Origin of the sequence: Streptosporangium sp. NBC_01755 (assembly GCF_035917995.1) — a bacterium.
GTDB lineage: Bacteria > Actinomycetota > Actinomycetes > Streptosporangiales > Streptosporangiaceae > Streptosporangium.
This window is the reverse complement of record NZ_CP109131.1, coordinates 3,533,975-3,589,074: the sequence shown is the minus strand read 5'-3', so window position 1 is coordinate 3,589,074 and position 55,100 is coordinate 3,533,975. Positions and strand designations below refer to the sequence as shown.

Sequence of the window (55,100 nt, the reverse complement as noted above, 5' to 3'; positions counted from 1 at the left end):
CAGATGGTCGTCACCGGTGGCCCCCTGCAAGGCACCACCATTACCCTCTCGGAGACGCCCATCACCATCGGCCGGGCGAACGACGCGACGCTGGTAGTCAGCGACGACTACGCCTCCAGCCGGCACGCCCGGCTCTTCCCCCAGGACGGTCAGTGGATCGTGGAAGATCTCGGCTCGACCAACGGCACTTATCTCGACCGCTCAAAAGTCACCCGTCCGACTCCGGTGCCGCTCGGTGTTCCGATCCGCATCGGCAAGACCGTCATCGAATTGCGCAAATGACCATCGCACTCCGTTACGCCGCCCGCTCTGACGTCGGCCTCCTCCGCGAAGGCAACGAGGACTCCGCCTACGCCAGCGGCCGCCTGCTCGCCGTCGCGGACGGCATGGGCGGCCACGCACACGGCGAGGTGGCCAGTTCGGTCGCCATCGCCGCGCTGTCCTCACTCGACGCGGACGCCCAGGGAGGTGACCTGCTCAGCGCCATCGAGGCAGCGGTACGCGACGCCAACCGCAAGCTCCACGAGATGGTGGGCCGCGACCCCGGCCTCAAGGGCATGGGCACCACCCTCACCGCCATGCTCTGGTCCGGGACGAGGGTCGCCCTGGTCCACGTCGGCGACTCCCGGGCCTACCTGCTGCGTGCGGGAGAGCTCTACCAGATCACGCACGACCACACGCTGGTGCAGTCACTGGTGGACGACGGCCGGATCACCGCCGAGGAGGCCGCCACCCATCCCCAGCGGTCCATCCTGCTGCGGGCGCTCGACGGCAGCGGCGAGGTCGATCCCGACCTGTCCCTGCGCGAAGCCCAGGTCGGCGATCGCTACCTGCTCTGCTCCGACGGCCTGTCCGGGGTGGTGAGCGCGGAGACCCTGCACCACACGCTCTCCACGATCGAGGATCCCGACGGGGTGGTCCGCACCCTCATCGACCTGGCCAACCGGGGCGGCGGTCCCGACAACATCACCTGCGTCCTCGCCGACGTGCTGGAGGTGGCCGAGACCTTCGTGCCACGTACCGAGGCCGCCGTGGTCGGCGCCGCCGGCTCCGGCATGCCGAGGTCACAGCCACCGGACACCCCGGCGGGGCGCGCCAGCGCGGTCACCATGCCGCAGCCGGTCATCCCCGACGACGATCCCGACGAGCCGATCATCAGGTCCGTGGCCCGACCGGCCAAACGTCGCCGGCTGTGGCCTCTTGTCGCCGTGGCGGGCGGCGTCGTCGTCATCGGAGGCGGCCTAGGCTGGTACTTCGGGGGACAGTGGCTGGATGATCAGTACTTCGTCGGGGCCAAGGGTAACGAGATCGTGGTTTTCCAGGGTGTGAAGACCAACCTCGGCCCCTTCGAGCTTTTCGACGTCGCCCGGAGCACCACGGAATCGATTTCGACCCTTGGCGCGTTCCAGCAGGGCCAGGTCCGCGACGGCATCCCCGTCCCCACCGTCGAGGCGGGCCTGGAGAAGATCGAAGAGCTGAAGTCGTCCGCGGCCAAGGCCGACGAGAAGGCCGACGAGAAGGCCGAGCCGACCACATCGCCGAGCGCCTCCGCGTCCTCCACGCCCCCCGTCCCCAGGGCCCCCGAACCCACAAGGACACAGTGAACACATGAGCACCCCTAGCGCCGAGCCTGTCCCGCTTCCCGCCAAACGGCGGGTGGCCCAGCTGGCGATGCTCGCGTTCGCGGTCGCCATCGTGATGCTGGCGTACGCCAATGTGGGGTTGGCCCTCGACAAGCAGGTCCCCGCGGGAATGCTCACCTACGGCCTCGGCCTGGGCGGCCTCATGCTGGCCGCCTACCTGGTGCTGGCCAAGTTCGCGCCCTGGGCCGACCCGCTGATCCTGCCGCTGGTGACATTGATCAACGGCCTCGGGCTGGTGATCATCTACCGGCTTGAGGCGTCCGGCATGGACGGAGCCTCGGCCACCAACCAGCTGCTGTGGACCGCCGTCGGGGTTGTCATGTTCTCCGTGACGCTGATCGTGCTGCGCGACCACCGCGCGCTACAGCGTCTGACCTACACCGCGGGTGCCGTCGGCCTGGCCCTGCTGGTCTCGCCGCTGCTGCCGTTCATCGGCCAGGAGATCAACGGCGCCCGCATCTGGATCGGCATCGCCGGCTTCACACTCCAGCCGGCCGAGTTCACCAAGCTCGCCCTGGTCGTCTTCTTCGCCGGTTACCTGGTCGCCAAGCGCGACGTGCTGGCCCTGGCCGGGCGTCGGCTGCTCTTCATCGATCTGCCCCGGGCCCGCGACCTCGGTCCGGTCCTCATCACCTGGGGCCTCAGCCTGGGCGTGCTGATCCTGCAGAAGGACCTCGGCTCCTCGCTGCTGATCTTCGGCACCTTCATCGCGATGCTCTACATCGCCACCCAGCGCACCTCGTGGGTGCTCATCGGCATCCTGCTCTTCGTCGGCGGGGCGGTGCTGGCGGGGCTGATCTTCGATCACGTCGCGGCCCGCTTCGAGGTCTTTCTCAACCCGGAGGACCCGGAGCTGTACGAGCGCACGTTCGGCGGCAGCTACCAGCTCATGCAGGGCCTGTTCGGCATGGGCCAGGGCGGTGTGCTCGGCACCGGGCTCGGCCAGGGGCATCCCGACCTGATCCCGCTGGCCTTCTCCGACTTCATCTTCACCGCCGCCGGCGAGGAGCTCGGCCTGACCGGGCTGATGGCCCTGCTGATGGTCTACGCCCTGCTGGTGGAGCGCGGCCTGCGCACCTCGATCGCGGCCCGCGAGCCGTTCTCCAAGCTGCTGGCGGGCGGCCTGTCGTTCATCCTGGCGTGGCAGGTCTTCATCATCGTCGGCGGCGTGACCAACCTGATCCCGCTGACCGGCCTGGTCACCCCGTTCATGTCCCAGGGCGGATCGGCGCTGCTGGCTAACTGGATCCTTATCGCGCTGCTGGTACGCATGTCGGATACGGCGAGGAAGCCTCCGCCCCAGGCCATCCAGGACGAAGGAATGACGCAGGTGTTCCAGCGATGAACGGTCCCCTCAAGCGCGCCGCCTTTGCCTGCATGCTCATGTTCGGCCTGCTCATGATCAATGTGAACTACCTGCAGGCCGTACGGGCGGAGGATCTGCGCGACGACTCGCGCAACACCCGCAACTTCTACGCGCGCTACGAGGTCGAGCGCGGCCGCATCACCGCGGGCGACAAGGTCCTCGCCGAGTCGGTCGACACCGGCGACCCCGAGTTCCGCTTTCAGCGGCGCTATCCCGAGGGCAAGATCTACGCGCCCATCACCGGGTTCTTCGCGCCCGAGAGCGAGCGCGACATCGAGCGGGCCGAGAACAGCCTCCTCGACGGGACGAGCGCCGACCTGCTGATCCGGCGCAGCATCGACCTGTTCACCGCCAAGCAGACCAAGGGCGCCAACGTCGACCTGACGATCAACCCCAGGGCGCAGGAGGCCGCGTACAGGGCGCTGGGCGCCAGCGGCAAGAAGGGCGCGCTGGTCGCGATCGAGCCGAAGACCGGGGCGATCCTCGCGATGGTCTCGATCCCCACCTACGACCCCAACCCGCTCTCCAAGCCCAGCAAGCCCGACGTCAACAAGGCCTACAACAAGCTGGACGAGGACGAGGACAAGCCACTGGTCAACCGGGCCATCGAGCGCACCTACCCGCCGGGGTCGACCTTCAAGGTGGTCACCATGGCGGCGTACCTGGAGAGCGACGACAGCATCGGCCCGGAGACCCAGGTCGACGCCCCGCAGGTGCTCGACCTGCCCAACACCACCGCCGACCTGCCCAACTACGGTGGCGCGGCCTGCGGTGCCGGGCGCGTGACGCTCTCGTTCGCGCTGGAGAAGTCCTGCAACACCCCGTTCGGCAAGATCGCCATGGAGCTCGGCTACGACGCGCTGCGCGACCAGGCCGCCAAGTTCGGCATCGGTGGCGAGCCGTTGTCGATCCCGCTGCCGGTCGCGGGGAGCGGGATCGGCCCCGAGGAGGACCAGGCGGCCCTCGCCCAGGCGTCGATCGGCCAGCGCAGCAACCAGATGACCACGCTGCAGATGGCCATGATCGCCGCCGGTATCGCCAACAACGGCGTGGTCATGAAGCCGTACCTGGTGAACAAGATCGCGGATGCCGAGGGCGGCGAGATCGAGGCCGCCGACCCCGACGAGCTGGACACCGCGATGAGCGAGGACAGCGCGCGCAAGCTCCAGGAGATGATGGTCAACGTCGTCAACAAGGGCACGGCGAGCGCGGCGCAGATTCCGGGCGTGACGGTCGGCGGCAAGACCGGCACCGCCGAGACCGCCAGGGGCCAGGACCCGCACGCGTGGTTCATCTCCTTCGCCCCCGCCGAGGACCCCAAGGTCGCCGTCGCACTGATCGTCGAATCCGGCAGCGCCGGCAGCGACGCCTCCGGTGGTCAGACCGCCGCCCCGATCGCCAAGAGCGTGATGGAAGCGGTGCTGGGTAGATGACCGCGTTGCTCGGGGGCCGATACCGCCCGCTGGGGCGTATCGCGTCGGGCGGCATGGGCGAGGTATGGCGGGCCAGGGACGAGTTGCTCGGCCGCGAGGTCGCGGTGAAGCTGCTCCGCGCGCACGTGGCGGAGGATCCCGCCTTCCGGCTGCGCTTCCGCTCCGAGGCCCGCATCGCGGCCGGGCTGTCCGATCCGGGCATCGCACAGGTCTTCGACTACGCCGAGACCGACGGCGTCGCCTACCTGGTGATGGAGCTGGTGCCCGGCGAGTCCCTGGCCGGCATCCTGGCCCGGGACGGCTCGCTGAGCCCGAAGGTCGCCCTCGACGTGGTCCATCAGACCGCCAGGGCCCTGCAAGCCGCGCACCGTGCGGGAGTCATCCACCGGGACATCAAGCCCGGCAACCTGCTGGTGACCGAGGCGGGCGTGATAAAGATCACAGACTTCGGCATCGCCAGGGTGCTGGAGGCCGCGCCGGTCACCCAGACGGGAGTCCTGCTCGGCACCGCCCAGTACGTCAGCCCCGAGCAGGCGTCCGGCGACCCGCTGACACCCGCCACCGACATCTACTCGCTCGGGGTGGTCGCCTACGAGTGCCTGGCCGGCCGGGCGCCGTTCCTCGCCGAGACGCAGGTGGCGATCGCTCTGATGCACATCGGCGAGCCCCCGCCGCCGCTCCCGGCGAGCATCCCGCCCGCGGTCCGTGACCTGGTCATGGCGTGCCTGTCCAAGGACCCGCTGCGGCGCCCGGCCGGTGCCAGGGAGCTGTCGGAGCGGGCGGACGTGCTGCTCGACGCGCTGGCCGCCACCGACGTCACCGGTCTTGGCATGCTCACCGACCCCTCGGGCTGGCGCGCGGAGCCCGCGACCGAGTGGCCGCAGGAGATCACCTCGGCCATGGCCGCCCCCATCGCCCCCGGGCCGGTCCCCGGTTCGGGCTCGTACGCGGACGCGGGTTCCGGCTCGTACGCGGACGCGGGTTCCGGCTCGTACGCGGACGCGGGTTCCGGCTCGTACGCGGACGCGGGTTCCGGCTCGTACGCCGGTGCGGGAAGAGGTCCTGGTGAGGGCGCCGGCGGGGGTGCCGGAGCAGGCGGGACGCCCCCGGGTGCCGTACCGGCACCTCATCGGCGCCGTCGCCTGCGCAGGACGACGGCGATCGTCGCCGCGGTCGCGGGATGCGCCGCCGCGGTCGGGTTGGGCTCGCTGGTGGCCCGTGAGCTGGCGAGCCAGCCCGGCGGCAGCGCGCCGGAGAAGCCGGTCGTACGGTCGAGCCCGGCCACCAAGCCGCCGACGGCCAGACCGAGCGGGAGCACGCCTGCGGCGAGCAGACCACCTGCCCCGCCGACGAGGACGGTCCGCCCCTCGGCCACGCCGTCGGCTACGGTAAGCACATCGGCCACGCCCACCGCAAGGCCGAGTACGCCGCCACCGCCCAGCCCCAGCCCGAGCCCGACGATTCCCACCCCTACGCCCACCACCACGACGGTGACACCGAGCCCCACACCGAGTACGACTCCCGAACCCGGCGATACAGACCAGCCGAATGAGGAGACGTGATGCGGCAACGGGTCGATGATGGACACCGGTGGCCCAAGAGCTCACCGGCACCCAAGATGAACGGTAAGGGACAGTGCAGGAAATGACTCAGCCCCGACGCCTCGGCGATCGCTACGAGCTTGACGGCGTCGTCGGGCGTGGCGGCATGGCCGAGGTCTATCGCGCCCGAGACATCCGGCTGGATCGGATCGTCGCCATCAAGACCCTCCGCGCGGACCTGGCCAGGGATCACATCTTCCAGGCGCGTTTCCGCCGGGAGGCTCAGTCCGCCGCATCGCTGAACCACCCGTCCATCGTCGCGGTCTACGACACCGGCGAGGACGTCTCAGAGGGTGCGCCTGTTCCCTACATCGTGATGGAGTACGTCGACGGCCGCACGCTGCGCGACCTGCTCCGGGCCGACCGGCGGCTGCTGCCCGAGCGTGCCGCCGAGCTGGTCGACGGGATCCTGCGGGCACTGGACTACAGCCACCGTGGCGGCATCGTCCACCGGGACATCAAGCCGGCGAACATCATGATCACCCGTAACGGCGACGTCAAGGTCATGGACTTCGGCATCGCCCGCGCGATGGCCGATTCGGCCGCGACCATGACACAGACCGCCCAGGTGATCGGCACCGCCCAGTACCTCTCGCCGGAGCAGGCCAGGGGCGAGCGGGTCGACGCCCGCAGCGACCTCTACTCCACCGGTTGCGTGCTGTACGAGCTGCTGACCGGACAGCCCCCGTTCACCGGCGACTCGCCTGTCGCGATCGCCTACCAGCATGTGCGCGAGGAGCCGATCCCTCCGTCGCAGATCGACCCCGACATCCCCCCGTGGGCCGACGCCATCGTGCTCAAGGCGATGGCCAAGGACCCGGCGCACCGCTACCAGAGCGCCGGGGAGATGCGGGCCGACATCCAGCGGGCGATGTCCGGCATCCCGACGGACGCCCAGACCATGGCCATTTCCAACAACTACGGCTCGGCCACCCGGACGATGCAGGCTCCCGGGCCCGGAGGCCCGGCCACCCAGCGCACCACCGCCGTCCCGGCGTACGAGTACGGCGAGGAGGGGGGCGGGCGCACCGGCGAGCGCGGTCGGCGCCGGCAGCAGAGCAGCAACACCGCGGTCAAGACCGCGGCGTGGATCCTCATCCCCCTGCTGGTCATCGGCGCCTTCATCGGCGTGGGCTACATGTTCCTCAGCTCCCCCGGCACCCCCGTCGCCTCGGGCAAGGTGAAGATCCCTCCGCTGGCCTCGCAGACCGTGGAGGCGGCGACCAAGGCGCTGACGGACCTCGGCCTGAAGGTGAAGACGCTCCAGGCGTTCGACGAGGAGATACCGAAGGGTTCGGTGATCGACACCGAACCGGCGGCCGACACCGAGGTGGACAAGGACTCCGAGGTGACGCTCAAGGTCTCCAAGGGCATTGAGAAGGTCGAGGTGCCCTCCGTGCTCAACATGACCGCGGAGGACGCCAAGAGGGCCCTTGAGGACGCCGGCTTCGAGGTCAGCCTGCAGAGCAAGCCCTCCAGCCGGAAGCAGGGCGTCGTCTTCGAGACCCTGCCCGAGGCGGGTAAGAAGGCCAACAAGGGCAGCACCGTACGAATCTACGTCCCCAAGGAGGCGGTGGAGGTTCCGGGCGTGGTCAACCTCACGGTCGGGGACGCCAAGAACATGCTCAAGGAGGCGGGCTTCAAGTGGAAGGTCGTCGAGCAGCCGAGTGACCTTCCCCAGGACACCGTGCTGAGCCAGTCTCCCGAGGCGGGTGGCAAGTACCAGCCGGGGACGACGATCACGCTGATCGTGTCGAGCGGGCAGCCGCCCGAGCCGACCGAGCAGCCGACCTATCCGTCCGAGGAGCCGACCATTCCCGAGGAGCCGACGGAGGACATGCCCACGGAGCCCGACGACGGCACCATCTTCGATGAGTCGCCGCCCGACGGGACCTGACCCGGAGCACATGAGGAAGGCCCCCGCGCGATCACGCGGGGGCCTTCCTCATTCCCGTGATCTTCCGGCATCACTCGTGCGAGAGGTCTGGAAATCACCCGTGCGGGAGGTCCGGAGTTCGCCTGTGCGAGAGGTCTGGAAATCCCCCGTGGAGAAGCCTGGAAACGGGGAAGAGCCCTTCCGCCACTCGGGGGCGATGGCGGAAGGACTCTCACTGGTCAATCGCCCAGGAAGGGCGCCGCGTTACAACAATCTTTCAAGCCAGTTCCCAAGTAGCCGATGACCGTGCTGGGAGATCACCGATTCGGGGTGAAACTGCACCCCCTCGACGGGGGCCGTACGGTGGCGCAGGCCCATGATCACGCCGTCACCGGTGGTCGCGGTCACCTCAAGGATCTCGGGAACCGTCCCGGGCAGGACCGCCAGCGAGTGGTAGCGCGTCATGGTCGCCGGCGACGGCAGGCCGGTGAAGACCCCGCGCCCGTCGTGCGTGATCGCGCTGGTGCGACCGTGCACCAGTTCGGGGGCCCGCGACACGGTCGCGCCGTGGGCGACGGCGATGGCCTGATGCCCCAGGCAGACACCGAGCAGTGGGATGCCGTGGGCCTCGCAGTAGCCGACGAGCGGGACGCTCACCCCCGCGTTCTCCGGGGTGCCGGGGCCGGGACTGATCAGAACCCCGTCGAAGCCGGAGGCGTCCTCGACCCTGACCCGGTCGCGCGGGCGCACGTCGCAGGTGGCGCCGAGCTCACGGAGATACTGGACGATGGTGTGGACGAAGCTGTCGTGGTTGTCGACGACGAGGACACGGCTCATAGGCCCACGCCGGTCAGGTCGAGGGAGATGCGGGGTTCGATCCAAGGGAACACGACATACCAGAGTACGGCCGCGACCAGGCCGACCAGTACGGCGGCGGTGAACACCCTGACCGCGAGGTTTCCAGGAAGCAGCCGCCAGATCCAGCCGTACACGAGACTCCTTCTCCGGGTTGTCGGGGTTGGTTGTCGGGTTCTCCGGGTTGTCGGGGTTGGTTGTCGGGTTCTCCGGGTTGTCGGGGTTGGTTGTCGGGGCTATTCGGGGCGTTCGAGGCGGTTCTGGCTCCTGTCCAGCTCGCCGAAGACGACGAGCCGCTGGGCTGCCGAGTACTCCGGGTGGCAGGTGGACAGGGTGATCGTCGCCTTGGTCGGCGCCTTTCCCGGTCGGTCGGGGACCGGGGCGATGACGTCGACCTCGGTGGGGTCGACGACGCGCCTGCCGGTGACGCGGTAGGTGTAGCGGGCCTCGCGGGCGTCGACCACGATGCGATCGCCCCACCGGAGCTCGTCGATTCGGCCGAAAGGAGCGGCATAGGTGGTCCGATGCCCTGAAAGAACAAAATTACCGATTTTTCCTGGCATGGCGGTGCCGGGGTAGTGCCCCGGCCCCATCATCAGCCGGTCCTGGTCGACGCCCTCCACGACGGCGTACCGGTAGTCGTCGCCGAGCCTGGGAATCGACAGCAGCGCCACCGCCCCGCCCAGCCGGACCGGGCCTGGCCCATGCCCGGGACCATGCCCGGGACCGGCCTTAACACCCTCGATGAGCTGCCTTTGCAGCAGCACCTGCTGCTCAGCGGTGTAGGAGCCGGTGCCCCACAGCAGGTAGGCGCAGAAGAGCAGGACGACCAGACCCGTGGTGACACTCAGATCGCCCATGGCCCTCAACACGGCTCTCACGGAGTCAGGCTAACGAGCGGGACACCCGCCCGGCGGGAGCGGATCACGGGCCCGGCAGAACATTTGCCGCAGGATGGTGCCTCACGGAATCGCCATGGCCCACCTGCGCGGACTATCCTTACACGGGACTTCACTCACCAGCGACTACGCTAATCGACATGGCCTGCGCACGGTCCGGATCGCGCAGGGTTGACGCAGGAGAAGAACCCCAGTGCCCAAGCCCAAGACTCGCAAGAAGCCGGTATACACCCCGCCGCAGACATCACAGCAGATCAAGATCAGCCCGCGTTGGCTGGCGCCGGTCATGGTGACCTGCTGGATCGTCGGCATCCTGTGGATCGCCGTCTACTATGTGGCGCCCACCGCACCCGTTCTCGGCACCCTCCAGAACTGGAACCTGCTGGTCGGGTTCGCCTTCATCATCCTCGGGGTGATCCTGTCCACCCGCTGGCGTTAGCCTTTTCCACAGGCATTATCCACACCCTGGGGAAGCATCAGGGTGTGGATCAACCGTAGATGCCGAGTTGGGCCTGGAGGGCGAACGGCGGCAACGCCAGCACCAGCACGACCAGAACGACCAGCATCGCCGCGCAACCTCCCCACTGGACGGCATCGCGGCTCCTGGCCGGGGCGAAGGCGAACACCGCCGCGACCAGGGAGCCGGCGATCAGGCCGCCGAGGTGCCCCTGCCAGCTGATGCCGGGGACCACGAAGGTGATCACGGCGTTGATGCCGATCAGCCAGAGCACACCCTGGACGTTGTAGCCGAGCTTCCTGCCGAGTACGAACAGCGCGCCGAACATGCCGTAGATCGCACCCGAGGCGCCGACCGCGGCGATGCCGAACAGGTAGATCGCGACGGACCCGCCGAGCGCCGCAAGGAGATAGAGCGCCAGGAACCTGGCCGAGCCGAGGCGCCGCTCCAGCTCCGGGCCGATGGCGTAAAGGGCCCACATGTTGAACACGATGTGGGTCAGGGCCCAGCCGCCACCGCCGAGCGGCATGTGCAGGAAGGCCCCGGTGATCAGGCGCCACCACTCGCCGTTGTAGGCGACGGCGTAGGAGTTCATCGCGAAGTTGTCCAGCACCCAGTCGGTGCGCACGGTCTCGGCGAAGTAGGCCAGGACGTTGAGAACCAGCAGCGCCCAGGTGACCCGGGGCGTGACGACCGCCCGGCCGCCGAACACGGACTGTGCCTGCCGCATGCCCCTGTTGCCCTCCGCCACGCACTCGGGGCACTGGAAGCCCACCGAGGCCTCGCGCATGCAGTCGGGGCAGATGGGGCGCTCACAGCGCTGGCAGCGGACGTAGGTCTCACGCCCTGGATGCCGGTAGCAGTTGGGGACAACGGTGTTGGGGTCGCTGGACGGCTGGGTGGTCATGGTCTGTGGCTGGCCCCTTCGCGCGTTCTGTTATCCCCAGACTGCCAGCCTATTCACGATCCCGAGTGCCCGTACACACACAAACAGTGGCTGAGCGGCATCGGCCGGAAATGCGAACGGCGGCCTCCGGGGGAGGCCGCCGGGCGAAAGGTCAGCTCTGAACGCGCTCGATGGTCACCGACTCCAGGACCACGGGCTCGGTGGGGCGGTCCCGGGCGTCGGTATCGGTCTTGGCGATGGCGTCGACGACGTCCTGACCCTCGATCACCTCACCGAAGATGGTGTGCTTGCCGTTGAGGTGAGGCGTGGGCACCACGGTGACGAAGAACTGGGAGCCGTTGGTGCCGCGGCCCATCTGGATGCCGGCGTTCGCCATGGCGAGCAGGTACGGGCGGTTGAAGTAGAGGTCCGGGTGGATCTCGTCGTCGAACTTGTAGCCGGGACCACCGACCCCCTGGCCCAGCGGGTCGCCACCCTGGATCATGAAGCCCGAGATGACCCGGTGGAAGATGGTGCCGTCGTACAGCTTGTCGGTGGACTTCTGGCCGGTCTCCGGGTGCACCCACTCGCGGGTGCCCTCGGCGAGCTCGACGAAGTTGCGCACGGTCTTGGGCGCGTGATCCGGGAAGAGCTGGACCTTCACGCTACCGCGATTGGTGTTGAGGTTCGCGATCAACTTCTCAGCCATGATCGGACTGCCCCCTTCAGGTTGTGGCAATGCCTATGCAACGTATTGCTTTTGTAGCGCTTTGACGATTTCGGCCGGAACCGATCCTCATGCCATCCTCCCACGGGCCGTCATGATTGAGCCGCCTTCGAGCGGGAAGGGGTGGCGACGGGGCCCCAACGAATGGGGAGGTTGTTGTGCCTCTAGCACTGTTTGGAAAGCGCCACATGAAGATCGTGGCTCCGGAAAGGCGGCTGCGCCACGCGAAGGCTCAGGCTGTCCTCGTCGTGGATCGGGTCAGCCCGCTGGCCGGCCAGGCCCGCGACGTGGTCTACCAGGCCCGTGACATGGCCGGCCAGGCTCGTGACATGGCCGGTGATAAGATCATCGTCGCACGCGGGTGGGCGGCACCGAGGCTTGACGCCGCCGCGCACTCGATCGAGGAACAGCTCGCGCCGAAGCTCAGCGCCGCGCTGTCCCAGGCCGCCGCGAAGATCGATCCCAAGCCCACCAAGTCCCGCGGATGGCCGATGGCCCTGCTGGTCATCGGCGTCGCGATCGGAGCGGCGGGCTACGCGCTGTACCGCAAGAACGCCGACCAGTGGGCGGACACCCTGAAGGAGAGCGCCTCCGACGCGTCCCATTGGGTGGGACACAAGATGGAGACGGTGACGGGCAAAGCCTCCAACGTGACGGACGACGCCACGTCGAAGGCCGACGAACTGGGGGGCAAGGCCGACGCCAGGGCGGAGCACACGTCCAGGAAACTGCCCTAGCGGTACGACATACGCCGGTCGGCCGACCACGGCGTACGTCACCTGTCAGCGGTGGGGCCCGCACCTTCGAAGGTGCGGGCCCCACCGCTGTGCGGGCCGGCGCCATGGTCGGCCGCTTCGAGTACGACGGCCACGTCGGTCACGGCCTGTACGAGTACTGGACCCTGGGTCCGCACCCGACCTTCCCCGAGGGCCGGGACTCGACCGGGAGCCGAGTCACCGAGGACTGAGCCGCACCGGCCCCTACACGGTGCGGCCTGCCAGGTCGGTCCGGCACCGGTTGGCTGCGAACCGGCCGGAGTCACTCCCGCACGGGTTTCCCCGGCCGGTTCGCAGGTCTTCAGGGCCGCCTCCGCGAGGCTACTCCTTCTTGAAGCAGGTGACCTTGGGCTCGTCACCGGAGAGCGCGCTCATGACCCTGACCGCGGCATCCCCGGCCCCCTCGCCCCCTTCGGCCCCCTCGGGAACGTCCTCGGAGAACACGGTCACCATCCCTGCCTCCGGAGCCCCGGGCCCCGCGGTCCCCGCAGTCACCGTGGGAGCGGCCATGACCTTGATGTCCTTGCCGGGAGTCACGCCTTCGGGGAGAGGGGGAAGCTCCTTCGCGTCCCCCGCTTCCGCCGGGACGCTCCTGACGATCGTGACGTGGGCGGCCGGCACCCCGGCCTCCCCGGCGATCGTGACGTGGGCGGCCGGCACCCCGGCCTCATCGGCCCGTCCCGAGGGCGCGGTGGACACGAAGGGCAACGATCCGGCCTTCTCCAACTCCTTGATCTCGGCTTCGGTGAGCCGGTGCGTCGTCAGGGTCACATGGCCGCCGCCATCGCACTGGATATGCTCGGTGCCTTCCTTGGGGGCGGGCGTGGGCGTGTCGTCGGCGCTGGCGGCCCCGGTCAGGGTGGCCATCAGTGCCCCCGCGGTCACCACGGCGGCGGCGAGCATGCGGATGCGCATGGGCGTTCTCCTTGTCAGGCGGATCTATCAGGCGGATCTATAGGCGGACCCGTCAAGCGGACCCGTCAAGCGGATCTGGAGATCACAGGCTCCCGCCCGCTGCCTGAACCCAGCCTGAAGACGACAGAAATCATCTTCAGGTTGGCTTTAGGCACGGTGCGGCACGCTGGGCGGTATGCGCGTGCTGCTGGTTGAGGACGAGAAACGTCTGGCCCATCTACTGAAGGAGGGGCTGGCGGGCGAGGGGTTCGCCGTCGACGTGACGTACGACGGGCGCGACGGACTCTGGATGGCGACCGAGAACCCGTACGACGTGATCGTGCTGGACGTCATGCTGCCCCGGATGAACGGCTACACCGTCTGCGCCAGGCTCCGCGACGCGGAGAACTGGACGCCGATCCTGATGCTCACCGCCAAGGACGGGGTGCACGACGAGGCCGAGGCCCTGGACACGGGCGCGGACGACTTCCTGTCCAAGCCGTTCTCCTACGTGGTGCTGCTGGCCCGGCTGCGCGCACTGGTACGCCGGGGCGGCCACGCCAGACCGGTGTCCATCGCGGTCGGCGACCTGACCGTCGATCCCGCGGGGCTCCGCTGCCGCCGTGGGGAGGTGGACATCCCCCTCACCCCCAAGGAGTTCGCGGTGCTGCACGGCCTGGCGCGCAGGCAGGGCGAGGTGGTCTCCAAGAGCGACCTGCTGGCCCAGGCTTGGGACTTCTCCTACGACGGCGACCCGAACATCGTGGAGGTCTACATCAGCGCGCTCCGCCGCAAGATCGACTCTCCGTTCGGCCGCTCGTCACTGGTGACGGTGCGCGGCGCCGGCTACCGGCTGGAGGCCTGAGATGGCGTCACGCCTGTCGGTAAGGCTCAGGGCGACCCTCGCCGCCACAGCCATCGTCGCGGTCGCGCTGGGCGTGGCGGCGGCGGTGCTCATCGGCGTGCTGACGGGGAGCCTGACGCGGAGCGCCTCCAACGAGGCCGTCCGTCGCGCCGACGCCACCGCCGAGGTGCTCACCGGCGGCGTGGCGCTCGCCGGAACGGCCGCCGACGGTCTCAGCCTCTCGAAGACGACCCTCCTCGACCCCGACGTCAAGATCTTCACGTACCCCGCACCACCGGCGCTCTTGGCCCGGACCTCGACCGCCGTCCCATCGACCGGGGGAGAACCCCCGGAAGTCGTGAAGGTCTTCCAGGGCGGCACCGCGTCCCAGTCCACCGAGGTGGCGCAGTGGGCGCCCGGCGACTCCTTCGCCCTGGCCACGATGCCCGTGGACACCGCCGACGGCATGATGTTCGTGCAGGCCCGGGCGTCGCTGGAGCCGACGGGGGACGCGCTGCGGGCACTGTGGGGCCTGTTGCTGCCCGGCATCCCCGCGCTGCTCCTGCTGGTCGCCGTCCTGACCTGGCTCGTCGTCGGCCGGGCACTGGCACCGGTCTCGGCCATTCGCACCGAGATGGCCGACATCACCGCGAACGACCTGCACCGGCGGGTTCCCGTACCGCGGTCGCGCGACGAGATCGCCCGCCTCGCCGAGACCATGAACCGCACGCTCGACCGCCTCGAACTGGCGGTCGGCCGGCAGAAGCGCTTCGTCGCCGACGCCGCCCACGAACTCCGCAGCCCGCTGGCCATCTTGCGGACGCGCCTTGAGCTGGCTCCGCCGGGGCCGCTGGCGGCCGAGGCGCTGACCGACGTGGAGCGGATCCAGGCACTCACCTCCGATCTCCTCCTGCTCGCCCGCCTGGACGCGGGAGAGCCCACCTGCCACGAGGAGGTGGACCTCGGCCAGGTGACCGCCGAGGAGGCGGCCAGGTCTCGGCCCAGATCGGAGATCAGGGTGGCGCTGGAGGTGGCGGCCGACACCGTGGTCCTCGGCTCGGCCGGGCAGTTGCGGCGCCTGGTGGCCAACCTGGTGGACAACGCCGTACGCCACGCGAGCTCCGCGGTCACCGTCCGGCTGTCCACGGACGGCGGCGAGTCGGTGCTCGACGTGTGCGACGACGGCCCCGGCATCCCCGCCGAGCACCACGAGGCGGTCTTCGACCGCTTCACCCGGCTGGACGAGGCCAGGGACAGGGACGCGGGCGGATCGGGCCTCGGTCTGGCCATCGCCAGGGACATCGCGGTACGGCACGGCGGCAGCCTGCGCATCGTCGGGGAGGAGCGCGGAGCCTGTCTGCAGGCCCGCTTTCCTGTGATATGAACCACACACGTGATCCATTCGCCCCCCAGGAGGCCCGCCATGCCCACCCCCACTCGTCGATTAATGATCTTCCGCGGTCTCGCGGGCGGCGCCGCCGCCGCGATCGCGTCGGCCGTCGCATGGGTACGCCCGGCCGAGGCGGCCGAGGAGGCCGGAGAGACCGCCGGTCCCGTGCTCGCCAAGACCAGCGGCATCCCCGTCGGCGGTGGCCGGATCATCAACGGCAAGTGGGTGGTCACCCAGCCCGTCAAGGGCACCTTCCGTGCCTTCAGCGCCAAATGCACCCACCAGGGCTGTCCGGTCTCCACCATCCGCGGCGGGACCATCAACTGCCCCTGCCACGGCAGCAGGTTCCGGATCGCCGACGGCTCGGTGGCTAGGGGGCCGGCCACGCGGCCACTGGCCCGCAGGAAAATCAAGGTCTCCAAGGGCGTCATCCGGCTCGGCTGATCGGCCGATGCTCCCCTGGATCCCGTACGGGATGTCTTCGTGACGTCCGCGAGCATCCCGCACGCTCCAGAGGGGCACACCCGGCGTTCTCCGGATAGAGACACGCCGCGAGCCGTACAAGACCGTGCGGTCCGGTACGGCTCGCGAGCGGGAGATCAGCGGGGTGCGACATGTCGCACGAGACCAGAAGGCGCGCCCGTGTGCGCAGGTGAGGTCGGGAGCCGAGCACCAAGGACCGGGGGAGGCCGGGGGGCCGGGGGGCCGGGGAAGGCCGGGGGGCCGGGGGGGCCGGTGCGTGGCAACGCATCGTTCACACTCAATGGCCCCGAAAATATCATACATATATCCCTGAAATCACCATATCTCGCCGCCTTAAAACACATATCTACTTTCTCGGGAAAGCCTCTTCACATTAACCGTCGGGTCACACACGGCGGTATAAGTCTTACTTTCTGGCAAGTGGCATTAGAGGGTTAATAATCACTGCCAGCGGATAGACGTCACATATGCGAAGCACCGCCCACCGCTCCCTGATCGCAGGAACCATCTTCGCCCTGGCCACAACCCTGCCCGCCGGCGTCGCGCACGCCGCGATCGACCCCTCCCCGGATTTCCAGCAGGCCCCCCTTCCCGACCAATTCACGATCCTCAAAGTGGGCAGCAGGGGAATCGAGGTCCATAATGTGAAAAAAAGGCTTAGAGATCTGGGTTTCACCCCGGGAAATCTCAGCTTCACGTACGATTCCGCGCTGCGCATGACCGTATGGGCCTTTCAGAAGGCCAACGGGTTGAGGCCCGTCGACAGAATCGACCTGCCGACCTGGCAGGCCCTCCTGCGTCCCAGGCGCATCAGGCCCCTGGTGGGGTACGGAGGGCCGGAGAGGACCGAGATCGATCTACGACGCCGGCTCCTCACCGTGTGGAAGGGCGGGAAACCCGTGCTGGTGACCCACATCTCGACCGGTGCTCGCAGGTCGTACTGCGAGAAGGGCCACTGCGGATTCGCCGACACCCCGGTCGGTGACTACTGGGTCGGGGCACGGGTCCCCGGCTGGTCCACGGGGATCCTGGGATCGATGTTCTACTCCGTCTACTTCAACGGTGGCATCGCCGTCCACGGTTCCACCCTCGTTCCCCGCTTCCCCGCCTCCCACGGGTGCGTCCGGGTCCCGCTGCACAACGCCGTCCCCATCTACCGGCTCCTCCAGCCTGGTGATCCGGTATACGTCCGCCGCCCCGAGGTCCGCGCCGAACGCCGCCCGGAGGCTCGCCCGGAACGACGTCGGCGAATCCCCAGGGCGCGGCCCCCCGAGGCCCCTCGGGACTCCCCCGGGCACTCCTCCCCTTCGCACTCCAGCGGCAGTTCAGCAGGCCGCAAAAATCATCGGTGAGATCGGGAGTTGCATCCTGTACCTCGGTACAGGCTTACCTTCGGGGTGTGGGGGTCGCTCGCGGCGGAGACAGGCGGCCTTGGCGCTGGGGAGAACATGGTGGTGGACGGGTTCCGGCCCGACCGCTGGGACATCATCGGAGCCGCCATCTGCATGCTCGGCGTGCTGGTCATCATGTACGCCCCGCGTGGATGATGACCGTGGTCATCTGGCGGCGTCGGCCAGGGCGATCGCTCGCAGAAGCCCGCAGAGATGAATAAGGTCATGCCACAGGATCACGGGTTCATCCGGCGAACGGGCGAGCAGGGCGTGAATCTCGTCGAGGTCGTCACTTACCTGGCCGACCCCGATATCCGTGGCCGGATCACTCGACATGTCGAATGCCCCCGCGAAGGGAAGATCCCAGTAGTGGTCCGCCGCGATTGATTCCAACTCAACGTGTTCGCCGTGATGCTTTTCCGCCGCGTCGAGCAGCAGGGCGCATGCCCGACGGAGGTCGGCAAGGCTGATGACCATGTCGCTCATGTGGGTCATCGTCTCAAAAAATATACTAATTACAGTGCGAACACTCCCCAAGTGAAGCTCTCGTTGACTAGTGCCCGCTTTTCCGTCAGGTGCACCAATCACCCTGGTGACCGTCAACGGCCCGAAGTAAACCGGTGCCAGGGCCGATGACGCGGGCCTGGCGTCCGCGCTGTTCAACACCACCCAGCAGGTCGGTATGGCCACCGGCGTCGCGGTGCTGTCCACGCTGGCCGCCTCGCGTACCGAGGAGCTGCTCTCCGCGGGCAGAAGCGAGGCGGCCGCGCTGACCGGCGGCTACCAACTGGCCTTTGGCGCCGCCGCCGCTCTGCTCATGGCCGCCTTCACCGTCGCGCTCATCGTGCTGCGGCGGCCCAAGCCGGACACCGCCGCCCAGGACGAGCCCTCCACCGGGCCGACGGTCCAGCCCGGGTCGTCTGATCACCGGTCCGGCCGTGACCTCTGAAGAAGTGAGTGCCACCTGGCTTTACCCTCTCGCGAAACCTTGACGTGTGCCTGGAAGGTCGATGCTTGGCTTCCGCGTCGCCGCTGGTCACGCTGGGAGCATTGAACATCGCGTGAGCTGGGGGACGATCTGGATGAAGCAGCTTGCGGAGCGGATGATTTTTGGTGTGGCGTTCCTCGGTGCGATGACCACGCTCAGTGCGTTACCCGCCGACGCTGATTCGCTCGGTGAGCCTATGCCGAGTGTGTCCGACATGCCTGGTGTGTCCGATAGACCGGATATGTTCGACGTGCCCGGTGTGTTCGACGTGCCCGGTGTGTTCGACGTGTCGGGTGAGCTGTCGGCTCGGGCGCTGGTGCTGACGGCCAGTCAGGGGCCGGTCATTCTGCCACCGGCTCGGGCGGTGGTGTTGCAGTGCTCACCGATCGGCGGAGGGACGCACCCGAACGCGCGGGAGGCGTGCACGGCTCTGGAACCTGCAAATGGTGATGTGCGTAAGCTCAAGCCTTCGCCGGGAAGTCTCTGCCCGCTGAACTATGAGCCGGTGACGGTGTCGGCGGTCGGTGTGTGGAACAGCCGATTCACCATGTCGTCTCGGACCTTCGGGAACAGCTGCCAGATGCACAATGCGCTCGGGGTCGTGGGCAGCTTCTGATATCCAAGGCGGCCCCTTCATCGGGATCCGGCTGGCGGGCCGCAGGCCGCAGGTCACCGATGTCGAGGGCGGGCGATGCCGAACGCGGACCGGAAGAAGGCCGAACGAAGATCAAAGCTCAGGTGACGGCGACCATCCCCAACCTGGACTTTTTCCTGTCCGTCCGCCGACGTACGACGGGCGGCCCGGCGGTCAGAAGAGGGTCAGTGGCTCGGTCGGCATGGGCTCGGGCAACGGCTCGATCCCGGGCAGCCGGGCCCGCACGTCGTCGTGAAAACGACGGGCGAGCATCGGCGCATCGGCGTTGTCGGGGGTATGGATGAACACGGTCGGCGAGCGACCTTCGCTCAGCCATTCGGCGACCGTGTCGATCCAGTACCGCCAGCCCTCGATCGTGCGCTCCGTGGCGTCCCGGCCGAGGTAGCGCACGATCGGCCGGTCGGTGAGAGCGAACGACCGGCGCGGCACGCGCGGTTTCTTCGTCCACGCATCTCGTTCGGAATCGCTGGTCGGAGGGCTCTGGAAGAGGACGGTGGTGTCGAAGGGGACCCACTCGGCACCGACGTCGGTGAGAACCCTTTCGAGAAGCCGTGCGGATCGCGCGTCCTCGAAGAACGCGCGGTGGCGGACTTCGACGGCGTACCTGTGCGAGCGGGGCAGACGGCGAAGAAAGGCCGCCAGGGTGCCGAGGTCGGTCGGAGCGAACGATCCCGGCAGTTGGACCCAGAGGGCGTGAGTTCGCGGCCCCAGTGGCTCGATCGCCTCCAGGAACGAGCGAAGTTCCTCGTCGACGCCGGTAAGGCGGCCCTCGTGCGTGATCGACTTGGGCAGCTTGACCACCAGGCGGAAGTCCGGGGTGGTCTGCCGCGCCCACGACTCCACTGTGCTCCTGGCCGGTGTCGCGTAGAACGTCGTGTTGCCCTCCACCGCGTTGCACCAGGTCGCATAGGCCCGCAAGCGCTCCCCGACAGGAAGCGGATGGGGCAGAAAGCGCCCCTGCCATGACTTGTGAGTCCACATCGCGCATCCCACATGAAGCCGCATGACCTCGACGTTATCCAAGGTCGGCAGGAGAGAGCACCGAGGGCCTCTCAGGCGGAGCACTTCCGTTTCCCGCCCCGTCGAGCACGTTGTCCAGAGCAGGCCCCCTCAGTCGGACACGCCGCACTGTCCAGCCCGCCCATCCGGAGCTCGGGAGCCCTGTGGCCTGGAAACTCGCACGGGCGGCGAAGATCATAGCGACGCCTTCAGCCTCAAGGCGTCGGGCCGCGAACACCAGCGCGTCGATGGACGCCTGGTCGAACCACTGCGCGTCGTCGATGAGACAGAGCAGCGCGCCATCCCCCACGAGTTCAGAGAGAAGGCTCAGCGTGGCCAGCCCGACCAGGAACCGGTTTTCCGGAGCGATGTCGCCCAGGTCCAGGGCTCCACTGAGCGCGGCGGCCTGTGCGTCGGGCAGTGCGAAGATCGCCGCCGCTACGAAGACCCACCAGCCGGTCGACGCCTGGAATCCCCGCTCGACGTAGGTGGTCGCGGCATCACCCTGAGGACGTCCAGGTCGGCCGGCGCGGGCCGACCTGGACATCATGATCAGGCGAGGTCGAACCGGTCGAGGTTCATCACCTTGTCCCACGCCGCGACGAAGTCGTTCACGAACTTCTCCTTCGCGTCGTCACTCGCGTAGACCTCCGCGAGCGCGCGCAGCTCGGAGTTCGACCCGAAGACGAGGTCGGCACGGCTGCCGGTCCACTTGCCCTCGCCCGTGGCGGCGTCGCGCCCCTCGAACGTGTTCGCGTCCTCGGACGTCGCCTTCCACGTCGTACCCAGGTCGAGCAGGTTGACGAAGAAGTCGTTGGTCAGAGACCCGGGGGTCGTGGTGAAGACGCCGAGCGGCGACTGCTGGTGGTTCGCGCCCAGGACGCGGAGGCCACCGACGAGGACCGTCATCTCGGGGGCGCTCAGGGTCAGCAGGTTCGCCCGGTCGATCAGCAGGTACTCAGCCGGCAGCCGGTTGCCCTTCCCGACGTAGTTGCGGAACCCGTCGGCGACCGGCTCGAGCGCGGTGAACGACTCCACGTCGGTCTGCTCCTGCGAGGCGTCCACGCGGCCCGGCGTGAAGGGGACCTCGACGTCGAAGCCGGCGTCCTTGGCGGCCTGCTCGACGGCCGCACCGCCGGCGAGCACGATCAGGTCGGCGAGCGAGACCTGCTTGCCGCCGGTCTGGGCGGCGTTGAAGGCCTCCTGGATCCCCTCCAGGGTGCGCAGCACCGTCGCCAGCTGGTCGGGGTCGTTGACCTCCCAGCCGCTCTGCGGCTCAAGGCGGATGCGCGCACCGTTGGCGCCGCCGCGCTTGTCGCTGCCGCGGAAGGACGAGGCCGACGCCCACGCGGCGGACACGAGCTGGGACACCGACAGGCCCGAGGAGAGGACCTGGCCCTTGAGGGAGGCGACGTCCGCGGCGTCGACGAGCTCGTGCGTCACCGCGGGGAGGGGGTCCTGCCACAGCAGCGTCTCGGCCGGGACCTCCGGGCCGAGGTAGCGCGCGACCGGGCCCATGTCGCGGTGGGTCAGCTTGAACCACGCGCGGGCGAAGGCATCCGCGAACTCGTCGGGGTTCTCGTAGAAACGCCGCGAGATCGGGCCGTAGACCGGGTCGAACCGGAGCGCGAGGTCGGTGGTCAGCATGGACGGCGCGTGACGCTTCGACGGGTCGTGGGCGTCGGGCACCGAGTCCTGACCGGCGCCGTGCTTCGGCCGCCACTGGTGCGCGCCGGCCGGGCTCTTGGTCAGCTCCCAGTCGTAGCCGAACAGGTTCCAGAAGAAGTTGTTGGTCCACTTCGTCGGCGTCGAGGTCCAGGTGACCTCCAGACCGCTGCCGATCGTGTCCGCGCCCTTGCCGGTGCCGTAGGTGCTCTTCCAGCCGAGTCCCTGCTGCTCAAGCGGGGCAGCCTCGGGGTCGGGGCCGACGTGGTCCGCCGGGCCCGCGCCGTGGGTCTTGCCGAAGGTGTGACCGCCCGCGATCAGGGCGACCGTCTCCTCGTCGTTCATCGCCATCCGGCGGAACGTCTCACGGATGTCGCGGGCCGAGGCGAGCGGGTCCGGGTTGCCGTTCGGGCCCTCCGGGTTGACGTAGATGAGGCCCATCTGGACCGCGCCGAGGGGGTTCTCGAGCTCCCGGTCGCCGGTGTAGCGCTTGTCGTCGAGCCAGGTGGACTCGGGACCCCAGTAGACGTCCTCCTCGGGCTCCCAGACGTCCTCACGACCGCCGGCGAAGCCGAAGGTCTTGAAACCCATCGACTCCAGGGCGACGTTGCCGGCGAGGATCATGAGGTCGGCCCACGAGAGCTTCTGGCCGTACTTCTTCTTGACCGGCCACAGCAGGCGGCGGGCCTTGTCGAGGTTCACGTTGTCCGGCCAGCTGTTGAGGGGGGCGAAGCGCTGCTGGCCGGCCCCGGCGCCGCCGCGGCCGTCGCTGATCCGGTAGGTGCCCGCGCTGTGCCACGCCATCCGGACCATGAACGGGCCGTAGTGGCCGTAGTCGGCCGGCCACCAGTCCTGCGAGGTCGTCAGCACCTCAGCGATGTCCTGCTTCACAACCGCGAGGTCGAGGGTCTTGAACGCCTCGGCGTAGTCGAACTCCTCGCCGAGGGGGTTGGCCACGGCGGGGTTCTTGGCGAGGATCTTCAGGTTGAGCCGCTCCGTCCACCACTGACGGTTTCCGCCGCCCTGGGTCGGGTGCGGGGCGCGCTCGTGCGCGACCGGACAGCCACCTCCGCCCTCCGTCTTCGCGTCTACGACGATTGCATCATGGTTCTCAGACATAAGAATCCTTCCGGATAAGGCAGATCATGGTGCTCAGGAACTGCTGGCGCTGGAACAGCCGGGGCATAAGCCCCAGTAGATGACCTCGGCCTCGTCGATCGAGAAGCCGTGGTCACCGGACGCGGCCAGGCAGGGCGCCTCGCCGACCGCGCAGTCGACGTCGGCGACGACGCCGCACGACCGGCACACGACGTGGTGGTGGTTGTCCCCGACGCGCCCCTCGAACCGGGCCGGGCTGCCGGCCGGTTCGATGCGGCGTACGAGGCCCACCGCGGTGAGCGCGTGGAGAGCCTCATACACGGCTTGAAGGGAGACATGGCCTACGCGATCGCGTACCCCGGAGGCGATCGTCTCGACGTCGAGGTGGTCACCGTCCCGGACGGTCTCGAGCAGTGCGACGCGGGCGGCCGTCACCCGCAGGCCGACACCGCGCAGTTCCTCGGCGGTGGTCGGGGTCCTGGGTGCGGTCATGGCGCCAAACCTACTGTCATAAACACGAATAGTACAAGACAGCGAACAGTACAAGTCTAGTGCCGTGCCAGGCAACCCTTGTCCCGTTGTGGCGTGACGCACCGTCCGGACGGTGGGCTTGGGGGGTGGCGCGTCACGGTCAGGCCGTCTTGGCGGCAGAACGAGTACGCGTACGCGAGATCGATGACGAAGAGGGGCAGCGGCTGCTGCGGAGTGCGTCACGAGGCGCTGCGTGACCGGGTGGAGGTGAAAGAATCCACCGATTGGCTGTCGCAGCAGTGGCAAGCGGAGCCAGGCTGCCCTCGGGTGACGGCTTGACACACAGGTCCGCGTCGCCCACGATCACCAACGTCGATTACCAACGTCGTAAGGGCTCGCGGGAACCGGAGCCCCGTCCCCGTTCGTCACTACCCATGTCGACTACACCCATCAAAGGGAGCCTCATGCGCAGCGCGCTCTTCGGGAACCTGGACTCCCAGCAGGTTCCCGCCAACTTCGCCCTGCAGAACTCCAAGATGCTTCGCGTCCGGCTACCGCACGAGGTGCTCGCCAGGCAGGGCTCGATGGTCGCCTTCCAGGGCCAGATGGATTTCGACTACGAGGGATCGGGCGGGGTCGGAAAACTGTTCAAGAAGATGGTGACCGGCGAGGGCGCCCCGCTGATGCGCGTCAGAGGGCAGGGCCTGCTGTTCCTGGCCGACAACGCCGACGACATCCACCTGTTCTACCTGGAGAACGAAGCTCTCACCGTCAACGGCCGCAACCTGCTGGCCTTCGATCCCCAGCTCACCTGGGACATCCAGCGCGTGCAGGGCGCGGGTATCGCCGCGGGCGGCCTGTTCAACATGACGATCAAGGGCACCGGCTGGGTCGCGGTCACCGCGCACGGCACGCCGGTGCTCCTCGATACCTCCCAGATACCGACCTTCGCCGACGGCCAGTCCGCGGTCTGCTGGAGCGCCGGCCTGCACGTGGGCGTCAACCGAACGATGAAAGTCGGTGCGCTGATCGGCCGTGGCAGCGGCGAGGCCATGCAGCTCGCCTTCCAGGGCCAGGGGTTCGTCCTCGTCCAGGCGAGCGAGGGCCCACCGGTGGTGCAGGCACAGTAGGCTCAGCTTCCTCCCTTGAAAATCTTGCTCCATGTTCCTCCATGTTCGGGAGCAACCTCTCCCACCGCGGGCGCCGCGCCTCCCCGCATGGGTACAGCTTGGTACGCCGGGCCGTAGGCGATCGGGCAGGACGCCGAGGTTGCTGGATAGCACCGAAGGCCGTCACCCTGCATGCCAGGAAAATGAGCAAATGCTCACATAGTACGCGGGTGAGCAGTCATAGGCTTCGACCTGGCCAATGAGGTGAGGTGGGCAGCGTGCGGGCAAGGTTACGAAAGCTGTATGCGAGCGGGCGAGAGTTCGTATGGATGTGCCGGATCAACCACCTGGCCGGTGAGCGTGACTGTCACAGGTGTATTCGCCTGCGGGTTTGGGGCGCCGGGAAGAACAGCCGTGTGCTCCAGGCGGATCTGTTGTCAAAGGCGGTCTTGCCGTGGGGCTGTGCGACCGATTGCACCTATTCGACCCCCGAGGACGTGCGGAGGGTCATCAACTACGCCTTGACACATGGCTGGGATCCCGACCTCGTTGGCTCGGAAACGTGCAGGATCTCAGCTGTCTAGCGTTGCTTGAGGCGGAGCGCTTCTTTGCGGGCCTCGGCGTAGCTGGACTGCTCGCGCTCCAGCCACGCCGGGTTCTCCGCTTTCAGCGCATCGATCTCAGCGGTGGTGAGCGGTCCGGTGATCCCACCTCTGATCAGGCCGGCAATGGAGACCCTGAGCTTCGCGGCGATGACCTGCTTGGTGTGCGGGCCGTTGCGGCGCAGGTCAGCGAGCCAGGCAGGTGGCGTCGACTGCAACTCGTTCAACTCGTCCCTGGAGACGACACTCGCCTGGAACTCGGCGGGAGTGGCCGAGAGGGGGACACCCAGCTTCTTGGCCGCGGTCGCGGGCTTCATTGTCTGGATGGTCTTCGGTTTGGGCGAGGTCATGGCATCAAGAGTAGTCAGCCGGAACAGGTTCCCTTGACATCGGTACCCTGAGGAAGTGACTGATGGAGAGACCGGCAGGACGTTTCGACTGGCGTACGTGCCCGGGGTGACACCTGCGAAATGGGTCAACGTCTGGACCGAGAGAATGCCCGGCGTGCCGGTCACCCTGGTCGCGGTTCCCGCCGACGAGGTGGTGGGACTCCTGCGGAACGGCGGCGCCGACGCCGGATTCGTCAGGCTGCCGGTCGACCGGGACGGACTCAGCGTGATTCCTCTCTACCTGGAGACCATGGTGGTCGTGGTGCCTAAGGACCACGCGATGGCCGCCGCCGACGAGGTGGCCATCGCCGACCTTATCGACGACGAGGTGTTCCATCCTCTGGACGACACCATCGAGTGGACCGCCCGGCCCGGGCTGCCCGCGTTCACCCGCCCGGCCACAACGGCGGACGCGGTCGAGCTCGTAGCGACCGGCACTGGGATTCTCCTGGTTCCGATGTCGCTGGCACGCCTCCACCACCGCAGGGATCTCACTTACCGGCCGGTGCCGGACGCGCCGCGGTCTCAGGTTGCGCTGGCCTGGCCCACGGACGCGACCACTGACCTGGTGGAAGATTTCATCGGCATCGTCCGCGGCCGGACGGTGAACAGCTCGCGGGGCCGTACCCCCGCCTCCCCTGTGGAGAAACCGGCACAGCGGCAGGCACAAAAACCCGCACAGAATGGCTCCGGTCGCCGGGCCGTGCCAGCCGGCCGTAAGAAGAAGGGCTACCGGCCTCGGTGACCTGCAGACGGATGCGCCAATCACCTTTGGTAAGGATATGAACACTTAAGGTGTCAAACTGGGGCGGTAGGCATGATGTCGCCGCGTGTCCGATGAATTGCGCGTTCCCATCTCAGTAGAAGGCTTCCTGGACCGAGTTCGGCGGCTCGGCCACGATGAGGGCATGACGGAGAACGGACCAGCGCAGCCGCCGACGGCGGGTGCAGGAGCAGGTTTACGCCCGAACTGGGCGGCGACGAGCGCTCTGACGGGTGCGGTAGCCGCCGTGGTCGCGCTGGTCGCCTACCTGGTACCGCCGGGACCACCCGCAGCGGCCAGGCAGCCGCGGCTCGCCAGACCTACCTCGACCTGATGGGCGCGGTCCTCGACGCGCAAGGAGCGGTGGGGGCGACGATCAGTCGACTGGCCGCCGAATTCCAGGAAATGAACTTCCGGCTGACCGGCATGACCGGCATGACCGGCGGCGATCCCAACCAGGTGATCGCGGACATCAACACGGACCTCGCCGAGCTCAAGAGGCTGTGCGGATCCGGCTGACCTGACGACACGTCACAGCCGGATAGGAGATTCGAACTCCTGACTTCCTGGTTGCAAACGGGAGCCAGTCACCACCTGGCGAACTCCTCGGCCTGCTCGGGCGTGTGGCGGTGGGTGTCGGAGTGAGGTGTTGTGCGGCCCTGTTGCTGTACACAGCACCCCAGCCGACGACCAGCCCAGGATGACACCGAGCATCACGGCGATCATCCAGCAGGACGCGCTTTCCCTCGCCGGCCAATGTCTGGGACTGCTCGGCCGCCGGACCGAAGCGATCCCAAGCTCACTGAGGCGATCGCTCTCATGGAGCAGTTCCAGTTGTCCAACTACCGGCATGCCCACACCCTGGAGATACTCGCCGCGCTGCTGAGGAAGACCGGACTGGCGAGAGCCGTCAAGCCTACGTGCGAGCGGCCGAGGTGTTCGAGACGATCCGTGACACCGACGCGAGCAGTCGCTCGCTCGCGATGCAGGTGAGGGTAGAAAGCCCGGCAGCCGGTGGACACGGGCGGGGGTGTCCACCGGACCTCCTGCAAGCCGTTCGCTCAGCCGCCGGCAGCCGCCTTCTTGATCAGCTCGGCGACGGCCTCCGGCTGGGAGACGTAGATGGCATGGCTGCCGACGGCTTCCACCACTGTGGCGCCCGCACGCTCGGACATAGCCCGCTGAGCCGGTGGCGGGATCATCCGGTCGTCGGTGGCGACCAGGTACCAGCTGGGCTTGGTGCGCCAGGCGGGTTCGGTGACGGTGCCGCTGAGCGCGCCGACGCCCCACGGCACCTGCGAGTCGGCGAGGAACTCAGCCTGCGAGGCCGGCAGGTCGCCCGCGAAGGAGGCGTGGAACTTGTCCCGGTCGAGAAAGAGGAACCCGTTGACCGGGGGCAGGATCGGTGGCACCGGCGCGCCCGGCAGCGGGTCGGCGATGAGCGTGTTCACGGACTCGCCCTTGTCGGGCGCGAACGCGGCGATGTAGACCAGCGCCGACACCCGCGGGTGGTTACCGGCCTCGCTGATGACCGCGCCACCGTAGGAGTGTCCGACAAGCACGGTGGGACCGTCCTGGCGGTCCAGGATCAGCTGGGTAGCCTCAGCGTCCCCGTCCAGCGTCAGCGTGGGGTTCTGGACGATGCTGACCCGGTAGCCGTCCCGCTTGAGCAGGTCATAGACGGGCTGCCAGCCCGACCCGTCGACGAAACCACCGTGCACGAGCACAACGTTGGCCGCAGTGGAACTCATGATGCTTCCTCCTCGCGTACTGGTGTGATGCAGACGTGAAGAACAGTAGGCAACCGTAGGCCATACTCGATTGCGTCAAATGACTGGCGTCCTCAGGGGATCGCGGGCGGCGGCGCCTCGTCGTCGAGGCCGGCCAGCGCGTCGCGCAGGGCGGCGCGTGAGGTGATGCCGAGCTTCGGGAAGAGCTGGTAGAGGTGGGTCCCAACGGTCCGGGGCGACAGGAAGAGCCGTTCGCCGATCTGCTTGTTGGTCAACCCGGCGGCTGCGAGTTCGGCGATCTCACGCTGCTGCGGGGTAAGGGATCCCGGACCAGCGGGGGCGAGGTGGCCGATGCTTTGCCCGGTCGCGCGCAGCTCACTCGCGGCCCGTTGGGCCCATGGCCGGGCCTCCAGCCGCTGGAATGCGTACAGGGCATCGGTGAGGTGCCGACGGGCCTCGATAGCTGCTTTGTTACGCCGTAGCCTCTCTCCGTAGGCGAGGGCGATACGTGCGCGATCGAACGGCCAGTGCTCGCCGTCGGCCATGGAAAGCGCCCGCTCGAACAGGATGACCGCGTCCTCGTCGCCCGCCACCAAGGCAGCCGCGGCGTCCACGGTCATGGCCAGCCGCGGCGACAGCGCGGCAACCTCGCAGGCCCGTACCGCCTCGACGTGCGCGACCGCTTCCGCCGTTCGCCCGGTGCGCACCGCCGCCTCGACGACATCCATGATCACCCACAACGCGTGCGGCACATGGCCGGCCAGCTCGCCGGCGGCCGTGATCGTCATCGTGTGCCGGTATGCCTCCTCGAAGTCCCCGCGGCCCAGCGCGTCGAGTATCAGGGCCTGGGCCGCGATACGCCGCACCATCCCGGCCCGCCGCGGCGTCGCCCACACCATCATCCGATCGGTCAGCGCCTTGGTGGCCTCATGGTCGCCACGGGCAGCGGTCAGCATCGCCAACAGGCACAGCCCCAGGCATTCCAGCAACCGATAGTTGTGCAGCCGGCACAGCTCGACGTGCTCCTCGGCCAGAGCCCGCAGCTCATCCCACTCACCGGTGATGAGTTGATCCAGCCCGAGCAACGACCGGGCGTGCAGGGTCAGCGTCACCGCGGTGCCATCACGATGGTCGCGCAGGATGCGCCACAGGGCGGCCCGGCACGAGGTCAGCCGATCCACGAACATCGCGGCCAGCCCCACACGGACGCTCCAGACCGGGTCACCGTGCCCGTCCAGATCGGCGATCGCCGCCTCGATCCGGGCGAGCAGCGCGGACGCCGTACGGGCCGGATCGGCGAAGGTACCCACCAATAGGGTGAGCAGCTCCGGAACCGGCGCGGCCAGCTGAGCGAACGCCGCGTGGAACGGCGCCCACAGCTCAGCCCGCCCGCCGAAGTAGCAGACCCAGCCCAGGGTGTAGAACGCTTCGACGAGCGTGTCGTCCCCGCTGTCGTAGGGCGTGGGCTGCATCTCAATAGCGCCGACCAGCAGCCGGTGCGCGGTGTCGACGTCTCCCTCGCCGCTGAGCAGCAGGTGATGGGCGGCCGCGACGGCTGAGGCCAGCGATCGGGCGCTCCCGCTCTCGCCCTGCAGGGCGTCGGCAAGCAGGCGCGGCACCTCCCGCAGGTCGCCGGTCATCACCGCCCCGAAGTACGCCGCCTGGGCGAGCCGACGACTCCGGTCGGTGCCGACCGGGCTGAGATCGGCAGCCCGCAGCAGAGCGGTGACCGAACCAGCCGCGTCGCCGCGTGCGCGGACCGTGTGAGCCGCCTTCTCCAGCAGCTGCGCCACCCGCTCGTCCGTACCGACCGTGGCGTGGGCCAGATGCCAGGCTCTGCGCTCCGGACTGTCCGACTGCCGCTCGGCGAGCATCGCGTGCGCCCGCAGCCGTTCCTCCGCTGTGGACAGGTTGACGACCGCCGAACGCGTCAACGGATGCCGGAACCTCACCCGGCCGGCCCCCTCTTCAACGGAGACCAGCCCCGCCCGCTCGGCCGGGGCCAGCGCCGTCGCATCGGCGCCGAGCGCCGCCAGCGCGCGCAGGCTGCCCGTGCCGTCCAACACCAGCAGCAGCAGCACCTGCCGTGCCGACAACGGCAGCCCGCTGATCCGCGACTCGAACGCCGCTTGGAGACGACCGCTCAACGGCAGCACCTCCGGCAGACGCGCGACACCGGATCGCTGCCGGCCCGACAGCGTGAGGGGAAGCTCAAGCAAGGCCAGCGGGTTCCCCTGCGCCTCCGCCAGGAGACGTCGCCGCACCGCGGGCACGAGCGCGGGCAACCAGTGCGCCGCCAGCGCGTCCGCGGCCTCGTCCGCAAGCGACCGCACCTCGTGATCGGGCAGGCCGGCACGGTCGAAGAAGCTTTCGTCGCCGGACCGGTAGGCGGCCAGGAAACCGACCCGCCTGCCCGCCACCCGGCGGGCGACGATCGCCAGGACCATGGCGCTGGCCCGATCGAGCCACGGCAGGTCGTCGACGACCACCAGTATGGGCCGGGTCACCGCCGCGTGGGACAACAGCGCCAAGGCCGCGTTCGCGATCACCAGCAGGCCCGGCGGGGAACCGTCTCGAAGACCCAGCGCGACGCCGAGCGCCCTGCGGTGTACCGGGTTCAACGCGTCGAGATCGCCCACCAGTGGATACAAGGCCTGATGGAGCGTGGAGAAGCTGTGAGCCGCCTCGAACTGCGTGCCTGATGCCCGCAAGACGTGCGTACCGGCTGCCTCGGCGTACGCGCTCGCCGCGTCCAGCAGCACCGTCTTTCCGACACCGGGCTCGCCGAACAACAGCAGCGCTCCGCCATCATGCCGGGCGCGCTCCACCAAGGAGCGGAGTACGCGGAGATCGCCGTCGCGCCCGAATAGACCAACATTGCCAGCGGCGTCGCCGACCGTCTTGGATCGGTCGACTGGCGAATCGGCCACCTAGCTCCTCTATCTGCCCGGAATGGCACAGCCCGGTGCTTCGTCATCTTATGGGATCAGCAGGCGGCATGAACTTAAATCATCCCGGTTTGAGACATACGACATGCGCTTACCCGTACCCCCAATTGACCGTCCTCATGAAGCGCAGCCAACCGTTGCCCAAGTGACCTCTTCATAGGTGATCACCTATGAAGAGGTGATTCGACCGCCGTTTCTGAACCAAGGCGCTCACGAAGACCGGCGTCCCGAAGGTCCACTTTGACGATCTCCAACACACGGGGAACACCCTGGCGGCCAACACGGTCGCTGCTGTTGTGGTACCTCCACCAGCCGCCGGCGGGAAAGACAGCGAGCACGCCGCAATCGGCAAGCTCAAGGGCTGTGCCACGCCAGATATCTCCATGCAGCGACCCTCGGTCCCGATTCCTTTGACCGACCAGCCAGTCCTTGTCGGTGTCAAAGGGACGACTGGTGGTACGGGCATCGTCCTCGGCCTGGGCGTTCTCGGCGATGCGTTGCTCGAAGGCAGCGACAGACTCGGCGACGAGGCCGGCAGGACGTGCATGTGGAGACAACGGATGAGGAATCGCGGTGGTTCACGCCTAACCAGGCGTTGACCATCACCGAGCGGGTCGGCCTACTGGCTGGCCGATGGGATGAGGCGCTGATGTTTCTCCTCGCCGCGTACACCGGGATGCGGTTCGGCGAGGTGCGCGGCCTGGAGCGGCAGTATGCGCGGCTCGGCGCGATCCTGGTGCAGTGGCAGCTGCGAGAGGTCAGGGGTGTGTTCATCCAGGCGCCGCCGAAGCACAACGGCCGCCGGACGATCCCGCTGCCTCCGTTCCTGGCCGAGCTGATGTCGGATCAGCTGCGCCGCACCAAGCCGGGTACGTGCGGATGTGAGGGGCATCAGGGCGACTACCTGTTCCGGCCGACGAGCAGACCGGGCAGCCTGGTGGCGGACCACTACAGCCGGACCGGGTTCGCCAACCAGTTCTTCCGGCCGGCGGCTGACGGGCGGCTTGTCAAGAAGGGGGAGCGCGAGCGGTCTCGGATCATGGTGGACGCGGATGGCCGGTATGTGCCGCGGCGGCGGGGGGGGAGACGTTGGAGCGGACCGCGGCGCGGGCGGTGACGACGTGGTGCCCGGTGGTGGAGGGGCTGACGTTTCACGACAGCAAGCACAGCCACAAGACGTGGATGATCGGCGACGGGGTTCCGGAGGTGGCCCAGTTCGAGCGGCTCGGGCATCGGATGGGGGATCCGTGGCGTCTATTCACACGTGGATCCGGTGTTCCGTCAGCTGATCGTGGATTCCCTGCAGGAGCGGTGGGAGAAGTCGCTGAGGTGGCGGGCCCGATTCGGGCCTTCACCCCTGCCCGAATTGCAGGCCCTGTTGGAGCCCCAGCTCGGCCCGTGGAAGTTGATCTCCCAAATTCCTCCCACTGGGGGCGCGAAGATCATCAGAATGAGAAAAGGCCAGGCTGTTTAGCCTGGTCAGAGGGGTAATTTTGGGTGGAGCCTAGGAGATTCGAACTCCTGACTTCCTGCTTGCAAAGCAGGCGCTCTGCCAACTGAGCTAAGGCCCCGAGATCCAAGCCGGTGCCTTGGAGACGACCCGCTTCAGTCGTACACCGTAGCAATAGGAGCCGCCCCTACGCCAATTGGATTCGCGGGCAACGGCGTGTCGGGTGGCCTCGAGCGGACGGGCTTCGAGCGAGACGGTTTTCAGTGGGCGGTGGCTGCCAGGGGGGATTCGACGGGCGCGCCGTCGAAGAGGAGGGCGGGAAGGTCCACGATGGAGTCGAGGATGTGGGTGGCTCCGCCGTTGAGGAGACGTTCCCTGCTGTGGACGCCGGTCAGGACGCCGGCGATCACCGCCGCGCCGGCGCGGCGACCGCAGAGCATTTCGCTCTCGGAGTCCCCGACGACGGCGACCTGGCGTACGTCCTCGATACCTAGTCGCATGACCGCGGCGAGCACCAGGTCGGGCATCGGACGGCCACGGCCGGTGTCCTCGGGGCACAGGGCCAGATCAAGCCTGTCGGACCAGCTCAGGGCAGCCAGCACGCGGCCGAGCGTGACACGGCTGAAGCCGGTGGTGAGGCAGATCCTGACGTCGGCACCACGGAGCTTGTCGAGTGCCTCGACGATTCCGGGCAGTGGAACCAGGCCGGCGCGTCCGATGGCGCCCTCGTAGGAGCGTTCGAAGGTCAGGTTGGCCGCCTGGGCCTGGGCCTCGTTGTCCGGGAAGATACCCCTGAAGACATCGATCTTGGAGCATCCCCGGGACCGGTGCACGTGCACCATGGCACGAGCGTACGCACCGGTCCCGGGCACGATGCCCTGCGTGGCGATCGCCTCGGCGAACGCTCGCTCGACCATGGCGACATCACCGATCGTGGTGCCTGCCAGATCCAGGCAGACAAGCCTGATGGGCTTTACTCCATCTTGGACAAGGACCATGAAAGCACCCGAATCGGTAGCCGCGTCTGTCAGTTCTCGCTGCCGGTGGCTTCGGTCCACAGGTCGAGCTCGGCGCGGTCGGCCTGCACCTTGCGCCAGACCAGCAGCCCCCCGAGGGCGACGAGCGCCAGAACGAGCAACTTCTTCACGGTGTGACCCCACTTCTTGAGAAGTCTCACCTGCCGGGGTGAGACAACGCCCGGTTCGAACGGTTCCCTGCAGCCTAGCAAGGGATCGGGCCATGACTCGGTCCGCATGACAAGCGTCACAGCCGATCTACGCTAACCGGGTAATCGTCACTATCATCCCGCACGACTCGCGATCTGATGATCACAATCTGCCATGAATCCTGTTGCGAAACCGCCCGCGTTATTACGATAACCCCCTTGACGGACCGCTCCATCCGCCCGAAAGTTCCGGTCACCGGCCGCCGAGGATGTTTCCACCCGGTCATCACGGTGACCAGCGTGTCCGCTCGCTCCGGCGCGGCCACCCGGAGCGCGAATGCCCCAAACCATCTCGTTATGGATCTCTGAGGCCACGGGTCGATCAGGCACCCTGGACAAGATCGGCATAGTCGGGGTGACGGTCCATCCATTCCTTGACGAACCAGCAGAGAGGCACGACCTTGGCCTTCTCGGCGCGGGCCGCGTCCAGTGCGGTGCGGACGAGCGCGGATCCCACCCCGTTGCCCTCGTACTCCGGCTCGACCGTGGTGTGGGGATAGACGATGGCCCCGTCACGCCGGACGAGTTCCAGCCGCCCCGCGCGCCTTCCGTCCACCTCCGCCACGAAGAAATCGCCACCTGGGGAGAGCTTGACGTCCACCTGCATGGGGGTTCTCCTTTGCCGGACCGCCGTACGGCGGTTCCTTGGTCAGCCGATCCCGCGAGGCGTTCATTCCCGCGCGTGCGGATTCTCGGTGGATGGGCAGGTCTGGCGGGTGCGACGACTCATCGGTTTCTGCGCACTAGAACATGAAACCGGCAAACCGTATCAAAGGGCGCCTGACTGAAGGATGATGAGAACAGGTACCCGCGCTGCCGGTACCTCATGGCGATCAGCCGACATACCTGTGCATCGCGACGGACGTCGACTGCCCCTCATGCCCACCTAGAAGGTGATCGCAATGGTAGGTGAGGTCAACCACGGCTCACTGCGCATCCTCTTCACCGACCTGCCGACCGGCGTGCGCTGCGAGGGAGACGTCGACCTCTGTACGCGGCACGTCCTGGTACAGGCCCTTGCCATGGCGGCGGAGCGTACCGGCGACGATCTGCACGCCGATCTCCACGGTGTCGACTTCGTCGACGTGGGCGGCCTGAGAGTGCTGGCGGAGGCCGCGTTCGGGATGGCGAGCGACCGCAGGCTGGTCGTCGGAGGTCTCCGGCCGCACGCGTGGCGGATCGCCGAGCTGTGTGGCTGGGCGGAGGTGCTCGCAACAGATCCGGAGAACGTGTCCAGAAGTACTCACAGCAGGTCCGGAGAACGTATCCATTAGTGGTATAACGCAGGATTGCTCCCAGCTGTACCGTAAAAGTTCTCTAGAGGAATTCGGAGGATCTCAAGCTGAGAGCATTCACATCGGCCCCTTCCTCCTGGCTTGAGGCGATCATGATCAGGCTTTTGCCTGCCCGGCGACGGCGTCCCGGCCGCCTTCCCTCCCCTCGACCGTCTGCAGAGGTGTACCTGTGAGCACTGCCGTCCGCGTGACCTACGTGTCCGACCCCTCGGCGAAGGAGATGGTCCTGCTCAGCCTGGCCGGCGAGCTCGACTACGCCAATGCCGAGCGGTTCTATCACGACCTTCACCAGGCCATCGGCCAGGACAGGGTCGACCTTGTCGTAGACCTGACCGACCTGACCTTCTGCGACTCCATCGGAATCCAGCAATTCCTGAACACCCGCAAGACCGTCCTGAGCCGCGGAGGCAGCATCGTCCTGGTCAACCCGTACCCCCGCCTGGAACGAATCCTCCATCTGACCGGGCTCACCCATGCCTTCGGCATCCAGCCCACCGTCGCCGACGCCGTCAAGGTGCTGCGACCACGCCAGTCCTCCTAGCGGCTCCGGATATTCACGGCGAATGACCGTCGTAAGTTGGCAACGATCGGGCAGGTGTCTAGCATCGTGTAACTCATCTGCAACGCCCTGATTCTGGAGCAAGTCGGCTCGCCCCCCGGTGACTGCCAGACAAGGCGACGTCAAGGGGGTGTCGTGATCGGCGACCACGGCCGGCACTGGCCGATCGACGAGGATCTCAGTGCGTTGCGAGAACGTCTCCACCAGTACATCGATCAGGCCGGTATCCGGGGCGACCGCCTGAACGACCTCCTCCTCGCCACCAACGAGGCGGTCATCAACGTCCTGGAGCACGGCGGTGGCAAGGGCACGCTGGACATCTGGCAGGACGAGACCCACCTGACCATTGACGTCACCGACGCCTTGGGCCTCCTGGCCGCCGAGCACATCCCGGCGAAACGCCCCACGGGCACCGTGCGAGGTTTCGGCCTGTGGCTGATGACCCAGTTGTGCGACGAGTTCACCATCGAGCAGCTCGCCGGAGGCTCCCGGGTCCGACTGCGGATGGACCTGCGCTCTCCATCGACACGGACCGGGTCACTCGCCTCGGCAGGACCTCGGCAGGACGACCCCGGCCAGGAAGAGGTCCAGGCCTCGCGCTGAACCTCGATCGTCACGGGCCCCGAGTCCCGTCGCCCGCACCCGCCGAGGAATCGGAACTCACGGGTTCCAGAGGTCTTCGCCGAACCGGAGGGGACCACTCGTACGCAATCCTTGACCACCCGCTGACAGAAGGGCGACGTTCCAGCCCCATGTCCGCGATACGCTCGTTTAGCCAGTTCAGCGAGTTATCTAGCGAGATCACCCACTGTTTTCCGTGACCGCTTCCGGGGCGTTCTCCCCGTAACCGGGGCAGCCGCCGACAGCACGTGAGGACGCGCCGCGACGTCGCTCCGGGGCCGGGTTCGCGGTGGGTCCGGCCCGCCGGCAACCGTCCGCCACCGCCCCGGCTCCCCTCACGCCTTATTCGACCGTGCTCGGGCTCGGAAGGGATGGTCATCATGAGGGTTGTCGTCGACCTGGCACGCTGCCAGGGGTATGCGCAGTGCGCCTTCCTGGCCCCGGACACGTTCCGGATGCAGGGCGAGGAAGCACTCGCGTTCCACTCCAGCCCCGATGACGCGCAGCGGGATCAGGTCCTGCGTGCGGCTGCCGCCTGCCCGGTCCAGGCGATCCTCGTCGAGACACCGGAACCGTCATGAGCAGCGAGAGGAGCCTGCAGGCGTTCAGGCGCGACGGCCATATCGTGATCGTCGGCGCCTCTCTCGCGGGGCTGAGGGCCGCGGAGGCGCTGCGCGACGAGGGCTTCACCGGGTCATTGACCCTCATCGGGGACGAGGCGTGCGAGCCCTACGACCGGCCTCCGCTCTCCAAGCAGGTCCTGACCGGCTGGGTACCCGCGAACGGCACCGCGCTGCCCCGGCGCCGCGAGATCGGCGCGGAGTGGCTGCTCGGCGTGGCCGCCTCGGGGCTGGACCTCGCCGGCAAGCGAGTGCGGCTCGCGGACGGGCGAGAGGTTCCCTACGACAGGTTGCTGATCACCACCGGTGTACGTGCCAGGCCCTGGCCCGACGAGGCCGAGGCCGCACTGGACGGCGTTTTCGTGGTCCGCACCCGCGACGACTCCGGTCGCCTGCGGGAGCGGCTGGATGCCGGCCCCTGCCGGGTGCTCGTCATCGGGGCCGGATTCGCCGGTTCCGAGATCGCCTCCATCTGCCGCGAACGCGGCATACCGGTGACCGTCGCCGAGGTCGCCGAGGCCCCGCTGGTGGGAGCACTCGGCAGCATGATCGGCTCGATCGCCGCAGACCTCCAGCGTGCTCACGGCGTCGACCTGCGCTGCGGTGTCAGGGTCACCCGGTTGGAGGGCGACGGGCGAGTGCGCCGCGCTCACTTCTCCGACGGAGAGACGATCGACGCCGACGTGGTGGTGGTCGCGCTCGGCGGCGTGCGCAACACCGAGTGGCTGCAGGACTCGGGGCTGGCCGCCGGCCGCTGGGGGGTGGCCTGCGACTCGGGCTGCCGGGCGTTCGACATCAACGGCCTGGTCACCGATGACATCTTCGTCGCCGGGGACGTGGCACGCTGCCCGCACCCGGTCTACGAGTACCGGTTCCTGTCGCTGGAGCACTGGGCCAACGCGGTGGAGCAGGCCCAGGTCGCGGCGCACAACATGGTCAGCCCTCCGACCGACCGCTGGCCGCACCTGTCCATGCCGACGTTCTGGTCCATGCAGTTCGGCGTCAACATCAAGTCCGTCGGTGTTCCGATCATGGCAGACGAGATCACCGTCACCCAGGGGGCGGTGGAGGAGCGCCGGTTTGTCGCGGCCTACGGGTACCGCGGCAGGGTCATCGCGGCCGTCAGCTTCGACAACGCCAAATGGCTCGACCACTACCGGCAGCTGATCGAGACGGCGGCTCCCTTCCCGCCCTCCTGCCCCACCCCCGACCAGCCCGCCGACATGAAGCCGGTCCCCGCACGCTTCCCGGATCCCCTCATCATCACCCACGGAGCCACGGTCATGGTCACCGGCCACGAGCCGAGCGAGCGGCGCGTGGCGTTCGCACGGCCGGGCCGTTGAACCCGGGCAAACCTTAGTTGAACCCGGGCAAACCTTAGGAGAAGCGGTCATGACAGTCGCTCAGGCGCCCAGCACTCTCCAGCGGATCCTCGACTACTCCAGCCGGGCCGACCCGTACCCGCTCTACGCGGAGTTGCGCAGGACTCCGGTGGCCCGGCAGGAGGACGGCGACTACGTCGTCAGCACCTACCGGGAGATCAGCACGTTGCTGCACGACCCGCACCTCAGCTCCGACGCGCACAGCCTCGAAAACCCGGGGCCCGCACTCGCCGAGCGCGGAGACCCACCGGCGTTCATCGGCCTCGACCCGCCACGGCACGACCGGCTGCGCCGCATGGCGATGCGGCACTTCGGCCCCCCGCACTCGCCCACGCTGATAGACGACATGCGGCCCGACCTGACCGCCATCGTCACGGGCCTGATCGAGAACCTGGCGGGCAGGGACCAGATCGACATCGTGGACGACTTCGCCTATCCCTTCCCGGTCACCGTGATCTGCCACCTGCTCGGCGTGCCCCGCGAGGACGAGCCGCGATTCCACCGATGGGTCGAGGCGATCGTCGCGCTGCTCGACTTCAACCCCGCGACGGACCCTCAGGAACGCCTGGGGGAGGGCGTACAGGCCCGCAAGGACCTCAGGCACTATCTCGCCGAACTCCTGGAGAGCCGCCGCGGCCGGCCGCCGGGCGACGACCTGCTGTCGCGGCTGGCGGGCGACGAAGGCCCCGACGGGCGCATGACGGACGAGGAGATCATCAGCACCGCCAACCTGCTGCTCATCGCGGGTCACGAGACGACGGTCAACCTGATCACCAACGGCGTGCTGACCCTGCTGCGCCACCCCGATGTGCTGGAGCGCCTGCGCCGCGAGCCCGAAATGATCGTCCGGACGGTCGAGGAGTTGCTGCGCTACGAACCTCCGGTGCACATCATCCCCTGGCGGGCCGCCTACAGCGATCTCACCGTCGCGGGCGTCACCATTCCGAAGGGCTCGCAGATCACGCTCATGCTCGCCTCCGGCAACCGCGACCCCGCGTACTTCCGCGATCCCGACCGGTTCGACCCCGACCGGCAGGACAACCGGCACCTCGGTTTCGGCAGCGGTATCCACCTGTGCTTCGGCGCCCCCCTGGCCCGGCTGGAGGCGCAGATCGCGCTGAACGGGCTCGTACGCCACCTGAGGAATCCCCGGCTCGTCGCCGACCCGCCCCCGTACCGGCAGAGCGCGGTCCTGCGTGGCCCGCGCCACCTTCTCGTCAGGCAGGGGTGACGCGTGGTCACCGGCTCCACATCCCGATCCTCACCGGCCCCCCTGATGAGGCGTGCAGTACGGGGGCGGCGTCCGGAACGGCGAGATTCCCTGGCCAGGTCGTCGTCGCCCGTCATGTGCTGATCTTCCCTGTCAGGACCCGCGCATGCGGTACGCGACCGAGGCGGGCTCACGGCGGGTGGGTTCCTCCGCCCCGGCATCCGCTCGCCTATCTTGACCATGGCGCCGCACACCTGCCCCACGCCATGCCCGCGGGCGAGGAACACTCGTCTCGATTCTCAACAGGGGACAACTCATGATCTTCATCGCCGTCAAGTTCACAGTCCGCCCCGAGCGGGCCGAGGAGTGGCTCTCGCTCGTCGACGACTTCACCCAGGCCACCCGCAGGGAGCCGGGGAACGTCTTCTTCGAATGGTCCAGGAGTGTCGAGGTGCCCGGCCAGTTCGTCCTGCTGGAGGCCTTCGCCTCGCCCGCCGCGGGTGAGGCGCACGTGAGTTCGGAGCACTTCAGAACCGCCATGGCCTGGATGCCCGGATTGATCACGAAGACACCGGAGATCATCAACGTCGAGGTGCCCGGCGAGGGCTGGTCGCGGATGGCGGAACTGTCACCGGCCTAGAACCGGCCCGCCCGGACTGTCACCGGCCTAGAACCGGCCCGCCCGGTCGGTACGCCTAGTCCGGCAGGCGCCTGCTCCGTCCGCGCCGCCGGGAGAATCGCCACCCGGTGAAGGTGAGGCCGACGCCCGTCACGGCCACCCCCGCGTAGATCCAGATCGGGATCGGCCGGCCGCCACCGCTGCCGGAGGCGTCCGGTGAAGAAGTGGCGACGGCCGTCGGAGTCGGGGCCGCCGGGGGTGGGGTCGCCGTACCGAGAGCGGTGATGAGTTCCGCGGTGAGCGGCTCCCCGCCCGGCAGGCCGTCCCCGGCGCGCAGCGCGGCATCACCTGGGCTGACCAGCAGGTTCCCGGCGCAGAGCGAGGTGTTCAGTGCCACGCCCGGATCGACCGTGAGCAGGCCCGACTTACCCGTGGCGGCGAACACCAGGTACCGCGACCCGGTGACGAAGTTGTATCCGCACGCGGCGCTGTCGGCGTTGGTGGCCACCTCGAACTCGGCGCTTGCCTGTTCACCGACGACCGGCTGGAGAACGTCGAGGCCGCTCGGAAGCCGGGGATGACGGCCGTTCACTTCCGGGGCCCCGACGATCTCCATGAGGCTCTTCCCCGCTGCTCGACGGCGGCCACAGGTCGGTCTCCCCGTCGTAGTCGAGCGCCGGCTATGGCTACGTCAGCGCCTCGGTGGGCGACAGACGGGAGGCGCGGATCGCCGGGTACAGGCCGGCCAGCGCGCCGATGGCCAGCGTGGCGCCCATCCCGCCGAGCACCGCCCACGCCGGGATCACCACGGGCCACGACACCGAGGTGACGTACCCCGCCGTGACCGCCACGCCCAGCAGCGCGCCCGCGATCCCGCCCAGTGCCGACAGCAGCAGTGACTCGGCGAGGAACTGAGTGCGGATCTGCCCCTTGGTCGCCCCCAGGGAACGGCGCAGGCCGATCTCGCCGCGCCGTTCCAGCACCGAGATGACCATGGTGTTGGCCACCCCGACCCCGCCGACCAGCAGCGCCACACCACCCACGCCGAGCAGCAGCCCGGTGAAGGCCGCGTCGGCGGCCTGCTTGGCGGCCAGCGCGTCGGAGGGGCGCGACACGTCGACCTCGTTGGGGGCCTCCGGGTTGGCGGTGGCGCCGAGCACCTGAGCCACCGCCTCCACCTGCGCGTCCCGCGAGCGGGTGTAGACGACGGTCGGGCGGCTGTCGAAGCCCAGCCTGGCCTCGGCCACCGGCCAGCCGACCAGCGCCGCGGTGTCCAGGCTTTCGAACGCGGGGGCACCGGGACCTTCCCGCCCAGGTACAGCTCGGTGTAGGCGCGGTCGAGCAGCCTGCCACCTTGCAACGCGAGTGCGAAGCGAACCAGGTCCGGCGCCGTGGAGAACCCGCCTCCGCCCCCGGAGCCGATGAACGCGCGCCCGAGCAACTGCGGGCCGAGATGCAGCAGTGGGTGGAGGAGACGTCGGCGGTGGCCGAGTGGGTGCGGACCTTCGCCCCCGTGATGCCGAGCACATTCGCCTCCGCCCCGGGATCGTATTCGGCCGAGTTCTCTGGTTACCTGCCGGCGTGAAGGCGGCGGGCGCTCCCATCTCCAGGTCAGGGCACTGCAGAACCTGGGGTGGTTCACCAGACGTGCGGGAGATCTTTAGAGTTACCAGAGTGAGGTCTGCGACGGCGACAAACTTCCCCGCCATTTTATTCCCCTCGAATCCACAAGGAGGACAGCCGGGAATCTTTACCTGATAAATCACCCTTACAGGGCGAGAAATCCGCATTTTTTGCCATTTAATGACTCCTATATCGTCAAGAGCACCTCAAATTCCATGGCAACCTGAGCGGCATGCATAGCAACGGGAAAATCCGCCTTACGGTCGGTGCCGCCCTGTTGGCCATGGCAACAGGATTCGCGGTACCGGCCTATGCCCAGCCGGCGCGCCAGCAGGTAGTCCCCGCCCACACCAACCCCTCCGATGTCGCGCCGGCGGTGCTTGGGCGCGCGGTCTACCTGGTCGACGCCTCGACGGGCAAGGTTCACCTCAGCAAACAGGCCGCCCAGCGCATGCCGGTGGCCAGCCTGACCAAGGTGATGACCGCCTACATCGTGCTCAAGAAAGCAAAGCCGACCGACACGGTCGAGATCACATCGGACGACGTGCGCTACGCGCAGGACGGCGGCGGCACCAGCGCGTACCTGCGCGCCGGCGACCGGCTCACCGTCGAGGACCTGCTGTACGGTCTCATGCTTCCCTCGGGCGCGGATGCCGCCCACGCGCTGGCCCGCACCTACGGCCCCGGGATCACCGGGTTCACGGCAGAGATGAACGCGACCGCGCGCGAGCTCGGGATGCGCGACACCATGTACCTCAACGCCGACGGGCTGCCCACGCCGAACGGCGAAGGCTACTCCACCGCGCAGGACCAGGCGCGGCTTGCCAAGGCGGCACTGCGTAACCCGATGTTGAAGACCGTCACCTCCAGTCAGAGCCACGTCGTCGCCGAGACGGCGGACCACGGCGCCTACACCTGGAGCAACACCAACAAGCTGCTCGGCACGCCGGGCGTGCTCGGCATGAAGACCGGTTATACACGCGCCGCGGGCTACTCCCTGACCTTTGCCGCTGACCGCAACGGTCACCAGCTGGTCGGCGTGATCCTCGGCGAAGCCGTCTCCAGCCGGAGGTTCGAGACCGCCGGGAGACTGCTGGACTGGGCAAGCGTGAACACGTAGCAGCCGGCGGCTCCTACGCGGCGTTCCAGCGTTAAATACCAGAACTGTCCTAGCCTACGGCGGAGGCCGGACGCATCCCGCTCACACCCGATCGGAACGCGTCGGGGGACGTACCCCAGCCAGGGTCACCATGACGAGCCGTCGAACTGCGTCCGGTCCGTCCTCGTCCCGCTGGCCCTTACTTCGTTGCTAACGGGGCTTGTCCAGTCCCTTGGCACTACCTGGGGCTTGTTCCGGCACTATTGGGTGCTGGTAAAACTCCTGGTAACCGTTCTCGCCACCGTCGTGTTGTTGCTGTACACGCAGACGCTTGGCCGCCTGGCAGGCGTAGCAGCAGAGACGACATCCTCCACTGCCGATCTCGGCGTACTGCGCACCCCATCCGTCGTGCTCCATGCCGGTGCCGCCCTGCTGCTGTTACTCGTGGCCACAGTGCTGGCGGTGTACAAGCCGCGGGGCATGACCCGGTACGGGCAGCGTAAGTTGCACGAGCGGCGCACGGTATCGCAGCCGTAGACGCAGCGATCCTGCTCGGGCCTCGACCGAGCGAACCCGGTCAGTGGTGAAACTCCCCGCGTGACGGACGAGACCCGTACCCACGGACGTTCAAAGACAGCCGTCCGGCTGCGGTTCTCCCCTGCTACGGCCTGTTGACCGCTGGAAAGACGTCCGGGCTCCGCGTATCGAACATCTTCTCGCGCCGGTTCCCGTTCGCGCGCGGCCCGATCGAGGAGACCGGAGTGGGTCCGGCATCGTTGTGACCGGCGTCAGGGGCGGACGGCGCCGAGGAGGCGGCCCCACCAGTAGTCGTCGAGATCGACCACTTTGATGATGTCGCCGGTCCTCGGGGCGTGCACCATCTTGCCGTTGCCCGCGTACATGCCCATGTGGCCCAGGCCCTTGCTGAAAAGCAGGTCACCGGGCTGCAACTGGTTCAAATCGAGTGGCACTCGCCTGCCGGCCCCCCAGCTCCACTGTTCCCACGTGGTGCGGGGGATGCTGACTCCGGCGTTGCGCCAGGCGGTTTGCGTCAGACCGGAACAGTCGTACGATCCCGGCCCCTCCCCGCCCCACTGGTACGGCTTGCCGATCTGCGCGTAGGCGAACTGCAGAGCGGTCCTCGCGTTTCCGGAGGCCGAGCCGTTGTACGTGACACCGGTGCTGTTGGGGTCGCCGGCCCGGAAGGCGCCGAGCCTGCGCAGCAGTTTCGTCTGCTCGGCGATCAGGCGCTTGGTCTTGGTCTTTTCCTTGGCCAGCGTGTCTCGTGCCTTGTCCGCCTCGGTCAGCGCGTCCTTGGCTTTGCCGTGCTGCAGTTTGAGGGTTTGGGCGGCGGTGTCGAATGCACGGAGCGACTCCGCGTGCCCGGCCGATATCTGGTCGACCGCGGCCATACCACTCAGGAGCGCCCGAGGGTCGGCGCTGGAGATGAGCCCCGCTCCGCCGCTCAGCCCGCCGGCCTGGTAGGTGCTGACGGCCACTGTGACGAGGTTGCGGCGCAGGGCATCAACTGACTCCCGCTGCCGGTCGTAGACCTTGTTCAGCTCGTCGTAGTGCTTCTTGGCCTTCTTCCAGCGCTCGTTGGCCAGGTTGTAGCGGTCGACGACCTTGCCGGCCTGGTCATTGAGCTTCGCGAGTTTCGCCCTGGCCTGGGGGATGGTGGGCCGTGGCTCTGCGACCGCTCCGTCGAGAGGCGACAGCAGGACGGCGATCACGAGTCCCGCCGCCACAGGTATCCGTCCGACTCGCACCGGCATGCCTGCAACGGCCACTGTGTGACGCCTTCCCTTGTCCAGATGTCGGGCGAAATGCTACAGAAGTAGCACAGGCTATTCACCCTTTACTCCGTATTTCCATGCTTAGACAGGGCAGCAGACAGTGGCGCCCAGCCGGGGAGGCGGAACCATCTGTAGCGATCTCCACAGTGAATCGGCCGCTAAGAGCCTGCTCTCGGGCCTCGCGTGAGGCGCGCCCAGCTGCCCGGGTACGCGATACCTTCAGGAGGATGACTATAACTACGAAGAGTAGTAGAAAGGCCTTTTCTGCGGCCCCGTTTTCGTGGAGTCGACGCGAGGGCTCCACGCGCCTTGGCATCTCGGAAGAGAGGACGGACCGCCGGACACCCTGGCGCTGTCCGTGGCGTTCGACGGCCCCGGCACCGGGGCTCACCTGGATGACCCGGTGATCTGCGCGCACCACGCCTTCAGCCAGTCTGTCATTCGGCATGGCGAGCGGATCAGCCCGGTGCAACGCGAAACCGCCGATGTCCCCTCCGATGGCAATGGCCATGCGACTCATGAGGTGGATCCAGTTGGCCTTGGGGTCAGGTGTTGCGACTACCTTTAGCAGCCAAGCCGCCCAAATGTGGCCGTTTCAAGTCGTCATAACCACTGCCGCGAGCTGCTCGCCACGCTGGGCTGAGCGAACACACCGGAAACACGTCGTCTCCGCCAGCTCCTTACGGAGTTCCTTGGCGGTGGGCTTGGGCTCGGTATGGCCTGCCGAGGCCACGCCCACACACATGATCACAACGATGAACATCGAGACCAGAGCTCGAAATACGCTAGGACGCCGAATCCCACGGGACGCAGCCGTCACGCTTCTCCTCATCGGTGCGCGAGCCTTCTGCTTCCGGGCTGCCGTCCCCCCAGGAGAGGCGGTGTCGACCTTGGTCGTGGTCGTTCTTCTCGGCTCGGTAACCCTTTTTGCGGTCGCCTGCCTCCTGAGCCAGGTAGGCGCGGGCCGCAGGGTTGAACGCCGCAGGGTTGGACAGGGCGCCGGCGAAGCCGGTGAGCGCGGAGGCGATGATCAGTGCCGGTAGCGACTCGACCAGGCCGAGCAATGCGAAGAGTGCGAGGATCCGCCGCCGTCCGGGCCCGGACGGCGGCGTCGGCGGTCAGCGGGGTGGGGCCTGTCCGCCACTAATTACTATAGCTAATAGTAAATGCTTGTGCAGTGATTCATCAGCTTTCGATCTGACGGCCGGGCGGCCGTTCTACCCTGCGAGCCTTGACCATGCGATTCCTTCGCAGCACCCCTATCGTTCACGTCCTGGTCAAGATGCCAAGACCACTGCGTCACGTCGGCCGCTCATGCCCATGGCCGGGCAGGATTGCGAGCTCACGTCGCGCGCCTCGTGGCTGTTCGCTCCCACGGGGGCTTCCTGCCCCATGTTCACGCCGACTGTTCTACGATTATAGATCGTAGGAAGATTGGAAGGTCAGACCGCAAGCGTGAGGGGGCGGACGATGGACGGCTCAGCCCGCCGGTCCACGTTGCGGGTGCCGTGCCGCTTTCTTCTGATCGCTCTGATTCTGGGCGTCGCCGGGATGCACACCCTGGGGCACCTAGACCACCGGCGGGAGCATGACGGCACGCCTGCCGCCTTCGGACATACCTTTACCGCTGATCATGGAGTGCCGAAAGCACACACCGTGCTCCGTCCCACCCTGATGCCCCAGGCCGGGCAACTGATCTCAGGGCGTGATGACACTCCTCCGACCCTTGATCCGAGCTCCGTCTGCCTGGCCGTACTCACCTCGTTTCTCCTTCTCCTCATCGGTATGGCGTCCCTGTGGACGCGGCGGATCTCGCAGGCCCGATCGGCCGACGCCTCTCCGACGCTGCTCGTCGCCCGCCCGCCCCCGCGGAGGACGGCCCTACGTCTGGCGCGTCTCTCGGTTCTGCGCGTATAGGCCGATCGCCTCCGCGGACGGCATCAAAGATCCGCCCGCAGACGATCGGCACGCAGATACGACCGACTGGAAAGAGACCATGGAGATGTTCGCCAACCGATCCGCCCTTCGCAGGCTCGCACTGACCGCCACGGCTGGAGCCGGTGCTCTCGCGCTGCTCATCGCCTGCGGAGGCGGTGACGACACGATGACCGGCCACACCGGCATGACCAGCAGTGCCCCCGCTCCCGCCACTACCGCAAGCCAGGAGCCGGAAGCCTCCTTCAACGACATCGACGTCACCTTCGCGCAGATGATGATCCCGCATCACGAGCAGGCCGTGGAGATGGCCAAACTGGCCGAGACGCGGGCCTCCGACCCGGAGGTGAAGGAACTGGCGGCGAAGATCAAGGCCGCGCAGGGGCCGGAGATCGCCACCATGACCGACTGGTTGTCCACCTGGAAGGCTCCCGCCCCGGAGGGGGGCCACGGCGAGCATGTCATGCCCGGCATGATGACCGAGGAGGACATGGTCAAGCTCCAGGCGGCAAAGGGCGCGCAGTTCGACCGGATGTTCGCCGAGCTCATGATCGCCCATCACAAGGGGGCGATCATGATGGCCAAGACCGAACAGACCGACGGGGCCGATCCCAAGGCCAAAGAGCTCGCCAGGACCATCGAGACCGCTCAGCAGGCTGAGATCAAGCAGATGCAGGAGCTTCTCGACCGACTGTAGGCCATGAGTCGGTCGGCGGTGTCCAGATATGATCTACATCTGGACACCGCCGGCTTTCCGCGTTGTGGTTCATTCGCCACGTTTACCAGAAGTAGTGCTCAAAGAGATTCCTTTGCTCGTCCCGCTGTGCTGCGGACGGGCCCGGACAGTTCCCTCCTGGTGGAGACATTGCGCACAGCCGTTGTAGTTTCACCAGCCGTCGATGCCTGCTCAGGTGAGTGCGGGGCAGGTAGCCAGGAAGACGATCAGGGAGGGCAGGACGAGCACAACCGCAGGACCAGCCAGCAGCCCGCCGACGCCGAGAGCGCCGAGTATTTTCTCGCGCCTGCACAGCACCGGTGATGCGGGTGACAGCAGCCGCCTGATACGGATCAGGGCGGTCTCGCCGCCCGCTCCCATGGCTGCGATCGGTGTCGACGCCCCGGCCACGGCGATCAGGACCGCTGCGATGACGGTCCGCGGATGCTCGCGAGCGGCCACATCGTCGGCCAGTAACTCCACATGGCGGGGAACCTCCCTGCTGGCGCGAGCAAAGAGAGGTATCCAGGGGAAGGCGTGAACCAGTGCTTGGGCGCAGGCCAGCAGCAGATGATGGCGACCGGCGAGGTGTGCCCGTTCGTGGGCGAGTACGGCTGCCACGTGCCGGCGCCCCAGCGCCGCCAGAGTACCGCTGGTGATCACAATCAGACCGCCACGACCGGGTACGCAGTAGGCGGCGGGTTCGTCGTGCCTGACGACAAGCACACCCAGCTCGCGATCCTGGCGGCCGACGAGCAGAACAGCACTCCTATGCTGCGCACGGCCGCGCCAGCCGAGAAACAGCACGCTTGCTGTGCAGTACCCGACCCGGACGAAGATCAGACCGGCCGCGAGCAGACCTCCGAGAGCGATCAGGGGCCGTGGTGTCGCCGCTGCGGAATGGCCGGCGAGCAATTCGGAGCATGCTGTCAGTAGATGGCTAATGGGTTGCCAAGAGAAGCCTATGCACGCAGGCGAAACGCCGGTCGATGGAGGCCGTGGCAGCACCCCGCCTTCAATCTACTACTTACCATCGTAGATTATTGGTGGCTAGAACAGTGAGATGCCGTGGCAGTGGTGGGCCAGGAACGAGCGCGCCCCGGGAATCACGGCCACGGTCGCGGGGCCGACGAGGAGGAAGGCGACCGCGGCGAGGCCCGCGACACGTTCCCGGAGCCTGAGCGGGGCCGCCGGGCTGAGCATGCGCCGGACCCGGGTGAGGGCGGTCTCGCCGCCCGCGCCCAGCGCGAACGCGGGTGTCCGTCCCGTGGCGATCCGGACCAGTGCGGCGGCGATGTGGATGCGCGGGTGGCGGCGGGCCGCGATGTCGTCGGCGAGAAGCTCGATCAGCCGCGCGATCTCACTGCGGGCTCGGGCGAACAGCGGCAGACGGGGGAAGGCCCTGCAGAAGGCTTCGGCGGCGGCCAGGGCGAGGTGGTGGCGCCCGCGCAGGTGCGCCTGCTCGTGGGCGAGAACGGCGGCGACCTGTTCGGGAGCCAGGGATCGCAGGGCCGCGGTGGTTATGACGGCCTTGCCGTCGCGCCCGGGCAGGCAGTAGGCGGCGGCCTCGTCGTGGTCGAGCACGACCGCGTCCAGCACGCCGTCATGGTGTCCGAGGATGTTCAGCATCTCGGCGTGCCGCCGTCGTTCCCTTCGTGCTCTGACCAGGATGGCCGCCCCGCAGTAGGTGATCCTGGCCGCGATCAGCCCGGCACCGAGCAGGGCGACGCGAGCGCCCGGGGAGGTGAGGGACGCGCCGTCGGAGAGCATGTCCGCGCATGCCTCGAAGAACTCGGCCAGGCCATGGCCGATCACGCCGGCCGGGATCGCGGCGGCCGACGCCGAGAAGATCGCGGAGGCGACCGCGGAGGCACAGGCGGCCAGCCAGACGGAGATCGCCAGGCGGGGTGCGCGATCAGCCCATTCACCCCGGCCCAGCAGGTAGGGCAGCGCGACCACCGCGACCACGGCGTACAGAGCCAGGACGGCGGCGGCCATCATGCGCGGCGCCCCGGCGGATACACCTTCAGCGCGGCCTCCAGCGCGGTCGACTCCTCGGGGGTCAGCCGCTCCAGGAAGTGCACCAGCGTGGCCGCCTGGTTGCCACTGGAGGCGAGACTGCTGCGCATCAGCTCGGCGGTGTAGGCCTCCTTGCTGGCCACCGTCTCATAGACATACGCCCGGCCGACCGGCTTCCTGCGGAGCAGGCCCTTCTTGTGCAGCTTGTCCATCACCGTCATGACGGTCGTGTAGGCGATGTCCCGGTCACGACGGAGATCTTCGAGCACCTCCCTGACCGACGCCGGCCGGTGATACGACCAAAGGCGCTCCATGATCGTGGACTCCAGCTCTCCCAGACCACGCATCAGGTGCGACTCCCGTCTACCGGCGAATCATTCAATGCTACCGGCCGTCGTAGATGCCTTGCCATGCGTCACTTCTGCCGTCGGCCCGCGAATCGCCGGGCTCGCGATCCGGGCGGGCCCGATGCCCGGAACCTCCTGGCGAAAAAGGCGTTGTCCATATACCCCCACCCGTATACTGACAAGTCGCGCGACCGCCGGGAGGCCGCGCCGCCGCCCGCCTCCTCGGCCTCAGCCGCAACACCGCCTACCGCCTGGTCAAGCGCGGGGAACCCCCCTGCCGAGTCATCCAAGCCGACTCCACAGCACTCGGGGCACATCAAAGTCTCCACCGAAACCGGGGCGATTCAGCCGCTACCACGTGGCGTTTCTTGGGGTGGATGTCCAGCCGCACGGCGATGGGTTCAAGGTTCGGCTCGGCGCCAGGCGGGGCGACGACCAGATCATAGGCGGGGTGAGACTGAAGATGAACCAGGAGGAGTTCGCACGGTTTCGTGATTTTATCGCCTTGGCCATCGCGGCACGCGACCGGTGAGCCCTCTGAACGAGTCCACCTCGCCCTGAACCATAGCGGCTTCGATTCACCCCGAGTTCGTAAGGGCTGCCCCCGCTCATGGTGCCGGAGGTGATTCCGTCCTGCCAGGGCCTTGAAGAAGGAGAGCGGGTGACGGGAATCGACCCCACGCTGTCAGCCTGGGAATCGGCTACTGATCTTGCCGTGCTGAAACGGCGAGAGCCGCCAGGACGCCCTCAGACGAGTGAACGGCCTGTTCGAGTGAGGCCGTTGCAGTACCCGTTGCAGCAAAACGCCCCGGAGCATGATCGCTACGGGGCGTTTTCGCTGGTGGGGCTACCAGGACTTGAACCTGGGACCTCTTCCTTATCAGGGAAGCGCTCTAACCGTCTGAGCTATAGCCCCTCAGCACATACAAACGGCCTCGCACCCGCTTCGCGGAGGCGAACCCGTCCGTTCGAACTGGGAAAAGCTTACCCTGCTTCGGCACCTACTTGCGCCATGTCCCCGACCGTGGAAGAGCGAGGACATGGCTCAAGATCGGCTATTCGGCCTCACTGAAAGTGACCTCCACACCGCCGACCAGGTCGGAGGCGACGTTGTAGATCACCGCGCCAAGGGTGGAGAGTGCGGTGATCAGCACGACGTTCACCGCGCCGATCAGGGCGGTGTAGCCCAGGATGCGGACCGGCTCGAACCAGGAGGCGACGTCGACGCCGCTGGTGGCCTTGCCGTCGGCGGTCGTCAGCTGGTTGACCGTCTGGATGATGTTGTCGAACACTCCCAGCCCTGACAGCACCATGTAGAGCACCGCGACCGCGATGAACAGCACCACGAAGCAGACCAGTGACACCACGAAGCTGAACTTCATGGCCGACCACGGCTCGACCCTGCGCAACACCAGGTGTGCCTTGCGGGGCGACCTGGGAGCGGGGATGTCCGAGGGCTTCCTGCCAGACGTGTCCAGCGGTGTCTGGGGCGACGACAGGCTGCCGGGCGACCACGGCTGCTGTCCCGCCGGTGGACGGTTCTGCTGTCCCGCCGGCGGAGGCGGTGGGGATGACTGTAACGGTGGCGTGGACGGAGGTGGGGATCCCGGACGGATCCGCACCGTGGTCTCGGCCTGCTTGCCATCCTCTGTGGTCGTCACTTTTTTCCTGCCCTTGGGGTCGTCGGCTACCGATTCATCGGTTTCCGGCGCGGGCGCGCTACCGTTAACCGGTGACGAGGCCGCCTCGACGTCTTTCGTTTCAGCGGTCTTGTCTATTTTCTCCGTCACCTGGTCACGCATCGACGAGGAGGCGGGGCGCGAGCCTGGCTCGCCCTGAGAACTCACGGGTTATTCCCTTCCCCGTTCCCCTCGGTCTCCACCGGCACCTCGGTGTTTTCCTCGGTCTCCAACGCCTCCGCGTTGCGGGCCAGAGCCACGACGCTGTCCCCCTCTGCGAGATTCATCAGTCGAACCCCCATCGTCTGGCGGCCGGACTGCTTGATCTCCCCGGCGCTCGTCCGGATAACCCCTCCGGCGGACGTGATCGCGAAAACCTCGTCCTCGGGCCTGACCATGACCGCGCCAACCAGCTTGCCACGGGCGCTGACGATCTTGGCGGTCAGGACGCCCTTGCCGCCCCTTCCCTGGATCGGGTACTGATCCACGGGGGTGCGCTTGGCGTATCCGCCCTCGGTCGCGATGAGCACGTTGTCGCCGTCGGCGATCCGGTTCATCGCCAGGAGCTCGTCGCCCTCCAGGAAGCGCATGCCGATCACACCGCTGGTCGCCCTGCCCATCGGGCGCATGGCCTCGTCGGAGGCCGTGAAGCGGATGGACTGGGCGCCGCGTGAGACGAGAAGGAGGTCGTCCTCCTCCGACACGAGCCTGGCAGCGATCACCTCGTCATCTTCGCGCAGGTTGATGGCAATGAGGCCACCCGTGCGCGGCGAGTCGTACTCGGACAGGCGCGTCTTCTTCACCAGGCCGCTGCGGGTGGCCAGCACGAGGTACGGGGCGACCTCGTAGTCACGCAGGTCCAGCACCTCCATGACGACCTCGTCAGGCTGCATGGCCAGCAGGTTCGCCAGGTGCTGCCCGCGAGCGTCGCGGCCGGAGTCGGGGAGCTCGTACGCCTTGACCCGGTAGACGCGGCCCTTGTTCGTGAAGAACAGCAGCCAGTGGTGCGTCGTGGTGACAAAGAAGTGATCGACGATGTCGTCCTGGCGCAGCTGCGCACCCCGCACACCCTTGCCACCGCGCTTCTGCGCCCGGTAAAGATCTGTGTTGGTTCGCTTGGCGTAGCCGCCGCGGGTGATCGTGACGACCATGTCCTCCTCGGCGAGGAGGTCCTCGATGGACATGTCGCCCTCGTAGGCGATGATCTCGGTCCTGCGCTCGTCGCCGTACCGCGCCGTGAGCTCGGAGAGCTCGTCCTGGACGATCGTGCGCTGCCGCTCGGGCGAGGCGAGGATCGCCTGGTACTCGGTGATCTGCACCATCAGCGCGTCGTGCTCGTCGGTGATCTGCTGGCGCTCCAGAGCGGCCAGCTTGCGCAGCTGCATGTCGAGGATGGCCTGCGCCTGGATCTCGTCGATCTCCAGGAGCGCCATCAGACCGCCCTGGGCCGCGGACGCCGAGGGCGACCGCCGGATCAGGGCGATGACCTCGTCCATCCGGTCGAGTGCCTTGAGCAGCGCGCGCAGGATGTGCGCCCGCTCCTCGGCCTTGCGCAGCAGGTAACGGGTCCGGCGGACCACGACCTCGATCTGGTGGGCCACGTAGTGGCGGACGAACTGGTCGAGCCTGAGCGTGCGCGGCACGCCGTCGACCAGGGCCAGCATGTTGGCGCCGAAGGTGGTCTGCAGCTGGGTGTGCTTGTAGAGGTTGTTCAGCACGACCTTGGCGACCGCGTCGCGCTTGAGCACGATCACCAGGCGCTGGCCGACGCGCGAGGAACTCTCGTCTCGGACGTCGGCGATGCCGGTGATCCGGCCGTCCTTCACCGACTCGGCGATGGTCAGCGCGAGGTTGTCCGGGTTGACCTGGTAGGGCAGCTCGGTGACGACCAGGCACTGGCGCCCCTTGGCGTCCTCCTCGACCTCGACGATCGCCCGCATGGTGATCGAACCGCGGCCGGTCCGGTACGCGTCGTCGATGCCGCGACGGCCGACGATCAGCGCGCCGGTGGGGAAGTCGGGCCCCTTGACCCGGGCGATCAGCGCTTCGAGGAGTTCCTCGTCCGTCGCCTCGGGGTTCTGCAGGGACCAGACGATGCCCGAGGCCACCTCCCGCAGGTTGTGCGGCGGGATGTTGGTGGCCATGCCGACCGCGATGCCCGCCGCCCCGTTGACCAGCAGGTTGGGGAAGCGCGAGGGCAGGACCGTCGGCTCCTGGGAGCGCCCGTCGTAGTTGGGGATGAGATCGACGGTGTCCTTGTCGATGTCGCGCAGCATCTCCATCGCGATGGGCGCGAGCTTGCACTCGGTGTAGCGCATCGCCGCGGGCGGGTCGTTGCCCGGCGAGCCGAAGTTGCCCTGCCCGTCGACCAGCGTGTAGCGCAGCGCCCAGTGCTGGGCCATCCGCACGACGGTGGCATAGATCGACGAGTCGCCGTGCGGGTGGTAGGAGCCCATGACGTCGCCGACGACGCGGGAGCACTTGAAGTAGCCGCGGTCGGGGCGGTAGCCGCCGTCGTACATGGCGTAAAGCACCCGGCGATGCACCGGCTTCATGCCGTCGCGGACGTCCGGCAGCGCGCGCGAGACGATGACCGACATCGCGTAGTCCATGTAGCTGCGCTGCATCTCGGACTGGATGTCGACCGGTTCGACGCGGTCTACCGGAGGGCCGGGCGGAGTGTTGACTTCCGTCACAGGTCAAGATCCTTTTCTGGTACGGCTACCGCTACACGTCGAGGAAACGGACGTCCCGGGCGTTCCTGATGATGAAGGAGCGGCGCGCCTCGACGTCCTCACCCATGAGCACGCTGAACAGCTCGTCGGCCTGGGCCGCGTCGTCGAGGGTGACCTGCAGGAGCAGGCGGGTGTCGGGGTTCATGGTCGTATCCCAGAGCTGGGCGGCGTTCATCTCGCCCAGCCCCTTGAATCGCTGCACGTTGTCACGGGGCCGGGGGTCCGGCTTGCCCGCGGCGATACCGGCCTTGATGACCTCGTCGCGCTCGCGGTCGGAGTAGGCGTAGGAGGCGTCGTCGCCCCTCCTGTCCCATTTGATCTTGTAGAGCGGTGGCTGGGAGAGGTAGACGTGCCCCGCTTCGATCAGCGGCCGCATGAAGCGGAACAGCAGGGTCAGCAGCAGGGTCGTGATGTGCTGGCCGTCCACGTCGGCGTCCGCCATCAGGATGAGCTTGTGGTAGCGGAGCTTGGTGATGTCGAACTCGTCGTGCACGCCCGTGCCCATGGCGGTGATCAGCGCCTGGACCTCGGCGTTCTGCAGGACCTTGTCGATCCGGGCCTTCTCCACGTTGAGGATCTTGCCGCGGAGCGGGAGGATCGCCTGGAACTTGGAGTCGCGGCCGCCCTTGGCCGAGCCGCCCGCCGAGTCACCCTCGACGATGTACAACTCGCACTTCTCCGGATCGCTCCACTGGCAGTCGGCCAGCTTGCCCGGCAGTCCGGAGCCCGACTCCAGCAGCGACTTGCGCCGGGTCAGGTCACGGGCCTGGCGGGCCGCGAGGCGGGCGCGTGAGGCCTGCAGGGACTTCGTGATGATGTCCTTGGCCTCACCGGGGTTGCGCTCGAACCAGTCGCGCAGGTGGTCGTTGCAGGCCTTCTGGACGAACGACTTGGCCTCGGTGTTGCCCAGCTTGGTCTTGGTCTGACCCTCGAACTGCGGGTCGGCCAGCTTCACCGAGATGATCGCGGTGAGACCCTCGCGGATGTCCTCACCGGCGAGGTTGTCGTCCTTGCCCTCCTTGAGGAACTTCTGCTCGCGCGCGTAGCGGTTGACGATGGACGTCAGCGCCGCGCGGAAGCCCTCCTCGTGGGTGCCGCCCTCCGCGGTGTTGATCGTGTTGGCGAAGGTGTAGACCGACTCGCTGTACGAGTTGTTCCACTGCATCGCGATCTCGACCGCGATGCCCTCTCCGTGCTCCTCGAAGTCGATCACCGAGATGTGGGCGGGTTCCT

The 55,100-nt window shown here is 67.7% G+C and carries 57 protein-coding genes, 2 tRNA genes and 1 pseudogene (2 of these 60 running past the window's edge); 31 read left to right on the top strand and 29 right to left on the bottom strand.

All coding sequences use genetic code 11. From position 1 onward, the window contains the following. The 6 genes from OG884_RS16770 to pknB form a co-directional block, all read left to right on the top strand. Positions 1–282: the 3' portion of an FHA domain-containing protein FhaB/FipA gene (locus OG884_RS16770; protein WP_326646285.1), read on the top strand. 186 nt of this gene lie to the left of the window's left edge; 282 of the gene's 468 nt are visible here — the last part of the coding sequence; its start codon lies off the left edge, out of view; its stop codon occupies positions 280–282. Continuing rightward, complete coding sequence (locus tag OG884_RS16765; protein WP_326646284.1) at positions 279–1,604, top strand: PP2C family protein-serine/threonine phosphatase; 1,326 nt, start codon at positions 279–281, stop codon at positions 1,602–1,604. The genes OG884_RS16770 and OG884_RS16765 overlap by 4 nt, the downstream gene beginning before the upstream one ends. Positions 1,605–1,608: 4 nt before the next feature. Then, positions 1,609–2,988, top strand: a complete 1,380-nt coding sequence (locus tag OG884_RS16760; RefSeq protein ID WP_326646283.1) for an FtsW/RodA/SpoVE family cell cycle protein — start codon at positions 1,609–1,611, stop codon at positions 2,986–2,988. After that, positions 2,985–4,442 (top strand): peptidoglycan D,D-transpeptidase FtsI family protein, encoded by a 1,458-nt coding sequence (locus OG884_RS16755; protein WP_326646282.1) that lies wholly within the window; start codon positions 2,985–2,987, stop codon positions 4,440–4,442. The genes OG884_RS16760 and OG884_RS16755 overlap by 4 nt, the downstream gene beginning before the upstream one ends. Continuing rightward, on the top strand, positions 4,439–6,004 hold the full coding sequence (locus OG884_RS16750) for a serine/threonine-protein kinase (protein WP_326646281.1): 1,566 nt from the start codon (positions 4,439–4,441) through the stop codon (positions 6,002–6,004). Before OG884_RS16755 ends, OG884_RS16750 begins: the two co-directional genes overlap by 4 nt. Positions 6,005–6,086: 82 nt before the next feature. After that, positions 6,087–7,940, top strand: a complete 1,854-nt coding sequence (gene pknB / locus OG884_RS16745; RefSeq protein WP_326646280.1) for a Stk1 family PASTA domain-containing Ser/Thr kinase — start codon at positions 6,087–6,089, stop codon at positions 7,938–7,940. Between the two features lie 243 nt (positions 7,941–8,183). Here the strand turns inward: pknB and OG884_RS16740 are convergent, their stop codons facing one another. The 3 genes from OG884_RS16740 to OG884_RS16730 all read right to left on the bottom strand — a co-directional run bounded on the left by OG884_RS16740 (position 8,184) and on the right by OG884_RS16730 (position 9,655). Further along, the gene (locus tag OG884_RS16740) at positions 8,184–8,756 is read right to left on the bottom strand and encodes an anthranilate synthase component II (protein WP_326646279.1); all 573 of its coding nucleotides are present in this window, start codon (positions 8,754–8,756) and stop codon (positions 8,184–8,186) included. Then, on the bottom strand, positions 8,753–8,911 hold the full coding sequence (locus OG884_RS16735) for a hypothetical protein (protein WP_326646278.1): 159 nt from the start codon (positions 8,909–8,911) through the stop codon (positions 8,753–8,755). The genes OG884_RS16740 and OG884_RS16735 overlap by 4 nt, the downstream gene beginning before the upstream one ends. Before the next feature lie 99 nt (positions 8,912–9,010). After that, positions 9,011–9,655 (bottom strand): class E sortase, encoded by a 645-nt coding sequence (locus OG884_RS16730; protein WP_326646277.1) that lies wholly within the window; start codon positions 9,653–9,655, stop codon positions 9,011–9,013. Positions 9,656–9,866: 211 nt separating this feature from the next. Here OG884_RS16730 and OG884_RS16725 point away from each other — a divergent pair, with 211 nt between their 5' ends. Continuing rightward, a complete protein-coding gene (locus tag OG884_RS16725; RefSeq protein WP_326646276.1) occupies positions 9,867–10,112 on the top strand; it encodes a cell division protein CrgA in 246 nt (81 codons plus the stop codon). Between the two features lie 49 nt (positions 10,113–10,161). Here the strand turns inward: OG884_RS16725 and OG884_RS16720 are convergent, their stop codons facing one another. After that, on the bottom strand, positions 10,162–11,037 hold the full coding sequence (locus OG884_RS16720; RefSeq protein WP_326646275.1) for a rhomboid family intramembrane serine protease: 876 nt from the start codon (positions 11,035–11,037) through the stop codon (positions 10,162–10,164). A gap of 151 nt (positions 11,038–11,188) precedes the next feature. Further along, positions 11,189–11,725, bottom strand: coding sequence for a peptidylprolyl isomerase (locus tag OG884_RS16715; RefSeq protein ID WP_326646274.1), 537 nt, complete (start codon positions 11,723–11,725; stop codon positions 11,189–11,191). A gap of 206 nt (positions 11,726–11,931) precedes the next feature. On the opposite strand from OG884_RS16715, the gene OG884_RS16710 reads away from it, so the two are divergent. Continuing rightward, the gene (locus tag OG884_RS16710) at positions 11,932–12,480 is read left to right on the top strand and encodes a hypothetical protein (RefSeq protein WP_326646273.1); all 549 of its coding nucleotides are present in this window, start codon (positions 11,932–11,934) and stop codon (positions 12,478–12,480) included. An 89-nt stretch (positions 12,481–12,569) separates the two neighbouring features. After that, positions 12,570–12,710: a hypothetical protein gene (locus OG884_RS16705; protein WP_326646272.1), complete on the top strand. Its 141-nt coding sequence runs from the start codon at positions 12,570–12,572 to the stop codon at positions 12,708–12,710. 130 nt (positions 12,711–12,840) lie between these two features. On the opposite strand, the gene OG884_RS16700 is transcribed toward OG884_RS16705, so the two are convergent. After that, positions 12,841–13,434, bottom strand: coding sequence for a hypothetical protein (locus tag OG884_RS16700; RefSeq protein ID WP_326646271.1), 594 nt, complete (start codon positions 13,432–13,434; stop codon positions 12,841–12,843). Between the two features lie 175 nt (positions 13,435–13,609). Between OG884_RS16700 and OG884_RS16695 the strand changes: the two genes are divergently transcribed. From OG884_RS16695 to OG884_RS16675, 5 genes and pseudogenes are all read left to right on the top strand, one after another. Further along, positions 13,610–14,278 (top strand): response regulator transcription factor, encoded by a 669-nt coding sequence (locus OG884_RS16695; RefSeq protein ID WP_326646270.1) that lies wholly within the window; start codon positions 13,610–13,612, stop codon positions 14,276–14,278. A 1-nt stretch (position 14,279) separates the two neighbouring features. Next, positions 14,280–15,641: a sensor histidine kinase gene (locus OG884_RS16690; protein ID WP_326646269.1), complete on the top strand. Its 1,362-nt coding sequence runs from the start codon at positions 14,280–14,282 to the stop codon at positions 15,639–15,641. Positions 15,642–15,680: 39 nt separating this feature from the next. Beyond that, entirely contained in the window at positions 15,681–16,091 is a 411-nt protein-coding gene (locus OG884_RS16685; protein ID WP_326646268.1) for a Rieske (2Fe-2S) protein, read from the top strand. A 506-nt stretch (positions 16,092–16,597) separates the two neighbouring features. After that, positions 16,598–17,482, top strand: coding sequence for a L,D-transpeptidase family protein (locus OG884_RS16680; RefSeq protein ID WP_326646267.1), 885 nt, complete (start codon positions 16,598–16,600; stop codon positions 17,480–17,482). A gap of 93 nt (positions 17,483–17,575) precedes the next feature. Then, a pseudogene (locus OG884_RS16675) lies at positions 17,576–17,677 on the top strand (YnfA family protein); the annotation flags it as partial. Positions 17,678–17,686: 9 nt separating this feature from the next. Here OG884_RS16675 and OG884_RS16670 read toward each other — a convergent pair. Next, positions 17,687–18,007, bottom strand: a complete 321-nt coding sequence (locus OG884_RS16670) for a hypothetical protein (protein ID WP_326646266.1) — start codon at positions 18,005–18,007, stop codon at positions 17,687–17,689. Between the two features lie 196 nt (positions 18,008–18,203). Here OG884_RS16670 and OG884_RS16665 point away from each other — a divergent pair, with 196 nt between their 5' ends. Continuing rightward, a complete protein-coding gene (locus OG884_RS16665) occupies positions 18,204–18,470 on the top strand; it encodes a hypothetical protein (protein WP_326646265.1) in 267 nt (88 codons plus the stop codon). 133 nt (positions 18,471–18,603) lie between these two features. Next, the gene (locus OG884_RS16660) at positions 18,604–19,125 is read left to right on the top strand and encodes an SSI family serine proteinase inhibitor (RefSeq protein ID WP_326646264.1); all 522 of its coding nucleotides are present in this window, start codon (positions 18,604–18,606) and stop codon (positions 19,123–19,125) included. Between the two features lie 192 nt (positions 19,126–19,317). Here the strand turns inward: OG884_RS16660 and OG884_RS16655 are convergent, their stop codons facing one another. The 4 genes from OG884_RS16655 to OG884_RS16640 are packed head-to-tail and all read right to left on the bottom strand — an operon-like array spanning position 19,318 to position 23,418. Then, complete coding sequence (locus OG884_RS16655; RefSeq protein ID WP_326646939.1) at positions 19,318–20,145, bottom strand: DUF72 domain-containing protein; 828 nt, start codon at positions 20,143–20,145, stop codon at positions 19,318–19,320. A gap of 34 nt (positions 20,146–20,179) precedes the next feature. Then, entirely contained in the window at positions 20,180–20,713 is a 534-nt protein-coding gene (locus tag OG884_RS16650; RefSeq protein WP_326646263.1) for a hypothetical protein, read from the bottom strand. Positions 20,714–20,715: 2 nt separating this feature from the next. Next, on the bottom strand, positions 20,716–22,947 hold the full coding sequence (gene katG, locus OG884_RS16645) for a catalase/peroxidase HPI (RefSeq protein WP_326646262.1): 2,232 nt from the start codon (positions 22,945–22,947) through the stop codon (positions 20,716–20,718). A gap of 33 nt (positions 22,948–22,980) precedes the next feature. Beyond that, positions 22,981–23,418 carry a Fur family transcriptional regulator gene (locus tag OG884_RS16640; RefSeq protein ID WP_326646261.1) on the bottom strand — a complete coding sequence of 146 codons (438 nt, stop codon included), beginning with the start codon at positions 23,416–23,418 and terminating at the stop codon, positions 22,981–22,983. 443 nt (positions 23,419–23,861) lie between these two features. On the opposite strand from OG884_RS16640, the gene OG884_RS16635 reads away from it, so the two are divergent. Further along, a complete protein-coding gene (locus OG884_RS16635; RefSeq protein WP_326646260.1) occupies positions 23,862–24,527 on the top strand; it encodes an AIM24 family protein in 666 nt (221 codons plus the stop codon). Positions 24,528–25,086: 559 nt separating this feature from the next. On the opposite strand, the gene OG884_RS16630 is transcribed toward OG884_RS16635, so the two are convergent. Continuing rightward, a complete protein-coding gene (locus OG884_RS16630; RefSeq protein ID WP_326646259.1) occupies positions 25,087–25,458 on the bottom strand; it encodes a DUF5997 family protein in 372 nt (123 codons plus the stop codon). 55 nt (positions 25,459–25,513) lie between these two features. On the opposite strand from OG884_RS16630, the gene OG884_RS16625 reads away from it, so the two are divergent. Together OG884_RS16625 and OG884_RS16620 are read left to right on the top strand one after the other, a co-directional pair. Next, entirely contained in the window at positions 25,514–26,242 is a 729-nt protein-coding gene (locus OG884_RS16625; RefSeq protein WP_326646258.1) for a LysR family substrate-binding domain-containing protein, read from the top strand. 351 nt (positions 26,243–26,593) lie between these two features. After that, a complete protein-coding gene (locus tag OG884_RS16620) occupies positions 26,594–26,779 on the top strand; it encodes a hypothetical protein (protein ID WP_326646257.1) in 186 nt (61 codons plus the stop codon). 542 nt (positions 26,780–27,321) lie between these two features. Here the strand turns inward: OG884_RS16620 and OG884_RS16615 are convergent. Together OG884_RS16615 and OG884_RS16610 are read right to left on the bottom strand one after the other, a co-directional pair. Next, entirely contained in the window at positions 27,322–28,011 is a 690-nt protein-coding gene (locus tag OG884_RS16615) for an alpha/beta fold hydrolase (RefSeq protein ID WP_326646256.1), read from the bottom strand. 92 nt (positions 28,012–28,103) lie between these two features. Continuing rightward, entirely contained in the window at positions 28,104–30,920 is a 2,817-nt protein-coding gene (locus OG884_RS16610; protein ID WP_326646255.1) for a helix-turn-helix transcriptional regulator, read from the bottom strand. A gap of 565 nt (positions 30,921–31,485) precedes the next feature. On the opposite strand from OG884_RS16610, the gene OG884_RS16605 reads away from it, so the two are divergent. Further along, positions 31,486–32,055 (top strand): hypothetical protein, encoded by a 570-nt coding sequence (locus OG884_RS16605; RefSeq protein ID WP_326646254.1) that lies wholly within the window; start codon positions 31,486–31,488, stop codon positions 32,053–32,055. 381 nt (positions 32,056–32,436) lie between these two features. On the opposite strand, the gene OG884_RS16600 is transcribed toward OG884_RS16605, so the two are convergent. From OG884_RS16600 to OG884_RS16585, 4 genes are all read right to left on the bottom strand, one after another. Further along, positions 32,437–32,509 (bottom strand) — tRNA-Ala (locus OG884_RS16600). A gap of 139 nt (positions 32,510–32,648) precedes the next feature. Continuing rightward, positions 32,649–33,386, bottom strand: coding sequence for an HAD family hydrolase (locus OG884_RS16595; RefSeq protein WP_326646253.1), 738 nt, complete (start codon positions 33,384–33,386; stop codon positions 32,649–32,651). A 29-nt stretch (positions 33,387–33,415) separates the two neighbouring features. Then, positions 33,416–33,535 carry a DLW-39 family protein gene (locus OG884_RS16590; RefSeq protein WP_211264163.1) on the bottom strand — a complete coding sequence of 40 codons (120 nt, stop codon included), beginning with the start codon at positions 33,533–33,535 and terminating at the stop codon, positions 33,416–33,418. 400 nt (positions 33,536–33,935) lie between these two features. Further along, positions 33,936–34,220, bottom strand: coding sequence for a GNAT family N-acetyltransferase (locus OG884_RS16585; protein ID WP_326646252.1), 285 nt, complete (start codon positions 34,218–34,220; stop codon positions 33,936–33,938). Positions 34,221–34,515: 295 nt separating this feature from the next. Here OG884_RS16585 and OG884_RS16580 point away from each other — a divergent pair, with 295 nt between their 5' ends. From OG884_RS16580 to OG884_RS16550, 7 genes are all read left to right on the top strand, one after another. Then, entirely contained in the window at positions 34,516–34,887 is a 372-nt protein-coding gene (locus OG884_RS16580; protein ID WP_326646251.1) for an STAS domain-containing protein, read from the top strand. A 190-nt stretch (positions 34,888–35,077) separates the two neighbouring features. Further along, positions 35,078–35,449, top strand: a complete 372-nt coding sequence (locus OG884_RS16575; RefSeq protein WP_326646250.1) for an STAS domain-containing protein — start codon at positions 35,078–35,080, stop codon at positions 35,447–35,449. A gap of 153 nt (positions 35,450–35,602) precedes the next feature. After that, positions 35,603–36,070 carry an ATP-binding protein gene (locus tag OG884_RS16570; protein WP_326646249.1) on the top strand — a complete coding sequence of 156 codons (468 nt, stop codon included), beginning with the start codon at positions 35,603–35,605 and terminating at the stop codon, positions 36,068–36,070. A 398-nt stretch (positions 36,071–36,468) separates the two neighbouring features. After that, positions 36,469–36,669 (top strand): ferredoxin, encoded by a 201-nt coding sequence (locus OG884_RS16565; RefSeq protein WP_326646248.1) that lies wholly within the window; start codon positions 36,469–36,471, stop codon positions 36,667–36,669. Then, entirely contained in the window at positions 36,666–38,051 is a 1,386-nt protein-coding gene (locus OG884_RS16560) for an NAD(P)/FAD-dependent oxidoreductase (RefSeq protein WP_326646247.1), read from the top strand. Before OG884_RS16565 ends, OG884_RS16560 begins: the two co-directional genes overlap by 4 nt. Before the next feature lie 49 nt (positions 38,052–38,100). Further along, complete coding sequence (locus OG884_RS16555; protein ID WP_326646246.1) at positions 38,101–39,321, top strand: cytochrome P450; 1,221 nt, start codon at positions 38,101–38,103, stop codon at positions 39,319–39,321. A gap of 295 nt (positions 39,322–39,616) precedes the next feature. Further along, the gene (locus tag OG884_RS16550) at positions 39,617–39,940 is read left to right on the top strand and encodes a putative quinol monooxygenase (RefSeq protein WP_326646245.1); all 324 of its coding nucleotides are present in this window, start codon (positions 39,617–39,619) and stop codon (positions 39,938–39,940) included. Between the two features lie 55 nt (positions 39,941–39,995). Here the strand turns inward: OG884_RS16550 and OG884_RS16545 are convergent, their stop codons facing one another. Beyond that, on the bottom strand, positions 39,996–40,535 hold the full coding sequence (locus tag OG884_RS16545) for a hypothetical protein (RefSeq protein WP_326646244.1): 540 nt from the start codon (positions 40,533–40,535) through the stop codon (positions 39,996–39,998). A 70-nt stretch (positions 40,536–40,605) separates the two neighbouring features. Further along, positions 40,606–41,166, bottom strand: a complete 561-nt coding sequence (locus OG884_RS16540; protein ID WP_326646243.1) for an ABC transporter permease — start codon at positions 41,164–41,166, stop codon at positions 40,606–40,608. Positions 41,167–41,273: 107 nt separating this feature from the next. Between OG884_RS16540 and OG884_RS16535 the strand changes: the two genes are divergently transcribed. The 3 genes from OG884_RS16535 (at position 41,274) to OG884_RS16525 (ending at position 43,178) form a co-directional block, all read left to right on the top strand. Continuing rightward, complete coding sequence (locus tag OG884_RS16535; RefSeq protein ID WP_326646242.1) at positions 41,274–41,504, top strand: hypothetical protein; 231 nt, start codon at positions 41,274–41,276, stop codon at positions 41,502–41,504. 321 nt (positions 41,505–41,825) lie between these two features. After that, a complete protein-coding gene (locus tag OG884_RS16530) occupies positions 41,826–42,662 on the top strand; it encodes a D-alanyl-D-alanine carboxypeptidase family protein (RefSeq protein WP_326646241.1) in 837 nt (278 codons plus the stop codon). Positions 42,663–42,890: 228 nt separating this feature from the next. Then, positions 42,891–43,178 (top strand): hypothetical protein, encoded by a 288-nt coding sequence (locus OG884_RS16525; protein ID WP_326646240.1) that lies wholly within the window; start codon positions 42,891–42,893, stop codon positions 43,176–43,178. Between the two features lie 251 nt (positions 43,179–43,429). Here OG884_RS16525 and OG884_RS16520 read toward each other — a convergent pair whose 3' ends face one another. Both OG884_RS16520 and OG884_RS16515 read right to left on the bottom strand, forming a co-directional pair. Then, positions 43,430–44,389 carry a C40 family peptidase gene (locus OG884_RS16520; protein WP_326646239.1) on the bottom strand — a complete coding sequence of 320 codons (960 nt, stop codon included), beginning with the start codon at positions 44,387–44,389 and terminating at the stop codon, positions 43,430–43,432. Positions 44,390–45,222: 833 nt separating this feature from the next. Then, entirely contained in the window at positions 45,223–45,501 is a 279-nt protein-coding gene (locus OG884_RS16515) for a hypothetical protein (RefSeq protein ID WP_326646238.1), read from the bottom strand. Between the two features lie 938 nt (positions 45,502–46,439). Between OG884_RS16515 and OG884_RS16510 the strand changes: the two genes are divergently transcribed. Next, complete coding sequence (locus tag OG884_RS16510) at positions 46,440–47,069, top strand: DUF305 domain-containing protein (RefSeq protein WP_326646237.1); 630 nt, start codon at positions 46,440–46,442, stop codon at positions 47,067–47,069. Positions 47,070–47,279: 210 nt separating this feature from the next. On the opposite strand, the gene OG884_RS16505 is transcribed toward OG884_RS16510, so the two are convergent. The 7 genes from OG884_RS16505 to gyrB form a co-directional block, all read right to left on the bottom strand. Then, positions 47,280–48,002 (bottom strand): M56 family metallopeptidase, encoded by a 723-nt coding sequence (locus OG884_RS16505; protein WP_326646236.1) that lies wholly within the window; start codon positions 48,000–48,002, stop codon positions 47,280–47,282. 135 nt (positions 48,003–48,137) lie between these two features. Next, positions 48,138–49,088 (bottom strand): M56 family metallopeptidase, encoded by a 951-nt coding sequence (locus OG884_RS16500; protein ID WP_326646235.1) that lies wholly within the window; start codon positions 49,086–49,088, stop codon positions 48,138–48,140. Continuing rightward, positions 49,085–49,453: a BlaI/MecI/CopY family transcriptional regulator gene (locus tag OG884_RS16495; protein WP_326646234.1), complete on the bottom strand. Its 369-nt coding sequence runs from the start codon at positions 49,451–49,453 to the stop codon at positions 49,085–49,087. The genes OG884_RS16500 and OG884_RS16495 overlap by 4 nt, the downstream gene beginning before the upstream one ends. A gap of 839 nt (positions 49,454–50,292) precedes the next feature. Next, positions 50,293–50,369, bottom strand: a tRNA-Ile gene (locus tag OG884_RS16490). Positions 50,370–50,508: 139 nt separating this feature from the next. Next, a complete protein-coding gene (locus tag OG884_RS16485) occupies positions 50,509–51,114 on the bottom strand; it encodes a DUF3566 domain-containing protein (protein WP_326646233.1) in 606 nt (201 codons plus the stop codon). Positions 51,115–51,296: 182 nt separating this feature from the next. Then, a complete protein-coding gene (gene gyrA, locus OG884_RS16480) occupies positions 51,297–53,828 on the bottom strand; it encodes a DNA gyrase subunit A (RefSeq protein ID WP_326646232.1) in 2,532 nt (843 codons plus the stop codon). A 31-nt stretch (positions 53,829–53,859) separates the two neighbouring features. After that, on the bottom strand, positions 53,860–55,100 hold the 3' portion of the coding sequence (gyrB, locus tag OG884_RS16475) for a DNA topoisomerase (ATP-hydrolyzing) subunit B (RefSeq protein WP_442811728.1). Its footprint extends 682 nt past the window's final position; 1,241 of the gene's 1,923 nt are visible here — the last part of the coding sequence; its start codon lies beyond the right edge, outside the window — the gene reads right to left on this strand; the stop codon is at positions 53,860–53,862.

What these genes read in the sequence shown, in the direction of transcription:
- OG884_RS16765 (WP_326646284.1), top strand. Translation starts at nt 279, where the DNA reads ATGACCATCGCACTCCGTTACGCCGCCCGCTCTGACGTCGGCCTCCTC.
- OG884_RS16760 (WP_326646283.1), top strand. Translation starts at nt 1,609, where the DNA reads ATGAGCACCCCTAGCGCCGAGCCTGTCCCGCTTCCCGCCAAACGGCGG.
- OG884_RS16755 (WP_326646282.1), top strand. Translation starts at nt 2,985, where the DNA reads ATGAACGGTCCCCTCAAGCGCGCCGCCTTTGCCTGCATGCTCATGTTC.
- OG884_RS16750 (WP_326646281.1), top strand. Translation starts at nt 4,439, where the DNA reads ATGACCGCGTTGCTCGGGGGCCGATACCGCCCGCTGGGGCGTATCGCG.
- pknB (WP_326646280.1), top strand. Translation starts at nt 6,087, where the DNA reads ATGACTCAGCCCCGACGCCTCGGCGATCGCTACGAGCTTGACGGCGTC.
- OG884_RS16740 (WP_326646279.1), bottom strand. Translation starts at nt 8,756, where the DNA reads ATGAGCCGTGTCCTCGTCGTCGACAACCACGACAGCTTCGTCCACACC.
- OG884_RS16720 (WP_326646275.1), bottom strand. Translation starts at nt 11,037, where the DNA reads ATGACCACCCAGCCGTCCAGCGACCCCAACACCGTTGTCCCCAACTGC.
- OG884_RS16715 (WP_326646274.1), bottom strand. Translation starts at nt 11,725, where the DNA reads ATGGCTGAGAAGTTGATCGCGAACCTCAACACCAATCGCGGTAGCGTG.
- OG884_RS16710 (WP_326646273.1), top strand. Translation starts at nt 11,932, where the DNA reads ATGAAGATCGTGGCTCCGGAAAGGCGGCTGCGCCACGCGAAGGCTCAG.
- OG884_RS16700 (WP_326646271.1), bottom strand. Translation starts at nt 13,434, where the DNA reads ATGCGCATCCGCATGCTCGCCGCCGCCGTGGTGACCGCGGGGGCACTG.
- OG884_RS16695 (WP_326646270.1), top strand. Translation starts at nt 13,610, where the DNA reads ATGCGCGTGCTGCTGGTTGAGGACGAGAAACGTCTGGCCCATCTACTG.
- OG884_RS16690 (WP_326646269.1), top strand. Translation starts at nt 14,280, where the DNA reads ATGGCGTCACGCCTGTCGGTAAGGCTCAGGGCGACCCTCGCCGCCACA.
- OG884_RS16685 (WP_326646268.1), top strand. Translation starts at nt 15,681, where the DNA reads ATGCCCACCCCCACTCGTCGATTAATGATCTTCCGCGGTCTCGCGGGC.
- OG884_RS16680 (WP_326646267.1), top strand. Translation starts at nt 16,598, where the DNA reads ATGCGAAGCACCGCCCACCGCTCCCTGATCGCAGGAACCATCTTCGCC.
- OG884_RS16670 (WP_326646266.1), bottom strand. Translation starts at nt 18,007, where the DNA reads ATGAGCGACATGGTCATCAGCCTTGCCGACCTCCGTCGGGCATGCGCC.
- OG884_RS16665 (WP_326646265.1), top strand. Translation starts at nt 18,204, where the DNA reads ATGGCCACCGGCGTCGCGGTGCTGTCCACGCTGGCCGCCTCGCGTACC.
- OG884_RS16660 (WP_326646264.1), top strand. Translation starts at nt 18,604, where the DNA reads ATGAAGCAGCTTGCGGAGCGGATGATTTTTGGTGTGGCGTTCCTCGGT.
- OG884_RS16655 (WP_326646939.1), bottom strand. Translation starts at nt 20,145, where the DNA reads ATGTGGACTCACAAGTCATGGCAGGGGCGCTTTCTGCCCCATCCGCTT.
- OG884_RS16650 (WP_326646263.1), bottom strand. Translation starts at nt 20,713, where the DNA reads ATGATGTCCAGGTCGGCCCGCGCCGGCCGACCTGGACGTCCTCAGGGT.
- katG (WP_326646262.1), bottom strand. Translation starts at nt 22,947, where the DNA reads ATGTCTGAGAACCATGATGCAATCGTCGTAGACGCGAAGACGGAGGGC.
- OG884_RS16640 (WP_326646261.1), bottom strand. Translation starts at nt 23,418, where the DNA reads ATGACCGCACCCAGGACCCCGACCACCGCCGAGGAACTGCGCGGTGTC.
- OG884_RS16635 (WP_326646260.1), top strand. Translation starts at nt 23,862, where the DNA reads ATGCGCAGCGCGCTCTTCGGGAACCTGGACTCCCAGCAGGTTCCCGCC.
- OG884_RS16630 (WP_326646259.1), bottom strand. Translation starts at nt 25,458, where the DNA reads ATGACCTCGCCCAAACCGAAGACCATCCAGACAATGAAGCCCGCGACC.
- OG884_RS16620 (WP_326646257.1), top strand. Translation starts at nt 26,594, where the DNA reads ATGGGCGCGGTCCTCGACGCGCAAGGAGCGGTGGGGGCGACGATCAGT.
- OG884_RS16615 (WP_326646256.1), bottom strand. Translation starts at nt 28,011, where the DNA reads ATGAGTTCCACTGCGGCCAACGTTGTGCTCGTGCACGGTGGTTTCGTC.
- OG884_RS16595 (WP_326646253.1), bottom strand. Translation starts at nt 33,386, where the DNA reads ATGGTCCTTGTCCAAGATGGAGTAAAGCCCATCAGGCTTGTCTGCCTG.
- OG884_RS16585 (WP_326646252.1), bottom strand. Translation starts at nt 34,220, where the DNA reads ATGCAGGTGGACGTCAAGCTCTCCCCAGGTGGCGATTTCTTCGTGGCG.
- OG884_RS16580 (WP_326646251.1), top strand. Translation starts at nt 34,516, where the DNA reads ATGGTAGGTGAGGTCAACCACGGCTCACTGCGCATCCTCTTCACCGAC.
- OG884_RS16565 (WP_326646248.1), top strand. Translation starts at nt 36,469, where the DNA reads ATGAGGGTTGTCGTCGACCTGGCACGCTGCCAGGGGTATGCGCAGTGC.
- OG884_RS16560 (WP_326646247.1), top strand. Translation starts at nt 36,666, where the DNA reads ATGAGCAGCGAGAGGAGCCTGCAGGCGTTCAGGCGCGACGGCCATATC.
- OG884_RS16555 (WP_326646246.1), top strand. Translation starts at nt 38,101, where the DNA reads ATGACAGTCGCTCAGGCGCCCAGCACTCTCCAGCGGATCCTCGACTAC.
- OG884_RS16550 (WP_326646245.1), top strand. Translation starts at nt 39,617, where the DNA reads ATGATCTTCATCGCCGTCAAGTTCACAGTCCGCCCCGAGCGGGCCGAG.
- OG884_RS16545 (WP_326646244.1), bottom strand. Translation starts at nt 40,535, where the DNA reads ATGGAGATCGTCGGGGCCCCGGAAGTGAACGGCCGTCATCCCCGGCTT.
- OG884_RS16530 (WP_326646241.1), top strand. Translation starts at nt 41,826, where the DNA reads ATGGCAACAGGATTCGCGGTACCGGCCTATGCCCAGCCGGCGCGCCAG.
- OG884_RS16510 (WP_326646237.1), top strand. Translation starts at nt 46,440, where the DNA reads ATGTTCGCCAACCGATCCGCCCTTCGCAGGCTCGCACTGACCGCCACG.
- OG884_RS16500 (WP_326646235.1), bottom strand. Translation starts at nt 49,088, where the DNA reads ATGATGGCCGCCGCCGTCCTGGCTCTGTACGCCGTGGTCGCGGTGGTC.
- OG884_RS16495 (WP_326646234.1), bottom strand. Translation starts at nt 49,453, where the DNA reads ATGCGTGGTCTGGGAGAGCTGGAGTCCACGATCATGGAGCGCCTTTGG.